This is a genomic window from Flavobacterium hiemivividum, from assembly GCF_004349145.1.
Classification (GTDB): Bacteria; Bacteroidota; Bacteroidia; order Flavobacteriales; family Flavobacteriaceae; genus Flavobacterium; species Flavobacterium hiemivividum.
This window is the reverse complement of sequence record NZ_SMFO01000001.1, coordinates 865,072-919,163: the sequence shown is the minus strand read 5'-3', so window position 1 is coordinate 919,163 and position 54,092 is coordinate 865,072. Positions and strand designations below refer to the sequence as shown.

At 32.9% G+C, this 54,092-nt stretch carries 54 protein-coding genes (1 of these 54 running past the window's edge); 41 read left to right on the top strand and 13 right to left on the bottom strand.

The features are described from left to right. The 4 genes from E0F98_RS04095 to rnr all read right to left on the bottom strand — a co-directional run. On the bottom strand, positions 1-256 hold a 256-nt coding region (locus E0F98_RS04095; RefSeq protein WP_132109309.1), incomplete at its 3' end, for a helix-turn-helix domain-containing protein. A 79-nt stretch (positions 257-335) separates the two neighbouring features. Further along, complete coding sequence (locus E0F98_RS04090; protein WP_132109308.1) at positions 336-1,013, bottom strand: LysE family translocator; 678 nt, start codon at positions 1,011-1,013, stop codon at positions 336-338. Positions 1,014-1,032: 19 nt separating this feature from the next. Then, complete coding sequence (locus E0F98_RS04085) at positions 1,033-1,701, bottom strand: head GIN domain-containing protein (RefSeq protein WP_132109307.1); 669 nt, start codon at positions 1,699-1,701, stop codon at positions 1,033-1,035. A 10-nt stretch (positions 1,702-1,711) separates the two neighbouring features. Next, on the bottom strand, positions 1,712-3,904 hold the full coding sequence (gene rnr / locus E0F98_RS04080; protein WP_132109306.1) for a ribonuclease R: 2,193 nt from the start codon (positions 3,902-3,904) through the stop codon (positions 1,712-1,714). Between the two features lie 119 nt (positions 3,905-4,023). Here rnr and E0F98_RS04075 point away from each other — a divergent pair, with 119 nt between their 5' ends. Continuing rightward, a complete protein-coding gene (locus tag E0F98_RS04075) occupies positions 4,024-4,263 on the top strand; it encodes a DUF2007 domain-containing protein (protein ID WP_132109305.1) in 240 nt (79 codons plus the stop codon). Positions 4,264-4,958: 695 nt separating this feature from the next. Next, positions 4,959-5,390 carry a ribose 5-phosphate isomerase B gene (gene rpiB / locus E0F98_RS04070; protein ID WP_132109304.1) on the top strand — a complete coding sequence of 144 codons (432 nt, stop codon included), beginning with the start codon at positions 4,959-4,961 and terminating at the stop codon, positions 5,388-5,390. Between the two features lie 98 nt (positions 5,391-5,488). Here rpiB and E0F98_RS04065 read toward each other — a convergent pair whose 3' ends face one another. Further along, positions 5,489-5,773, bottom strand: coding sequence for a DUF1294 domain-containing protein (locus E0F98_RS04065; protein WP_132109303.1), 285 nt, complete (start codon positions 5,771-5,773; stop codon positions 5,489-5,491). A 54-nt stretch (positions 5,774-5,827) separates the two neighbouring features. On the opposite strand from E0F98_RS04065, the gene E0F98_RS04060 reads away from it, so the two are divergent. Further along, positions 5,828-7,951 (top strand): Tex family protein, encoded by a 2,124-nt coding sequence (locus E0F98_RS04060; RefSeq protein ID WP_132109302.1) that lies wholly within the window; start codon positions 5,828-5,830, stop codon positions 7,949-7,951. A gap of 75 nt (positions 7,952-8,026) precedes the next feature. On the opposite strand, the gene E0F98_RS04055 is transcribed toward E0F98_RS04060, so the two are convergent. Together E0F98_RS04055 and tatA are read right to left on the bottom strand one after the other, a co-directional pair. After that, positions 8,027-8,635 carry a porin family protein gene (locus E0F98_RS04055; RefSeq protein ID WP_132109301.1) on the bottom strand — a complete coding sequence of 203 codons (609 nt, stop codon included), beginning with the start codon at positions 8,633-8,635 and terminating at the stop codon, positions 8,027-8,029. Positions 8,636-8,815: 180 nt separating this feature from the next. Beyond that, positions 8,816-8,998: a twin-arginine translocase TatA/TatE family subunit gene (gene tatA, locus E0F98_RS04050; protein ID WP_074720351.1), complete on the bottom strand. Its 183-nt coding sequence runs from the start codon at positions 8,996-8,998 to the stop codon at positions 8,816-8,818. A 214-nt stretch (positions 8,999-9,212) separates the two neighbouring features. Here tatA and E0F98_RS04045 point away from each other — a divergent pair, with 214 nt between their 5' ends. The 7 genes from E0F98_RS04045 to E0F98_RS04015 all read left to right on the top strand — a co-directional run bounded on the left by E0F98_RS04045 (position 9,213) and on the right by E0F98_RS04015 (position 17,750). Then, complete coding sequence (locus E0F98_RS04045; protein WP_132109300.1) at positions 9,213-9,728, top strand: peptidase; 516 nt, start codon at positions 9,213-9,215, stop codon at positions 9,726-9,728. Between the two features lie 34 nt (positions 9,729-9,762). Further along, complete coding sequence (locus tag E0F98_RS04040; RefSeq protein ID WP_132109299.1) at positions 9,763-11,262, top strand: GH3 auxin-responsive promoter family protein; 1,500 nt, start codon at positions 9,763-9,765, stop codon at positions 11,260-11,262. Between the two features lie 35 nt (positions 11,263-11,297). Next, positions 11,298-12,977: a DUF6909 family protein gene (locus tag E0F98_RS04035; protein ID WP_132109298.1), complete on the top strand. Its 1,680-nt coding sequence runs from the start codon at positions 11,298-11,300 to the stop codon at positions 12,975-12,977. 9 nt (positions 12,978-12,986) lie between these two features. Beyond that, a complete protein-coding gene (locus tag E0F98_RS04030; protein ID WP_132109297.1) occupies positions 12,987-13,979 on the top strand; it encodes a class III extradiol ring-cleavage dioxygenase family protein in 993 nt (330 codons plus the stop codon). Positions 13,980-14,088: 109 nt separating this feature from the next. Then, on the top strand, positions 14,089-15,387 hold the full coding sequence (locus tag E0F98_RS04025) for an MATE family efflux transporter (RefSeq protein WP_132109296.1): 1,299 nt from the start codon (positions 14,089-14,091) through the stop codon (positions 15,385-15,387). 34 nt (positions 15,388-15,421) lie between these two features. Next, a complete protein-coding gene (locus E0F98_RS04020) occupies positions 15,422-16,483 on the top strand; it encodes a hypothetical protein (protein ID WP_132109295.1) in 1,062 nt (353 codons plus the stop codon). 40 nt (positions 16,484-16,523) lie between these two features. After that, a complete protein-coding gene (locus tag E0F98_RS04015; protein WP_243699193.1) occupies positions 16,524-17,750 on the top strand; it encodes an O-antigen ligase family protein in 1,227 nt (408 codons plus the stop codon). Here E0F98_RS04015 and E0F98_RS04010 read toward each other — a convergent pair. Further along, on the bottom strand, positions 17,734-18,807 hold the full coding sequence (locus E0F98_RS04010; protein WP_132109293.1) for a glycosyltransferase: 1,074 nt from the start codon (positions 18,805-18,807) through the stop codon (positions 17,734-17,736). The genes E0F98_RS04015 and E0F98_RS04010 overlap by 17 nt on opposite strands. A 176-nt stretch (positions 18,808-18,983) precedes the next feature. On the opposite strand from E0F98_RS04010, the gene E0F98_RS04005 reads away from it, so the two are divergent. Genes E0F98_RS04005 through E0F98_RS03995 form a run of 3 tightly spaced genes read left to right on the top strand, consistent with a single transcriptional unit; the run spans position 18,984 to position 22,167 of the window. Further along, a complete protein-coding gene (locus E0F98_RS04005) occupies positions 18,984-19,967 on the top strand; it encodes a UDP-glucuronic acid decarboxylase family protein (protein WP_132109292.1) in 984 nt (327 codons plus the stop codon). Positions 19,968-20,014: 47 nt separating this feature from the next. Continuing rightward, positions 20,015-21,382 (top strand): undecaprenyl-phosphate glucose phosphotransferase, encoded by a 1,368-nt coding sequence (locus tag E0F98_RS04000; protein ID WP_243699192.1) that lies wholly within the window; start codon positions 20,015-20,017, stop codon positions 21,380-21,382. Positions 21,383-21,384: 2 nt separating this feature from the next. After that, positions 21,385-22,167, top strand: a complete 783-nt coding sequence (locus tag E0F98_RS03995) for a glycosyltransferase family 2 protein (RefSeq protein ID WP_132109291.1) — start codon at positions 21,385-21,387, stop codon at positions 22,165-22,167. Here the strand turns inward: E0F98_RS03995 and E0F98_RS03990 are convergent. Next, positions 22,151-23,461: a phenylacetate--CoA ligase family protein gene (locus E0F98_RS03990; RefSeq protein ID WP_132109348.1), complete on the bottom strand. Its 1,311-nt coding sequence runs from the start codon at positions 23,459-23,461 to the stop codon at positions 22,151-22,153. The genes E0F98_RS03995 and E0F98_RS03990 overlap by 17 nt on opposite strands. Positions 23,462-23,613: 152 nt before the next feature. On the opposite strand from E0F98_RS03990, the gene purD reads away from it, so the two are divergent. Then, positions 23,614-24,888 carry a phosphoribosylamine--glycine ligase gene (gene purD / locus E0F98_RS03985; RefSeq protein WP_132109290.1) on the top strand — a complete coding sequence of 425 codons (1,275 nt, stop codon included), beginning with the start codon at positions 23,614-23,616 and terminating at the stop codon, positions 24,886-24,888. A gap of 48 nt (positions 24,889-24,936) precedes the next feature. Here purD and E0F98_RS03980 read toward each other — a convergent pair whose 3' ends face one another. Then, positions 24,937-25,167: a DUF6341 family protein gene (locus E0F98_RS03980; protein ID WP_132109289.1), complete on the bottom strand. Its 231-nt coding sequence runs from the start codon at positions 25,165-25,167 to the stop codon at positions 24,937-24,939. A gap of 145 nt (positions 25,168-25,312) precedes the next feature. Between E0F98_RS03980 and E0F98_RS03975 the strand changes: the two genes are divergently transcribed. Continuing rightward, complete coding sequence (locus E0F98_RS03975) at positions 25,313-26,242, top strand: DUF6427 family protein (RefSeq protein WP_132109288.1); 930 nt, start codon at positions 25,313-25,315, stop codon at positions 26,240-26,242. On the opposite strand, the gene upp is transcribed toward E0F98_RS03975, so the two are convergent. Further along, on the bottom strand, positions 26,237-26,890 hold the full coding sequence (gene upp, locus E0F98_RS03970; protein WP_132109287.1) for a uracil phosphoribosyltransferase: 654 nt from the start codon (positions 26,888-26,890) through the stop codon (positions 26,237-26,239). The two genes, E0F98_RS03975 and upp, sit on opposite strands and share 6 nt — an antisense overlap. A 135-nt stretch (positions 26,891-27,025) precedes the next feature. On the opposite strand from upp, the gene E0F98_RS03965 reads away from it, so the two are divergent. Both E0F98_RS03965 and E0F98_RS03960 read left to right on the top strand, forming a co-directional pair. After that, the gene (locus E0F98_RS03965; RefSeq protein WP_132109286.1) at positions 27,026-27,631 is read left to right on the top strand and encodes a DUF4254 domain-containing protein; all 606 of its coding nucleotides are present in this window, start codon (positions 27,026-27,028) and stop codon (positions 27,629-27,631) included. Between the two features lie 45 nt (positions 27,632-27,676). Then, positions 27,677-28,702, top strand: coding sequence for a glycosyltransferase family 9 protein (locus E0F98_RS03960; RefSeq protein WP_132109285.1), 1,026 nt, complete (start codon positions 27,677-27,679; stop codon positions 28,700-28,702). Between the two features lie 67 nt (positions 28,703-28,769). On the opposite strand, the gene E0F98_RS03955 is transcribed toward E0F98_RS03960, so the two are convergent. Next, positions 28,770-29,822 (bottom strand): ferredoxin--NADP reductase, encoded by a 1,053-nt coding sequence (locus tag E0F98_RS03955; protein ID WP_132109284.1) that lies wholly within the window; start codon positions 29,820-29,822, stop codon positions 28,770-28,772. A gap of 133 nt (positions 29,823-29,955) precedes the next feature. On the opposite strand from E0F98_RS03955, the gene E0F98_RS03950 reads away from it, so the two are divergent. The 24 genes from E0F98_RS03950 (at position 29,956) to E0F98_RS03830 (ending at position 51,857) form a co-directional block, all read left to right on the top strand. Continuing rightward, a complete protein-coding gene (locus tag E0F98_RS03950) occupies positions 29,956-30,297 on the top strand; it encodes a PadR family transcriptional regulator (protein WP_132109283.1) in 342 nt (113 codons plus the stop codon). An 11-nt stretch (positions 30,298-30,308) separates the two neighbouring features. Continuing rightward, positions 30,309-30,980 carry a hypothetical protein gene (locus tag E0F98_RS03945; RefSeq protein ID WP_132109282.1) on the top strand — a complete coding sequence of 224 codons (672 nt, stop codon included), beginning with the start codon at positions 30,309-30,311 and terminating at the stop codon, positions 30,978-30,980. Between the two features lie 263 nt (positions 30,981-31,243). Then, positions 31,244-31,558: a GIY-YIG nuclease family protein gene (locus tag E0F98_RS03940; protein WP_132109281.1), complete on the top strand. Its 315-nt coding sequence runs from the start codon at positions 31,244-31,246 to the stop codon at positions 31,556-31,558. A 108-nt stretch (positions 31,559-31,666) separates the two neighbouring features. Continuing rightward, positions 31,667-32,329, top strand: a complete 663-nt coding sequence (locus tag E0F98_RS03935; protein WP_132109280.1) for a hypothetical protein — start codon at positions 31,667-31,669, stop codon at positions 32,327-32,329. Beyond that, positions 32,326-33,033, top strand: coding sequence for a hypothetical protein (locus tag E0F98_RS03930; protein ID WP_132109279.1), 708 nt, complete (start codon positions 32,326-32,328; stop codon positions 33,031-33,033). Before E0F98_RS03935 ends, E0F98_RS03930 begins: the two co-directional genes overlap by 4 nt. Before the next feature lie 40 nt (positions 33,034-33,073). Next, positions 33,074-34,558: a DUF5687 family protein gene (locus E0F98_RS03925; RefSeq protein ID WP_243699191.1), complete on the top strand. Its 1,485-nt coding sequence runs from the start codon at positions 33,074-33,076 to the stop codon at positions 34,556-34,558. Positions 34,559-34,596: 38 nt separating this feature from the next. After that, on the top strand, positions 34,597-35,292 hold the full coding sequence (locus E0F98_RS03920) for an ABC transporter ATP-binding protein (protein ID WP_132109278.1): 696 nt from the start codon (positions 34,597-34,599) through the stop codon (positions 35,290-35,292). A gap of 87 nt (positions 35,293-35,379) precedes the next feature. Beyond that, on the top strand, positions 35,380-38,004 hold the full coding sequence (gene porW / locus E0F98_RS03915) for a type IX secretion system periplasmic lipoprotein PorW/SprE (RefSeq protein ID WP_132109277.1): 2,625 nt from the start codon (positions 35,380-35,382) through the stop codon (positions 38,002-38,004). 3 nt (positions 38,005-38,007) lie between these two features. Further along, positions 38,008-38,415 (top strand): bactofilin family protein, encoded by a 408-nt coding sequence (locus E0F98_RS03910; RefSeq protein WP_132109276.1) that lies wholly within the window; start codon positions 38,008-38,010, stop codon positions 38,413-38,415. Next, entirely contained in the window at positions 38,384-38,608 is a 225-nt protein-coding gene (locus E0F98_RS03905) for an AtpZ/AtpI family protein (RefSeq protein WP_132109275.1), read from the top strand. The genes E0F98_RS03910 and E0F98_RS03905 overlap by 32 nt, the downstream gene beginning before the upstream one ends. A 519-nt stretch (positions 38,609-39,127) precedes the next feature. After that, positions 39,128-40,267 (top strand): F0F1 ATP synthase subunit A, encoded by a 1,140-nt coding sequence (gene atpB, locus E0F98_RS03895; protein ID WP_132109273.1) that lies wholly within the window; start codon positions 39,128-39,130, stop codon positions 40,265-40,267. Positions 40,268-40,307: 40 nt separating this feature from the next. Then, positions 40,308-40,508: an ATP synthase F0 subunit C gene (gene atpE / locus E0F98_RS03890; protein ID WP_031453874.1), complete on the top strand. Its 201-nt coding sequence runs from the start codon at positions 40,308-40,310 to the stop codon at positions 40,506-40,508. An 82-nt stretch (positions 40,509-40,590) separates the two neighbouring features. After that, complete coding sequence (locus E0F98_RS03885) at positions 40,591-41,082, top strand: F0F1 ATP synthase subunit B (protein WP_132109272.1); 492 nt, start codon at positions 40,591-40,593, stop codon at positions 41,080-41,082. A gap of 4 nt (positions 41,083-41,086) precedes the next feature. Then, positions 41,087-41,620, top strand: a complete 534-nt coding sequence (gene atpH / locus E0F98_RS03880) for an ATP synthase F1 subunit delta (protein ID WP_132109271.1) — start codon at positions 41,087-41,089, stop codon at positions 41,618-41,620. Positions 41,621-41,658: 38 nt separating this feature from the next. Further along, a complete protein-coding gene (gene atpA / locus E0F98_RS03875) occupies positions 41,659-43,236 on the top strand; it encodes a F0F1 ATP synthase subunit alpha (RefSeq protein ID WP_132109270.1) in 1,578 nt (525 codons plus the stop codon). 81 nt (positions 43,237-43,317) lie between these two features. After that, positions 43,318-44,178, top strand: coding sequence for an ATP synthase F1 subunit gamma (gene atpG / locus E0F98_RS03870; protein ID WP_132109269.1), 861 nt, complete (start codon positions 43,318-43,320; stop codon positions 44,176-44,178). 85 nt (positions 44,179-44,263) lie between these two features. Continuing rightward, positions 44,264-44,707: a GNAT family N-acetyltransferase gene (locus tag E0F98_RS03865; RefSeq protein ID WP_132109268.1), complete on the top strand. Its 444-nt coding sequence runs from the start codon at positions 44,264-44,266 to the stop codon at positions 44,705-44,707. An 11-nt stretch (positions 44,708-44,718) separates the two neighbouring features. After that, complete coding sequence (locus tag E0F98_RS03860; RefSeq protein ID WP_132109267.1) at positions 44,719-45,216, top strand: hypothetical protein; 498 nt, start codon at positions 44,719-44,721, stop codon at positions 45,214-45,216. 38 nt (positions 45,217-45,254) lie between these two features. Continuing rightward, positions 45,255-46,712 carry a lipopolysaccharide biosynthesis protein gene (locus E0F98_RS03855; protein ID WP_132109266.1) on the top strand — a complete coding sequence of 486 codons (1,458 nt, stop codon included), beginning with the start codon at positions 45,255-45,257 and terminating at the stop codon, positions 46,710-46,712. A gap of 53 nt (positions 46,713-46,765) precedes the next feature. Further along, positions 46,766-47,200, top strand: a complete 435-nt coding sequence (gene dut / locus E0F98_RS03850) for a dUTP diphosphatase (RefSeq protein WP_132109265.1) — start codon at positions 46,766-46,768, stop codon at positions 47,198-47,200. A gap of 113 nt (positions 47,201-47,313) precedes the next feature. Then, positions 47,314-48,324: a sugar phosphate nucleotidyltransferase gene (locus E0F98_RS03845; protein ID WP_132109264.1), complete on the top strand. Its 1,011-nt coding sequence runs from the start codon at positions 47,314-47,316 to the stop codon at positions 48,322-48,324. 98 nt (positions 48,325-48,422) lie between these two features. Further along, positions 48,423-49,763, top strand: a complete 1,341-nt coding sequence (locus E0F98_RS03840) for a tetratricopeptide repeat protein (RefSeq protein WP_132109263.1) — start codon at positions 48,423-48,425, stop codon at positions 49,761-49,763. A 10-nt stretch (positions 49,764-49,773) separates the two neighbouring features. After that, positions 49,774-50,544, top strand: coding sequence for a DUF4292 domain-containing protein (locus tag E0F98_RS03835; protein WP_132109262.1), 771 nt, complete (start codon positions 49,774-49,776; stop codon positions 50,542-50,544). Positions 50,545-50,567: 23 nt separating this feature from the next. Further along, positions 50,568-51,857, top strand: a complete 1,290-nt coding sequence (locus E0F98_RS03830; protein WP_165929275.1) for a murein hydrolase activator EnvC family protein — start codon at positions 50,568-50,570, stop codon at positions 51,855-51,857. 456 nt (positions 51,858-52,313) lie between these two features. Here E0F98_RS03830 and E0F98_RS03825 read toward each other — a convergent pair whose 3' ends face one another. Continuing rightward, positions 52,314-54,092: the 3' portion of an inorganic phosphate transporter gene (locus E0F98_RS03825; protein WP_132109261.1), read on the bottom strand. Its footprint extends 465 nt past the window's final position; 1,779 of the gene's 2,244 nt are visible here — the last part of the coding sequence; the start codon falls outside the window, past its right edge; it ends in the stop codon at positions 52,314-52,316.

The following is a 54,092-nucleotide window of genomic DNA, read 5'->3' as shown; positions in this document are numbered from 1 at the left end:
CTTTACTCAAAGATAATGACTTACTTTCAATCGTTTTTAGAACTTTTAACTTAAAGGCTTCACTATAATTTTTGTTTTTTTGTATTGGTAAAAGACCTTCAATTCCAAATTCATGATAACACCTAATCCAATCTTTAAGGCTGGTTTTTCCTATGCCATTTTCTTTAGATATAGAAGTTATTGATTGATTTTTTTTTAAAACTTCATTTACACAGCGAAGTTTAAATTCATAACTGTACTTAACTTTTCTTTCCATAAAAATGCCCCCAAATAGTGTCTAACTTTTTGGGGGCAGTGTAAATTGAGCGGTTTATAAATATCCTAAACAAAATAAATTATTCTTCTATTTTTTGAAATGCATTTTTAACCATTTCTTTTTCTTTTGGAAACCAGCCTTGAGTTATTAAAACCAATCCAAAAACCATTAAAACAATACTAATTCCTTTCTTAATTTTAAGGATATTTTCTGGAGTCATTTTAGATTTTAACTGTTTAGCTAATAGTATTTTAAAACAATCTACTAACAAATAACTGATAATTACTGCACTAAAAAAAGTAAACATTCTAGAGTTTTGCATGTCTAATTTTGGTCCAACTGAAATGATTATTGCTAACCAAAAACCCAATACTCCAATGTTAATAATATTCAAGAAAAATCCCTTAATAAAAAGACTGAAATAATCTTTTCTAATGATTTCGCTATCGATTTTCTTAGTATCAACCTTCTGTTCTTTTCGTAAACTAATAAAAGAAATAATTCCATAAGCCAACATTATTATACCTCCAAATATAAAAAGAGCGGGTTTGTCTTTTAGTGATTGAATTAACCTGTAACTCCCTAGATAAGCAATACCTATAAAAACAATATCTCCTAAAATAACTCCTAAATCAAACACTATTGCAGCCCTGAATCCTTTAATAATACTCGTTTCAAGTAAGATAAAGAAAACAGGACCAATCATAAAACTTAAGAAAATTCCCCAAGGAATTCCGGATAAAATATCGTTTATCATTAAAATTTATAACTATAGATTATTTTTTTTCTATAATAGTACCACCAAACAATGTTTCTTTATTGATTTGCTTTGGACTTCCATAAATGTAAATCGAGCCTCCTGCTTTAACTTTTGCATCAACAAGGGTTGTAGCGTGTATTTCGGCATTTCCTCCCGCAGCAACGCTTATAGTCGTTTGTGAAGTATGTAAATCTTTAGAATTCAAAACCCCGCCAGACATAAGTACGACATCTTGATTTAAAGCTTTCCCTGATAATTCAATTATTCCTCCTGTAACCGCTTTTACATTTACTTTATCAACATCTAGATTTAAATGAATCTCTGCTCCTTCTCTTGCATTTAAATCCATAATCGTAGCTTCAAAAGTTTCCTCACTAGAAATATAAGAACCTTCACTAGCTGCAATTCCATCAATATTTTTATAATATAATTTGATAGAAATATCATTTCCTGACAATAATTTTGGAAATGGCATTCTTAATTTTAATTCTCCATTTTTATTAACGGCCTCCACTTCTTGTTCTCTACCTCCAGAAATAACTACTTTGTTTTCTGAAGACGCAATTAATACAACATTTAGTTTGTCATAAACTTTAACGGTATTAAAATCACCTAAGTTTTTAGTGACTTGTGCAAATGTTGTTTGAGCAACAAGTACAAATAATACCAACACTACTTTTTTCATAATTTATTTTTTATTTAACTGCTTCTTCAATTCTTCTAATAAAATTAAAATCCAGTTGTTTTTTTACTAAATCAGCATTTTTAACCTTAACGTAAATCTCGTCCCCTAATTGCAATAATTTTTGAGAAGTCGCACCTACTAATGCATATTGTTTATCATCAAAAGTATAATAATCGTCTTTTATATCACGAATACGTACCATACCTTCACATTTGTTTTCAATAATTTCGACGAAAATTCCCCATTCTGTAACACCAGAAATTACACCCAAGAATTCTTGATCTTTATGATCTTGCATGTATTTCACTTGCATGTATTTAATAGAATCTCTTTCGGCACTGGTTGCTAATCCTTCCATTGACGAAGAATGCAAACATTTAGTTTCATAAGTTTCTTCATCTACTGATTTTCCGCCGTCTAAATAATGCTGTAGCAAACGGTGTACCATAACGTCAGGATAACGACGAATAGGTGATGTAAAATGTGAATAATAATCGAATGCTAGTCCGTAGTGACCTATGTTATCAGTAGAATATTTGGCTTTACTCATTGTTCTAATGGTTAAAGTATCTACTAAATTTTGTTCTTTTTTACCTACAACTTCACTCAATAAACTATTCAACGATTTCGAAATATCGTCTTTACTTCTCAAATCAATTTTATAACCAAATTTTGCAATAACGGTTTGTAAGGCTACTAATTTGTCAGCATTAGGCTCATCGTGAATTCTATAAATAAAGGTTTTCTTTTGTTTTCCAATAAATTCAGCTACTTTTTTATTGGCCAAAAGCATAAATTCTTCAATCAAATGATTGGCATCTTTCGAAACTTTAAAGTAAACGCCTTCTGGTTCGCCTTCTTGATTTAAATTGAATTTTACTTCAACTTTATCGAAAGAAATCGCTCCATCATTCATTCTTTTTCTTCTAAAAATCTTAGCTAATTCATCCATTTTTAAAGTAGCAGCTACAATCTCATCAGAAACTACATAAGAACTTCCTGTAATGGAAATTTCCTCAGGAATTGTATTGTCTTTGGTTTCTATGATATATTGTGCTTCTTCGTAAGCAAAACGTTGATCCGAATACATTACTGTTCTTCCAAACCATTCATTTACAACCTCACATTTATCAGTGATCTCAAAAACTGCCGAAAAAGTATATTTTTCTTCATTGGGACGCAAAGAACAAGCAAAATTAGACAGCACTTCTGGTAACATGGGTACTACCCTATCAACTAAATAAACAGAAGTTGCTCTTTGATAAGCTTCATCATCTAAAATAGTTCCTTCCTCGAGATAATAGGAAACATCGGCAATATGAATACCTATTTCATAGTTTCCATTTTCTAATTTTTTGAATGATAAAGCATCATCAAAATCTTTAGCATCTTTTGGATCAATAGTAAAAGTCAAGGTATCACGCATATCGCGACGTTTTGCAATTTCACTTTCTTGAATCGAAGTATCAATTTTTTGAGCAAAGGTTTCCACTTCAATCGGAAACTCAGATGGCAAACCGTATTCAGCAAGAATAGCGTGAATCTCGGTATCGTGTTCTCCTGGTTTTCCTAAAACTTTTATTACTTTACCAAAAGGACTATCAGCTCTAGAAGGCCAGTCTTCGATATGAACCAAAACTACATCTCCTTGCTCTGCCTCTCCTATTTTATCCTTTGGAATAAAAATATCAGTATACATTTTTGGATTGGCTGTAGAGACAAAAGAAAAGTTCTTCTGAATATCAATTACTCCTACAAAGTCAGTTTTATTTCTTTCGATAACTTCAATAACCTCACCTTCAGGTCTTTTCCCTTTTCTGCGGTTATAAACATATACCTTTACTAAATCTTTGTCTAAGGCATGGTTTAAGTTGTTGGTAGGAATGAAAACATCTTCCTCTAATTCAGCACATACAAAATAGGCAGTTTTTCTACCTGTCATATCAATCTTACCTTCGTAGTACTCTTTACTTTCAGCTTTGATTAAATATTTTCCAGGCTCTGATTCAATTATTTTACTTTGGCTAGCAAGTATCTTTAAATCCTTTATAATTTGGTTCCTACTTTGGGTATCGTCGAGCTCTAGCTTGGCTCCTATTTGTTTATAATTGAATGCTTTATTAGCACTTTGCGATAATATTTTTATAATTTTTTCAGAGAAATCTTTCTCTTTTTTTATCGGCTTTCTTAATCTTTTACTCATAAATCTTTTCTTAAAAGTCGAAAATTACGAAATAGTTAGGCAGTTATGAAGAAAAAGAGACAGATTTAAAGAAAATATAACTTTACAGAATAGTTGTATCTTTATTAAAACAATAAAAAATGGAAGCATTTATCACCATAGCCATTTTCGATTACATCCATGAAATAGAAATTCTAAAACATCGATTAGATCAGGAGGGTTTACAGTATTATTTTCAGAATGAATTGATGTCATCGATTGTTCCCATGTATTCAACTGCTCTTGGCGGAATCAAACTTAAAATTCATCCAAATGACATTTCTAGCGTAACAGCAATTTTACAGGAAATGAAGTACGATAACAATTTAAAAATTGTTTAATTTTTCTTTAAAGTTGTCAACACATATATAATACAACAAAAAGAAAAATTAAATTTAAATTATTTATTAATGGGTATTATAGCTTGTTAATAGTGGCTATAAATATTTGAAAAAAAGTATTGGAACCAAGTTTTAGTAGTTTATTCGGAGTTATCAACAATGTTATATTTACTTAAATATCTAGTTCTAAAGAGATTTTAGATTTTAATTAACAATGGTTGATAAACTAAAATCATTTGAATTTGTAAATAAGTATTTCTTTAAAATTTGTTGATAAACTAGTTTTAAGTATTGATAAGTATTCTAAAAATTCATGAAAGTAAATTAGGATTTCTAATGTGGGTTTTTGATTACTTATTTTTTCCATACTACAAAAATATAGTTCTAATATTCTATCTCAAGTTATCAACAATCAATGTTAATTTAAAGTTAACTGAATATCAAGTGATTGAGTTCTACTATTAACAATGCTATTTTTTAACAAAATAATTTAAAATTATTTATTGATTATCAATGTTTTATGAAATAATGATAATTGTTGATAACTGCCAAACTTACTCAAAATCTGAGCATTACAGTTGGATTAAACATGAGTCTTAGCTTCGTTTTAATTTTTTAAAAATAAAGAATTCCAGACTTTAGATATACAAAATTGTTTTTGGTAAATTTGCAGCACACAACTTAATATATAAATAATGAAAATAGCAATTGGAAATGACCATGCAGGTCCAGAATATAAAAAAGCCATTGTTGACATGCTTAAAGCAAAAGGGTACGAAGTAACTAATTACGGTACTGATTCTAGTGATAGTGTAGATTATCCTGATTTTGCACATCCGGTTGCAACTGATGTAGCAGAAGGAAAAGTTGATTTTGGAATTATTATTTGCGGAAGCGGAAATGGAATTGCAATGAGTGCTAACAAACATTCGAAAGTACGTGCTGCTTTATGCTGGATGAAAGAGATTGCGGCTTTAGCTCGTCAACACAATGATGCTAATATTATAAGTATTCCTGCTCGTTATACTTCTATTCCACAAGCACTAGAAATGGTGGAAACTTTTTTAAACACAGAATTTGAAGGTGGAAGACACCAAAATAGAGTGAATAAAATTGCTTATTGCTAATTTTTGAAATATAGATGTATCACATCTAAGAATCTTATAAAAATCGCGTAAATATTTCAATGATATTTAGGCGATTTTTTATTTTTTTAGTGACCGAATTAACGTTTTATTACTATAAAATCATAACGATACAAAAAGTAAAAAACTACTATTTGTAATAAAATAATTCCCCAAAACTTCATTAGATAACTTCTTTTTGCCGTTTTATGTCTAAAAAATAGCATTGCAAGTCCTGAACCTATTGTTCCTCCAATCAAAACTAAAGCTAAAAGTGTTTTTTCTGACACTCTTCTTTTTTTGGCTTTTGCTAAATATTTATCATAGCCTATTAGTATAAAAGCAATTACATTAACAATCAAAAAACAGTAGAATAAAACAATCATTTAACTTAATTTAAGTTTCAAAGATATTATTTTAGCTGTTCGAAAAAAACTAAAATGACTAACATACAATTCATATCCAAGTTCGTTGCCACGGCAGCAATCAACATTCAAAAAACAGTTCAATTATTACAAGAAGATTGTACGATTCCGTTTATTTCTAGGTATCGAAAAGACACTACGGGAAACCTTGACGAAGTACAAATCGAAAATATCGCAAAGCTGCAAAAAGAGTACGAAGTTGTAGTAAAACGCAAAGAAGCCATTTTAAAATCAATTATGGAGCAAGGCGCGATGAACGAAACTTTGTTTGCTAAAATTGATAAAAGTTTCGACCTTCAAGAGTTAGAAGATTTCTACTTGCCGTATAAAAAGAAGAAGAAAACCAAAGCTGATGTGGCTCGTGAAAACGGATTAGAACCTTTGGCCAAAATCATCATGGCACAAAACAATGATGATGTCGATTTTATATCGACAAAATATATAAATGATACTGTCATAAATAAAGATGCAGCGCTTCAAGGAGCGCGAGATATTGTAGCCGAATGGATTAACGAAAATAGCTATGTTCGAAAGCAATTGAGACGATTGTACGAACGTAAAGCTACGATCACAACCAAAGTTGTAAAAACAAAAAAAGACGAGGAAGCGGCTCAAAAATTCAATCAATATTTTGATTGGTCAGAACCGCTAACTAAAGCGCCTTCACATCGATTAATGGCCATTTTACGCGCCGAAAATGAAGGTTTTATTAAGTTTAAAGTCGAAGTGGACCTAGATGAAGCCTATGATATTATTGATGCATTAGTTTTAAAAGGGCAAAATAAATCGACTCCACATGTACAGCTTGCTATTGAAGACAGTTATAAGCGCTTGTTGAATCCTGCCATTTCTAATGAAGCTTTGCAGGAAGCAAAGGCAAAGGCTGATGCTAATTCGATTCAGGTTTTTGCTAATAATTTGGGACAATTATTATTGGCGCCACCTTTGGGCGAAAAACGTATTTTGGCAATTGATCCAGGATTTCGCTCTGGTTGTAAAATCGTTTGTTTGGACGAAAAAGGGGATTTATTGTACAATGAAACGATTTATCCGCATGCGCCTCAAAACGAAAGTGCTATGGCAATGAAAAAAATTCGTTCGATGGTGAATTCTTATCAAATTGATGCCATTTCGATAGGAAACGGAACTGCTTCCCGCGAAACTGAATTTTTTATCAAGAAAATAGCTTTTGATAAGCCGGTCCAAGTTTTTATCGTTTCGGAGGCAGGTGCTTCTGTATATTCCGCTTCTAAAATTGCCCGTGAGGAATTCCCTAATTTCGATGTTACTGTTCGTGGTTCGGTTTCTATCGGGCGACGTTTAAGTGATCCTCTAGCTGAATTGGTAAAAATTGATCCAAAAGCTATTGGCGTAGGCCAATACCAGCACGATGTAGATCAAACAAAATTAAAAGAAGAATTGGATAATACGGTAATTCGTTGCGTGAATTCCGTTGGAATAAATATCAACACGGCTAGTAAACATTTGCTAAGTTATGTGAGTGGAATAGGAGAGAAGCTTGCCGAAAACATTGTAAACTATCGTTCAGAAAACGGCCCTTTCGAAAATAGAAAGCAACTGAAAAAAGTACCTCGTTTAGGCGAAAAAGCGTACCAACAAGGTGCAGCTTTTATTAGAATTTCGAATGCTAAAAATCCGTTGGATAATTCGGCTGTTCATCCAGAAGCCTACGGAATTGTTGAGAAAATGGCCAAAGATTTAAAATTGACCGTTAATGATTTAATTGCTAATAAAGAAAAAACAGCTTTAATAAAACCAGAGAATTACATCACTCCAGAAATAGGTTTACTAACCTTAAAAGACATCATTAAAGAGCTTGAAAAACCAGGGTTAGACCCAAGGAAGTCGGCAAAGGTTTTTGAATTTGACCCCAATGTAAAATCGATTAAGGACGTAAAATCAGGAATGATTGTCCCAGGAATTGTCAACAACATTACTAATTTTGGTTGTTTTGTAGATATTGGAGTAAAAGAAAGTGGTTTAGTTCATATCTCGCAGCTCAAAGCAGGCTTTGTAAGCGACGTAAATGAAGTTGTGAGGCTACACCAACATGTAGAAGTTAAAGTGACAGAAGTCGATGAGGATAGAAAAAGGATTCAGTTGACGATGATTATTTAAAAGAATTATATTAAAGAAAACCAGTTTCAAATAATGTGAAACTGGTTTTTTAGTAATTTGATTTGTTTATATTTTTTATAGCTGAATAACGCCACCTAAGTTGAAGCTATAACCTGCATTAAGAATACGCTCATCAGTAGCTTTATTAATATTTGTTAGACCGTTGAAGAACTGAGCGTCAATTAGAAGACCAAATTTTTCGGTAATTTCAATTTTGTATCCAATTCCATAACTAAAACCTAGCTGGAAGGATTCAAGAGCGTTTTTTGGTAATTTTATGGTAGTTCCGTTTGCATTAAACTTTGCGCTGGTTAAAAAGGAAGGACTTAATCCAAAATTTAAATTCCATTTGCGCGTACTTCCAAAGTGCCAGTTGGCATTAATTGGAATACTTAAATAATTTAATTGATCCTCATATAAAAAGCTTTGACCATCACGGTATTTACCTCCCATTTTGTCAGCAACTAATCCTGATCTTAAGCTCCATCTGTTGTTAAAATAGTAATCAACTGTGACACCTAATTCTACTCCTGAATTAGAATTAGTAAAGTTTTCTTCGTTTTGTTCAGCAAAACTAGAAATCCCAATTTTGGGTGTAATTTCGATAGTTCCTTTGTCTCTAGATTGAGCATTGACAAATCCAAAAGTAGCCAACGCCACTAATGACAATAAAATCTTTTTCATATTTATATTTGAGTTAATATTTATAAAGTAAATGTAATAAGTATCTTCCAAATAAAATATAAAATAAGAAAAATCATTAGTATAAAATCATCAGCTTATTTTAATTGAATATTTGATGTATTCAGTTGACGATGATTATTTAAAGTCATAAAAAAAGTCCCGATTATGTCGGGACTTTTTTTATTTTTTTTCGTTTTCAGTTTCGTCTTTCTTATCAGCTGAAGGCTCTTCTTTAGCGGCATTTTTGAATTCTTTAATTCCGCTTCCTAATCCTTTCATTAATTCTGGAATTTTCTTACCTCCAAAAAGTAATAAAACAACTGCTAATATAACAAGGATCTCTGTAACACCAAATCTTCCCATGATTGAATAGTTTATGCCGAAGCAAATTTGTAATAAATCTTGGGACAAAGGTAAATAGAATAACTTAATAAGAATTCAATTTAGTTCAATTATTTAAATGAGTTATAGTTAAAAGTGTATTAAAAGAAAATCATTTCCAGGATTTAAGTCGAAGTAACTAACCAAGGCCCTTTGGTCGACATTAATTATTATATTTGTAAGATAAAGAAAAAGTATGTCAGGAAAAAGATTGAAAAGGAAAAAACTTCACAGTAAATTATTCACTAAAAACCGATTGGTTATTTTGAATGAGGATTCCTTTGAAGAAATATTTTCTTTAAAATTAAATTTAATGAATGTTTTTGTTGTTGCGACTATTGGAGCTATATTTTTAATCTCTGTCACTACTTTTATTATTGCTTTTACCCCATTAAGAGAATTTATTCCGGGATATTCCTCTTCGAAATTAAAAAGAGATGCTACTGAATTAGCCTTAAAATCAGATTCATTAACCATTGCATTGAAGAAAAACGAGGCCTATATTCAATCTATTCAAAAGGTTCTTAATGGCGAATTAGAATATGCAAAATTCAACAAAGATTCGATACTTGCCACGAGTGAGGAAGTGGTTCCACAAGTAAAGTTATCGGCATCAGAAGAAGAATTGGAATTAAGAGAACAAGTCGCTAAAGAAGAGAAAAATTCCCAACAAACCGCTACCAAAGGGAAGACTACAAACTCTAAAAAATAAAAGCATTGTGCCGTTAGGGCAAAACCCAAAAATTATGTCAGTAAAATCAGCCGCAGCAAAACTGTTTGCAAAAAAAATATATAAGAAAACCCAAGCTTGGGCAAGTAATCCCGTTGAGAGTCAACAAGCTGTTTTTAAATCGTTAATCAAAGAGGCGAAGAAGACACAATTTGGAATGGATCATCATTTTGACCAAATAAAAACTTTTGAGGATTTTGCAAAACAAGTTCCAGTTAGGGATTACGAGGACTTAAAACCCTATATTGAAAAAGTGGTCAAAGGAGAAGAGAATATTCTTTGGAAAGGAAAACCACTTTATTTTGCCAAAACATCAGGAACAACTTCTGGAGCAAAATACATTCCGCTTACTAAGGAATCGATGCCATATCATATTGAAGCAGCTCGAAATGCCATTCTACTGTACATTCATGAAACTGGCAAGGCGGATTTTGTGGACGGAAAAATGATTTTTCTGCAAGGAAGCCCAATTTTAGAAGAAAAACACGGAATACAATTTGGCCGACTTTCAGGAATTGTAGCGCATTTTGTTCCAAAGTATTTGCAGAAAAATAGAATGCCCACTTTGGCTACTAATTGTATCGAAGATTGGGAAACTAAAATTGATGCCATTGTCGAAGAGACATTCGATAAAAACATGACTGTAATTTCAGGAATTCCATCTTGGGTTCAAATGTATTTTGAGCGTTTGCAGCAAAAAGGAGGCAAGACCGTAGGTGAAATTTTCAAAAACTTTAATTTATTTATTTATGGAGGTGTAAACTACGAACCCTACAGAGCCAAGTTTGAAAATCTAATAGGTCGAAAAGTGGATAGTATTGAGTTATTTCCAGCTTCGGAGGGATTTTTTGCCTATCAGGATTCGCAGAAGGAGAAAGGAATGTTGCTGCTTTTAAATGCAGGAATATTTTATGAATTTATCAAAAGCGATGAATTTTATTCTGATGCCGAAGGCTTGGGACCAAGGCGATATACCATCGGAGAAGTAGAATTAGGCGTTAATTATGTTTTGATAATTTCTACAAATGCTGGACTTTGGGGATATAATATTGGGGATACCGTGCAGTTTACTTCCTTAAAACCGTATCGAATTATCGTTTCTGGAAGAATTAAGCATTACATTTCTGCTTTTGGAGAACACGTGATTGGTAAGGAAGTAGAATTTGCCTTAAAAGAAGCGATGGAAGGAACAAAGGCAAGGGTAAATGAGTTTACTGTTGCTCCGCAAATAAGTCCGTTAGAAGGCTTGCCTTATCACGAATGGTTCATTGAATTTGAAAATGAACCAGAAGACGAAGCTGCTTTTAAGGAAGCGCTAGATCATGCAATGAGAAAGCAAAATATATATTATGACGACTTGATTGTAGGCAATATTCTGCAGAAAGCGGTAATCACAAAAGTGGCAAAAAATGGTTTTCAAGATTATATGAAATCGATAGGGAAATTAGGAGGTCAGAATAAAATCCCCCGACTTTCAGATAACAGAACAATAGTTGATGTATTAAACATAAAATAAAAGAATTATATTCGTTGGTTACAAAAAATAAAAAAATGAAAGAAACTAAAAATATATCTCGATCGCGTGCACAAGAATCATCGGCAGCCATTGAGAAAATGTACATTACAATGCGCCATTTGTTTAACAGAGGTTTTTACAAACCAATGGGAATTTCTGGAGATACCTTGCGTGAAGCATTATTAACACTTCGCCCAGAAATATATGGGAATATCGCTGAAGAAAAAGTAGAATTAAATGGACTTTTGTACGTTATTGAACGACTTCCTCTAGGAATTGAAGAATGTAGATTTATTAACCTTACTTCTGATGAAGGCTATTCTAGGTCTCATTTTCAGGCTATAGTTCCTCCAAAAAGGAAAAGAAATTGTTACCGGATCGACGAAGAACAAATGAATGTGGAGATTACAAGAGGTCGTTCAGATATATACGATATTTTGACGCATTTGACCTTTATTTTTATTGAATCACATAAAATACGAAATCGAGTTTTGCTTGATGATTCTGGTGAAGTATCTCGTGATTGGATGAAACTGCAACAGGCAGTTTCTCAAAATAAAAAATTGCCTCTTATCGAAAAAGAGAAAGCAATTTCGCACGCAGCCAATGTCCTAGGAAGAACATTTGAAGAAGTTTTAGATATCTATGATGCATTTGGATCAGATGCTGCACCGGATCGTTTTTTACATGTGATTTTCTGGTTGGGAAAATTAGCTATTGAAGAAATTACCGATAATAATAAGAGAACCATCACTTTCAGTCCTATTTTGCGTGAGCGTTTAGGACATCATATTCATGGTGAAAAATGGGCTACAAGCATCAAGGAAGTCTTGAAAGAGAATGGACTCTTAGACCGACCAATTCACGTTATTAGTGCCAATATGCACAGTGTAATGAATTCTATTTTTGCCACGACTGTATTAAAAACCAAGTTTAAGGATAAATCAGATTTCTTCATTTATGAAGAATTGAGTAGATCTGGAGCCCATGAGGTGCGTAGCAAAGTTGAAGAAGTAGCTTTAAAACAAGGAATGATTTCGATACCAGACACTTCTGGAACTAATATAGATGTCCAAATTTTTGACACAGCCAAAATTAATTGGGCAAACTCATCCTTTCCAACAGCTAATTTAGGAGATAAAAAACCGGTGCTGATCGTAATGGATTACGCATTTGGTGAGCAAGCCTATGAAACAATTGACGAGTTATTAAAACCGTTCAAAAAAGATATTTTACTGAATGTAGAATCGGTTTCTATAATGGGAAAAGCGGGAATTCTAGAAGGTGGCAAAGGAGATATCATGATTCCAAATGCCCATATCAATGAGGGAACTGCGGATAATTATTTTTTCCATAATGAATTAACTGCTGATATGTTTGTGGGGAATGGAATCGAAGTTTTTGCTGGACCAATGGTTACAGTTCTTGGAACATCATTGCAAAACAAGGATTTATTAAAGTTTTTCCATGAATCCACTTGGGGTGTAATAGGTTTAGAGATGGAAGGTTCTTACTACCAAAAAGCCATTCAATCAGCCTCTAAAATCAGAAAAAGTGTTCCCCAAGATGTCAAAGTGAGATATGCTTATTATGCATCAGATAATCCTTTGGAAACTGGAAGTACTTTAGCTTCAGGCGGACTGGGAACAACGGGTGTAAAGCCTACTTATTTGATTACCATAAAAATATTGGAGCAGATTTTCAACGTAAAATAGCAATTTAGGATGAGTACAAACGTACCCCAAAATCACGAAAATCAAGAAATTGATTTGGTTCAAATTTCAAAAAAAATAGGAAGTCTTTTTCAAGAATTGAATGCATTTATATTTAGATGCATTCATTTTTTTATAAAAAATGGGGTACTTATTGTAATCTTATTAGTTATCGGATTTGGGTTAGGATATTATTTGGATAAAAATCAAAAAAAATACGATCATCAAATTATAGTAGCGCCAAATTTTCAGTCAACAGACTATTTGTATTCCAAAATTGATTTATTGGCTTCTAAAATTTCAGAAAAAGACGTTCAGTTCTTGAAATCTATCGGTATTAAAGACCCATCACAACTAACCAAAATTTCAATTGAACCCATTGTTGATGTTTATAAATTAATAAGCAGTAATGAGCAAAACTTTGAACTTTTGGAGTTATTGGCTCAAAACGGTGATTTAAAAACAATCGTTAAAGAAACTACGACCGGAAAAAATTACAATTATCATACTATTATTCTTTCTACAAATGGAGTAACAAGCCAAAATAACGTTGTGGATCCAATATTGAATTATTTGAACAGTAATAGCTATTTCAAAAAAATACAAAAGATTTCAGTTGGTAATATTGAACAAAAAATCAAGGAAAAGGAAACTACAATTGTACAAATCGATGGAATTGTAAATTCATTTTCTAATAGAGCTGGAAACGCGCAAAACAGCGATAAACTCATTTATTACAATGAAAATACGCAGCTAAATAACATTATTAAGACAAAAGATTCATTGGTAAATGTTTTGGGAGTCTTAAAGATTGATTTGTTTAATTCTAGAAAAGTCATCAATGACAACGCTATAATTTTGAATATTAAAAACAATAAATTAATCAATGGGAAAATGAAATTAGTTCTTCCCTTATTATTAATTTCATTATTTGTTTTCATTCGGTTGTTTGTTTTATTTTATAAGAAACAGTCCATTAGACAACAAGAAATGGCTAATAATTAGCTTCGAATAAAAAATATTTTGCAACTTCGAAGAAGCTGAAAATTGTAAGAATACAAATGATTTTTTCATACATCAAAGCTTTGATGAGAATAACAAACAGCCCCAAATAATGCGATATTTTCTTCAAAAAATCAATAAAGACGCCTTCGTTCTACAGAGCTTTATTACCTTATTCTTAAGGGTTTTTGGAGTTGTTGTTTTATTTGGATTTACATTATTTCTCACTAACAATTACGAGCCAAAAATAATAGGACAATATGATTTTGTACGCTCTTTTCTCTTCGTAATTGGTAGTATTTGCTTATTGGGGTGTGATCAGTCTATTTTGTATTTTAAAGGCAGATTAAATGGCTCAAATTTAGAAGGTGGATTAAAAAACACTTACAAAAAGATGGTGCTACTGCTTTTTGCAATGGCTATAATTTTATTTTTAATTGTCTTGGCCATCAATAAAGAGTGGATTAACTCTTATTTCTCAGACCCTGAGTTGTATTCGATTCTTTTAAAATCTACTGGAATTCTTTTTTTCTATTCATTGACAGTTTTGAACACAGAAGTTTTTAGAGCATTGGAACATTTGTATGTTGCAGAGTTATTTAGAAATACTATTAAGTATTTTCCTGTTATGTTTGGTGCAATTTTGCTCTTGTTTTATGGGAAAGAATCTTACTTAGCAGAAGTTTTTCTTTTGGGATTTATTGTTTTGGCAGTAGTAACCACCGCAATTATCTTTTATTATTTTAGTAAAATGGATGGTAATTTTAAACAAGAATCATTTTCGTTAAAAGAAATTACGCTAAAGTCTTACCCTATCGCAATAAGCGGAATGGCCATGTTTCTATTACTGAGTTTTGATATTATATTCTTAAAAAAGTATCGGGATGATGCAACTGTTGCTTATTATTCTGTTGCCATAAAAATAATGACCATGCTTACTATGGTTATATTAACAGTAAACATTACTATTTCGGCTAAAATTTCCGAGTATTTCGCAGCTAATAATACATTAGAATTAAATAGAATTATTAGAAAAAGTGCCCGTTTAATTTTCATATTAACCTTACCGTCGGCCTTATTTATGTTTTTTTTTTCAGAATATCTACTGCATTTTTTTGGAGAAAATTATCTTATTGCAAAAGAGACCTTACTAATATTGATAGTAGGGCAGGGATTATGTTCTATATTTGGTTCAGCATCAGTTTATTTAAATATGACCGGAAGACAGACTGTTTTCCAGCAAATACTAATAGTTGCAGTAATCATTAATTTTGTCTTAAATCGAATGTTAGTACCAAGATATGGTATGAATGGTGCCGCAATTGCTTTTGTGTGTAGTTCCTTCTTTTGGAATTTTATTTCAGCGATAGTTATTTATAGAAAAGATAAAGTAAAAGTTTTTTTAAATTGATTTATAGAAGAGATACAAAACAAGGTAGTTGATCATGAAAATTTTAATTCAGAAAAATAAAGCGAGGTTTCTTTTCTTGTTTATTGCCAATTTATTTGTTGCAGTAACGGCTTTTTATATTTTACCAAAGCGCTTTTTTTATGACGCTGCCATTATTGCATTCGACAGAGGAAATGAGATTGGTTTTTTTGGAAGTTATCCGTTAACTATCTTGTTTTATAAAGTTACAGGTTTGCGCTATTTACCTTTTCCCTTAATTGCATTAATTCAATATCCCGTTCTTGCTTATGTTTTATATAAAGTGGGAATTCCAGCTAATTTTGATAAAATTAATGTAAAAAATCTTTTGGTTTATTTAGGGTTTTTTATGATGGCTATTTTTATGTCGATGCCTTCCAAGGAGTTTATTACTTATTTATATTTAGCACTCATCGTATTTATTTTTAAAAATGAGAGTATCTCTTTCAAAAAATCAGTGTTTTTGTCTCTATTTTTATTGGCAATTTTAGGTGCTTTTTATCGCCCGTACTTTTTATTAATGCCAATTATTGCATTCGGAATGTATCTCGTAAGTTTTATTAGTTTTAAAAGTAAAACACTAACTACGATTTTTTACGGACTTTTTATCGCTGTTTTTTTGTCCCTAAGTTACGGATTAGTGAAAGGAAAATACCTTTCCGAAAGTAGTAGGGAAGTCGTTAACAGTGCCAGGTTGCAGTCTCAAGATGCCAATTCTATGATTGTCTCGCCGATTAAACCAGACACTTGGTATGGTGAAACTGTGGGTATTGTTTATGGTTTTTTCACGGTTAATTTCCCTGTAAATGGCTTAAAATATCTTTTATCACCTCAAATTATTGCGTTCGTGATTTGGCAGCTTTTATTGTTTTATATTCTCTTTGTGCGCTTTTCTCGTTGTCTAAAGAATAGAAAAGAACAGGAATACGAATTGTGGATATTGCTTATTTTGTTTTCATATTTTATTGTTCAAGGGGTTTTTGAGCCTGATTTAGGAACTGCCATTCGTCATAAAATAGGAGTGTTTCCTTTAATTTATTATGCCTTATACTATGAACATTTCAGAAAAAAACTTTAATAAAATTTTCAATATTTTTCTGATTCTAATAGCAAGTACCATGATTTTTAGAAAACCATGTACTTGGATTATTATTGGATTTGTCTTGTTTAATTTATGCTTTATAAAAAAAATTAAACTCAGTCGATTAGCAGTACTATTGGGTTTGGTGATTGCTTCACCCTTACTTTTAGAGATTTTATTTTTTTGGAATAATGATTCTTTAAGAGAAGGCTTGAAATCTCTGGAAAAAAGTATTTCCCTGCTATTCTTACCGTTGTTTATTCTGGGTAATTATCAGCGCGTGCAGTTTAATAAATTACTGCAATATTATAGCTATGCAACAACTGTGATTGTATTGTTTTTCTTCATTCGGTTCATTGTCGTTTATCCAGGGTTGATGAATAAGTATTTAAACGGAATAGATCTATGGGAAATGGGATACAGTTTCTCTAATTCAGTCGGAATTCATGCACCGGCACTCAATATGCATCTTGCTTTTGTGGCGATTATTAATATGTATTTTGTTGTTTATTCTTTTCGAAAAAAGGAAAATTTAGGGTATCAATTCCTTAGAATATTGCTTTTTGCACTTTCTTTTTTCTACGTTCTTTTTGTAAATACCCGCATGGCTCTTTTTAATGTTATAGTAGGTACAATTATCATTTTTTTCTACGAAGTCATACGAAATTATGATTTTAAGAAAGTTGTTTTAAGTCTAAGTTTTGGGGTAGTTATATTAGGAGGAATCCTTTTTCTTTTCGTCAAAAATAATCCTTACATGCAGGAGAAATATAGCACGGTAACATTTGCTTATATGGATAAAGTGGGGAAACTAGATGAGATTGAAAATCCGGAAGCAAAAGTTTTTAATTCATTTGTTACGCGTGTGTCTATTTGGAAATCTGCCTGGGAACTGTCCTTGGATCATCTGCCTTTTGGGGTTGGTGCTTCAGATGGGAAACCAGAATTATTTAAATATTATAAACAAACCAACCAGCATTTTCTAGCGAAATATGAATTTCCAACACACAATCAGTTTCTTGATTTTCTATTAAAATTTGGGGTTCTGGGCCCGTTGATAGTTTTTTTATACATTTTTACAATTGGCTATTTAGGTTATGATTTAAAAAATGGAATTGTTATATCCTTCTTTTTTCTCTTTTTTACTTCAAATCTTACTGATGATTTTCTGTTGCGCTTTGATGGAATAGCCTTCAGCGGATTTTGGTTTTCAGTCTTTGGCAGTTTTTGGCTGCAAGTGAAAGCTACTACTTGTAAAGAGTGATTAATTGTGTAAAATTTTTTGTGCTGTCAAATAAATATTGGCACCTTTCTAAGCCTTTTTTTCCAAAACGGTGTCGCACTTCTTCGTCTTTTAGAATTTCGATATAATTGTCTAATTCAGCAAGGTCGTTAAAAAGAAAACCAGTTTCATTATGTACCACTATATCTTTATTCCCAATAATATTTGTTGCCAAAACAGGTTTCTGCATCACCATTGCCTCGAGAATAGCAAGGGGCAATCCTTCCCATAGCGAAGTTTGAATGTAGATATCAATAGTATTAAGCGCTGTAAGTGCATCTTCTCTATCAAGGAACCAGCCAGTAATTCTAATATTTGGGGCGGTTAAAAGAGGTTTTAATTCTCCATCTCCAATCCAGACAAAATTGAGATTAGAATGTCTTAATGCGATTTCATTAAACAATGTCGGATTTCTAGCGGAAGTAATTCTCCCCAGGATGCCAATCGTTAGTATGGCATTGTTGTTTTTAGAAATGTATTTTTGCACCTTTTTAATATCAATTCCGTTTCTAAGCAGATGCGATTTTCCTATGTTTTTTGCGATTTCATATTCTGTGTCGCCACATGCAATAGTTGTTCCACCAAATATTCCTTGGAAACTACTTTCAATAGCACGGTAAAACTTTTTATTAAGATTGGGAGTGTCTGTACGAAGAAAAGCATAACCATGCGGCGTATAGAATAATTTTGTTTTTTTGAATAATAGAAAGCACGCAATTCGCCCTAAAACGCCTGCTTTTGAAGAATGAAGGTGAATGACATCTGGCTGAATTCTGCGCAATTCTTTAATTAATTGCAATAGTGATTTAAGATCTTGAAAAGGGGAAAATTCACGAACCATGTTTAGCTCTACAAGCGATACTCCTTTAGAAAATTCTGTATTTATTTTTCTTGAGTCAACTTCTACGCGGTTTGCGCTATAAATAATCGTGGTTTCGATGCCTTGCTTTATTTCAGCATCACCAAAAAAAAAGGATAACTCCTTGAAATAAGTATTAACTCCTCCTGCAAGTGCTTCAACTATATGGACAACTTTCAAATTTGGTGGTTTTGTTTTTGTAAAAATATATAAAATTAGCCTAGGATTAGTGTTATTCAGTAATGTTATATGGGTGATAATATAAAATTAGTAGCGGTTTATCTTATTGGATCGAGAGACTGCAAAACCTATTTTATTAAATGTTTTTTAATACCTTGCAACTGTAAAATTTATTTATGAAAAGGATACTTATCACTGGTGCAGCTGGATTTTTGGGATCACATTTATGTGACCGTTTTATTAAAGAAGGTTATTTTGTTATTGGCATGGATAATCTCATCACTGGAGATTTAAAAAATATAGAACACCTGTTCAAACTGGAAAATTTCGAATTTTATCATCATGATATTACTAAATTCGTCCATGTTCCAGGTCAGTTGGATTATATCTTGCATTTTGCTTCACCGGCAAGTCCTATCGATTATTTAAAAATTCCAATTCAAACACTAAAAGTGGGTTCTCTTGGAACGCATAATCTGTTAGGTTTGGCAAGAGTAAAAAAAGCTCGAATTCTTATCGCCTCCACATCGGAGGTTTATGGAGATCCATTAGTTCATCCACAAACGGAGGAATACTATGGAAATGTAAATACCATAGGCCCGAGAGGAGTTTATGACGAAGCAAAACGTTTCCAAGAATCCATAACTATGGCCTACCATACTTTTCACGGTGTAGAGACCAGAATTGTGCGTATTTTTAATACTTATGGACCAAGAATGCGACTCAATGACGGCCGAGTTATTCCTGCATTTATTGGTCAGGCTTTGCGTGGAGAAGACCTAACTATTTTTGGCGACGGAATGCAAACACGTTCGTTTTGCTATGTAGATGATCAGGTAGAAGGCATTTTTAGATTGTTGCATTCAGACTATGTTTATCCGGTAAATATTGGAAATCCTGACGAAATCACTATCAAAGATTTTGCTGAGGAAATTATAAAACTGACTGGAACGAATCAGAAAGTGGTTTATTTCCCTTTGCCTGTTAATGATCCTTTGCAACGCCAACCAGATATTACAAAAGCTAGAGAATTATTGGGCTGGGAAGCTACAATAAACCGTGCCGAAGGAATGAAAATTACCTACGATTATTTCAAGTCATTGTCGAAAGAAGAACTTTCTAAAGAGGAACACAAAGACTTTTCGAGTTATATTAAATAAGCAGTTGAATCGAATAATATGCAGTAAAGAGAATATAATTGCAAATCATGACTGGATATAATATAGGAAGATATTCAAAATACATCAGACCCATTAGTATTATAATGGATTTGATGATTGTTTCAATATTATGTTTTTATTTGTTTGAATATCCAGTTCTCAACATTGGCTTTTTTAGTATCTATCTCATGTTTGGTTGGTGTGCTGTGGCTGTTTTTATTAATTTTTATGATGTATATCGATTTACAGCACCCATTGTAATCGCTACTAAAATCATAAAACAATGCATTCTATTTCTTTTAATTGTCATTGCTTTTTTTCCGTTTTCAAAACAATATGTTTTTAATGAGAAAACGGTGGCTGTTTTTATGTTGGTCAGTATTGCACTTGTTTCAATTTCGAAATTTACACTGTTTTATTTTCTAAGAAAATACCGAATAGCAACAGGAAGTAATTTCCGCAATGTCGTTATTATTGGATATAGCTCGGAAGCTATTCGATTAAAAAAACTTTTTGAATCAAGAAACGATTTTGGATATAATTTCTTCGGTTTTTTTTCGAATAAGAAAGAGAACATCGAAATTAAGGGAAAGTTAGAACAGCTAAAATCCTTTGTTATAGAAAACGAAATCGATGAAATTTACTGTTCCTTAGAGGAAGTTTCGAATGCGCAACTAAAGGAAATAATCATATTTTCGGATGAAAATAATAAAACAGTAAAATTTATTCCAGACTCGAAAGAGATCTTTTCAAAGAATTTACAAATTGATTTCTACGATTCTTTTCCGGTGCTTTCGCTGAAGAAAACAGTTCTAAACGATCCTACAATAAAAATATTTAAACGTGTATTTGATATTGTTTTTTCGCTAATTGTTATCATTGGACTGTTATCTTGGTTGATGCCAGTTCTGGCTATTTTGATAAAATTAGAATCAAAAGGGCCAGTGTTTTTTAGACAGGGAAGACCAGGAATCGATGAAAAAGAATTTCATTGCTATAAGTTTCGATCCATGCAAATAAATGGAATTTCAGAAACCGAAGCTTCTAAAAATGATCCTAGAGTTACCAAACTAGGAAAGCTAATGCGGAAAACCAGCGTAGACGAATTACCTCAGTTTTTTAATGTTCTCTTGGGTGATATGTCTGTTGTGGGTCCACGTCCACATTTGTGGTCGCAAAATCTGTCTTATGGAAGTAAAATTAAAAAATACCCAATTCGCCATTGTGTGAAGCCGGGTATTACCGGTTTAGCACAAGTAAGCGGATTTAGAGGGGAAATTGAAAAAGACAGAGACATGATCAACAGAATAAAATTTGATGTTTTTTACATCGAAAATTGGTCCTTGATTTTGGATTTAAAAATTATATACCAAACGTTGGTGAACATTTATAGAGGCGAAGAAAAAGCATATTAAATATGGAAACTTCTTTAGTATCGATTATAATTCCCTGCTTTAATTCGGAGAAATTCATCTCGGAAACCATTCAGTCAGTTCAAAATCAAACTTACAATAACTGGGAAATTATCGCAGTAGATGATTGTTCATCAGACGCTACGGTAGCTATTATTTTAGAAATGATTGAAAAAGATAGTAGAATTCAGCTTTTTCAACTCGAAAAAAATTCAGGTACTGGCGTTGCTAGAAATAAGGGACTTTCTATTGCTAAGGGTAGATATATTTCATTTTTGGACGCAGATGATTTATGGAAACCGGAGAAACTTCAAAAACAAATTAATTTTCTAACAGAAAAAAATGTCCCGTTCACTTTTTCGTTCTATGACTGTATTGACGAAGCGGGAAAGCCATTGAACAAAAGAGTAGAAGCACCATTGAATCTATCGTACAGGCAATTGTTTTTTTGTAATTATATTGGGAATCTTACTGGAATCTATGACGTTAATTATTTTGGTAAAATACCGATTTCCTCTATTCGAAAACGCCAAGATTGGATGCTATGGTTAACAGTTCTTAAAAAGATAAAAACGGCTCAACCCGTTCCAGAAAGTTTAGCTTTTTATAGGATCAGGGAAAACTCGCTTTCTATTTCTAAATTTGATTTGATTAAGTATAATTTTGCGGTTTATAGAAGGTTTCACGGCTTTAATTTTCCTATCGCAGTAGCATGTATGAAACTGTTTTTATTTGTGCAGCTATTCATTAAACCTTTATACATCAGGAATATTAAACCATCGATGTAAACTGCTTTAATTTGCCGCGTTTGTTTCTTTTTAAAACCTCTTTTTGGCTATAACTGAATTTTAGATTTGGTTCTAAATACAAAGCGATTGCTTGTTCAATTTTCTGGATTTGTGCCGCTGATAATATAGTTTCACTTACATATTCAATTTCGAAAGTGTCCATTTTAATTTGCTTGATTGTAAATTCTTTTACGTTTCCGTCGTCTTCTATAATGCTTTTTGTGATGTAATAAAAGGTCAATCCAGGTGACTTTTTGCCGCTTGGCAAAATTGCAACATCATTAGTTCTACCAATTAGTTTTTTTAAAATAGGTTTTTGCAGCGTACTTTTTTCGTCTAAAATCCCAATATCACCAATGTCATACCGAATAAACGGATGCGCTTTATTGAACAAGGAAGTGACTACAATTCGGCCTTCTTGGCCGTAGGGCAGCACCACATCATTATCATCGAGAATTTCCACAAATAATGTTTCGGCATTGACTTGCCATTCGTCTTGCGTATTCTGGAATGCTATTAAATCCAGTTCTGAGGCGCCGTATTCATTGATGATTGGAATACCCAGCTGCGTTTCTAAAAGTATTTTATCTCCTTCGAAAAGCATTTCGGAAGTGACCACACAAGCTTTTAATGACGGACAAAGGTCTTTTAAAACGATATTTTTTTGCTTTAAAAACTTGGCAAATAAAACAATTGAACTTGTATAACCGTTGATATAATCGAATTTTTTATGCTTAAATTTTTCTAACATCTTTTCTAAAACGTCATCAGATAAATTGAAGATGGGAAATCGCAAGCGATTGCCTAGTAAATCTTTAAGCTTTTCTTTTTGGTAACCCATAAAATCCAATGGAACTCCATAAAAACGCGCTTGATAAGAACTATTTAAGTTAATGTCATACCAGCCAAAACGATAAGCGGACGAAGCCCAAAATAATGCATGAGTGAATTTATCTCTGGCAAAAATAAAAGGGTTTCCGCTTGATCCGGATGTTTTACCCACATATACATTTTTAAGTGTATACCCCTTCGAAAGTCTTTGAGACAAGGGCTGTTGTAGATTTTGTTTGTTTAAAACAGGCAAATCATTCCAGTTTGTATATGATTTGGTACCAACTAATTCTTGATAAAAAGGGTTATTTTTTAAATGAAATTCAACAATTTCTTTTTTTTTATTTTCGATGAAATGCTCTTTTTCGCTCGATGTTAAAGCTACAATTTTTTGCAGTTCCGCTTTGGCCTCCTTAATTGGATAGCCATTAAATTGAAGCGATAAGTCAAAAATAGGAAGCATTTGTAGTTTTTGTTTCTTCAAAAATAATGTATAAGCGCAACTAATTGGTAACAACCAACAAGTTTTTAGAAATTAATTATTATTTACGTTCAAAAGCAATTATTTTTGCAGTATCCACCAAAAGGCGGATGAGCAACTAAACAATACAACAGATGACAATTTTACTTTTAGGTTCAGGCGGAAGAGAGCATGCATTTGCATGGAAAATGATTCAAAGTCCACTTTGCGACAAACTTTTTGTTGCACCGGGGAATGCAGGAACCGCTGCTATAGCAACAAATGTGAATGTAAGCATAACTGATTTTGAAGCTATAAAAACTTTTGTTCTTGCTGAAAAAGTCGAAATGATTGTTGTAGGTCCTGAAGATCCATTGGTAAAAGGTATCTATGACTTTTTTCTAAATGATGAAAAACTGAATCATATTCCAGTTATTGGACCATCAAAAATAGGTGCGCAACTTGAAGGGAGTAAAGAATTTGCGAAAGAATTTTTAGTAAAACATAATATACCAACTGCTGCTTACGATAGTTTTACAGCAGAAACGGTAGAAGAAGGTTGTGAATTCCTAGCGACTTTAAAACCGCCGTATGTTTTAAAAGCGGATGGTTTAGCAGCAGGAAAAGGAGTATTGATTATTCAGGATTTGGCAGAAGCCAAAGAAGAATTAAGAAATATGCTGGTTTACCAAAAATTTGGTGCAGCCAGTTCAAAAGTTGTTATTGAAGAATTCCTTGATGGTATAGAATTGAGTTGTTTTGTTCTTACTGACGGGAAAAGTTATAAAATCCTACCAACTGCCAAAGATTACAAACGCATAGGCGAAGGCGACACAGGATTGAATACAGGGGGAATGGGAGCTGTTTCTCCAGTTCCTTATGTTGACGCTGTTTTAATGGAAAAAATCGAAACACGCATCGTAAAACCTACAATTGATGGATTCCAAAAAGACGGGATTCCGTACAAAGGTTTTGTGTTCATTGGCTTAATTAATGTAAATAACGAACCTATTGTTATTGAGTATAACGTGAGAATGGGAGATCCAGAAACAGAAGTGGTTATTCCGAGGTTAAAGACGGATTTAGTAGAATTATTTTTGGCTGTAGCCAATGAAAAATTAGACGAAATCACACTAGAAATCGATGAGAGAAGCGCGACAACTGTTATGCTTGTTTCTGGAGGATATCCTGAAGATTATGAAAAAGGAAAAACGATCTCGGGACTGGAAAATATTACAGACTCTATTGTTTTTCACGCTGGTACTAAGCTAGATAACGATACCGTTGTTACAAATGGAGGTAGAGTATTAGCCATTACATCTTATGGGAATGACTTCCAAGAGGCCATAAAAAAATCTTATCAAAATATAGAAAAGTTACATTTTGATAAGATGAATTTTAGAAAAGATATAGGGAACGATCTATTGTAGATCAGTTCCTTAGTTTAACCCTAAATATAATTTAGGGTTAAATGTTTTTTATTTAAAAAAAGAGTGTGCTGTAGTATCTTGGTTCTCTTCACCGTTTTCTTCATGTTTTTTCAATTGCAAGATCCAGTAAACCATTGCAGCAGCACAAATAATCATGAAAATCCAATTGATAGCGTTAGCAGCAAACCATGATCCAAGTTCCAATGAACGTAAAAAGTCTAGTGGAGCAAATAAAATATTTACAAATAGGTAGTCAATTCCTTCAAAAAATGCTTTCATATCGTTTAATTAATGTTGTTGTTCTTTTATAATCTCCCAGCAGTAAAAAACTCTTTTGTTAAGAATCTTTTTCAACTTGAGGGTTTCCTTTTTAAACAAGTATTATATTTACAGTTTAACAGTCACAAAAGTATAAAATATCCTTATGATTACAAGTCTTTTTAAAAAATCTACGCCATTAAATTTTTCTTTGGTTGTAATTTTATTATTGGTTTTTTATTTAATATACCAATTTCAGGATTTGGCCTGGACAGATTCTGTTTTTTTAATTAGTCAAAAAATTGGAATTTTGTTTGTATTGATGGCTTCTGTTTTTATGGCAAATTTCATCTCAGTTAAGAACGGACTGAGTAAAGACAGCAGCTACACGATCTTTTTCTACTTTTTGTTTATAGTCTTTTTTCCTTCGGTTTTAGATAACGTTAATTTAATGTTTGCTAATCTTTTTATCCTTTTAGCGCTTCGTAGGTTACTTTCTTTACAGTCTCCAAAAGCTTCGAAAGAAAAAATATTTGATGCTTCACTATGGATTTTTGTGGCTTCTTTATTCCATTTTTGGTGTATTCTATACTTAGTTTTGGTTTTTATTTCGATAATTTTCCACGTTGCTAGAGATTATAGAAATTGGATACTGCCCTTTATTGCCTTTTTTGCAGTCGGAATTATTTTTGCACTTAGTTCGATAATTTTTGACATTAGCGCATTTGAGTATATAAATAGAAGTGTAAAAACCAGTTTTGAAATTAATTATTTTACTAATAATTATCAAAATGGCGCCCTATCCATTTATGCGACCGTAGCTTTATTTTTTGTTATTTCTATGTTCTCTACGCTATCCAGCAGACCAATGATCACGCATGCTTCTTTCAAAAAAATCATTGCTTCCTTTTTCATTGGAATACTAATTTTCTTAGTATCTGCCAACAAAAGCAACGATTTACTGCTATTTACTATAGCACCTTTGGCTGTAATGGCAACCAGTCATATCGAAATACCGCAGTTGAAACTGAAACAAGAAATGGTTTTGGTTGTTCTTATAGCCTGTAGCTTATTTACTTTTTTCTCGCAGTTATAATTTAGATCCATACGATAAGTCACCTGCATCGCCAAGTCCTGGTACAATATAACTGTTCTCGTCTAGGCTTTCGTCTAATGTGGCTATCCATAGATGACAATTGTCTGGCAAGTGCTGTTCCAGATAAGCGATTCCTTCTGGGGCAGCAATTACAACGGCAATATGAATTTCTTTAGCAGTTCCTGTTTCGATCAAATTTTTAAAGACTGCTACAATCGATTGTCCTGTGGCAAGCATAGGATCTACTAATAGTAAATTTTTGCCGTTAAAATCAGCGATAGCTTGGTATTCGACAAGAATATCAAAATAGTCATCGTTATTTGGATGATGTCTGCGAGCCGATATAAAACCGTTTTCTGCAGCATCAAAATAATTTAAAAATCCAGTATGCAAAGGTAAACCAGCGCGTAAAATAGAACAGATAACCACTTGATTGGCAATTTCGGTGGTTTTTTTAGTGCCTAAAGGTGTCTGAATTTCAATATCGTTGTACTCTAATGTTTTACTCAATTCATACGCCATTATTTCTCCAATGCGTTCAATGTTTCTTCTAAAACGCATACTGTCGGTATGAACATTTACATTTCTTATTTGACCCAAAAAATGATTAAGAACGCTATTGTTTTCTGATAAATTGTGAATTTGCATGATTTATAGTATTTACTTTTTGAGCTGCAAAATTAGGTTTAATCCTGATATTTGGAGTTATAGTTTAGAATTATGATTTGATATTTTTTTATAATAGTATAAAAAGTATCTTTGTAATTATAAAATATAAAAAATATGTTTTCAAAATTAGCCTACTCCGTTTTCGAACAAAGTATCAAAGATTATCATGAATTTGATAATGTAGATCAGCCTATAAATAACCCTTTTCCTAAAGATCAATTTGAACATTTATTATATCTAAAAAACTGGATTGACACTGTTCAATGGCATTTTGAAGATATTATTCGTGATCCAAATATTGATCCTGTTGCGGCATTGACCTTAAAAAGAAGAATTGATGCTTCTAATCAGGAACGAACTGATATGGTAGAATATATCGATGGTTATTTTTTACAGAAATACAGTGATGTAAAAGTAAAAGAAAATGCAAAAATCAACTCAGAAAGTCCAGCTTGGGCATTTGATAGATTATCGATTCTAGCATTAAAAATTTATCACATGAATGAAGAAGCGACTCGTGCAGAAGCCTCTCAAGACCATAGAGATAAATGCCAGACTAAATTAAACATCCTTTTAGAACAAAGGACAGATTTGTCTACTGCTATTGATGATTTGTTAATAGATATTTCTAGCGGAGATAAGTTCATGAAAGTGTACAAGCAAATGAAAATGTACAATGATGATGAGTTAAATCCTGTTTTGTACCAAGGGAAAAAATAATTGGCAAGTAGTAATTTGCCAAATACTATTAAGCATATAGCCGTCATGAGACTTTCCGCAATGGGAGATGTCGCCATGACGGTTCCTGTTTTACGTGCTTTTGTAAATCAATATCCTGAGGTAAAGATTACCGTCATTTCACGTCCTTTCTTCAAGCCTTTTTTTGAAGGAATATCCAATGTTTCTTTTTTTGCTTTCGACGAAAAAAAACGTCATAAAGGCTTTTTAGGCTTGATACGATTGTTTAAAGAGGTAAGTAAACTTGATATTGATGCATTTGCTGATTTGCATAATGTTTTACGCTCCAAAATCGTCAGAACATTATTTGCCTTGAGCGGAAAAAAAACAGCGTTTACAGACAAGGGGCGTGAAGCTAAAAAAGCTTTGACGCGTGCCGAAAATAAGGTTTTTCAGCCCCTGGCAACGGTTTTTGAAAGACATGAAAAAGTGTTTGAAGAACTCGGTTTTCCAATAGATTTATCGTCCCGAGATATGAGGACTATTTTTCCTAAAAAAGCAGTGTTAAATGCTGATGTTTTGGAATTAATTGGAGCGAATAATCAAAAATTAATTGGAATTGCGCCCTTTGCACAGTATGATTCCAAAGTCTATCCTTTGGACTTGATGCAAAAAGTCATTCATCAATTAGCGGAAAATCCAACTTATAAGATTCTACTCTTTGGTGGAGGAAAGAAAGAAATTGAGTTATTAAATTCGCTTTCAAACTCAAATGATAATGTGATCAACATGGCCGGAAAAGTAAAATTTCAGCAGGAATTACAGTTGATTAGCAATCTGGATGTTATGGTTTCGATGGATTCCGGTAATGCCCATATTGCGGCGATGCTGGGAGTGAAAGTAATTTCGCTTTGGGGTGCTACGCATCCGTATGCTGGATTTGCACCTTTTAATCAACCGCTAACTAATTCTTTAGTTTCTGATAGGGAAATATACCCAAAGTTACCCACTTCGATTTACGGAAACAAAGTAGTTCCCGGTTATGAAGATGCTATGCGAACGATTTTACCAGAAAGTGTAGTGCGCAGTGTTCGGTCGCAGCTGGAAGTTTAAAGTAAATTTCAGTCGCAGTTTTTAGTATCGAACTTGGTATTGAAACTGCGACTGAACACTTTATTTACTATACATCATCATAATCCACATAGATCGTTTCTGATGTTGGGTGTGCTTGACAACTAAGAATTAATCCTTCAGCAATTTCTTTATCTGTAAGAATCGAATTCTTTTTCATCTCGGCTGTACCAGATGTTACTCTACAAAGACAGCTACTACAAATTCCGCCTTGGCAGGAGTAAGGAGCATCTAGACCTTGTTTTAAAGCAGCTTCAAGGATGGTTTGTTTTTGAGACATTTCAAAAGTAGTTTCTTCGTCGTCTACCATAACGGTGATTTTCGAATGACCCTCTAGTGATTCTGTTATTATGTTTTCATGAGAAGAGGCCGTAAAAAGTTCAAATTTTATAGCTGACTCTTTTACATTTTTCTCTTTTAAAACTCCCGAAACTAATTCGATCATATCCTCTGGACCACATAAATAGAATTTATCAAATTCTAGTTCCTTGTGTTTGTTGTTCAAAACAAAATTCACAGTTGATTTTTCGATTCGGCCAAATAAAGCATTTTCTACTTTGGCTTGACTATAAACAAAATGCATAAACAATCTACCAACATATTGCAATTGTAAATTGTGCAATTCTTCGTTAAAGATTGTTTCTTCGGTAGTTTTGTTACCATAAACTAGTACAAAAGAGCTTTTTGGTTCGCTTTTCAACACACTTTTAATAATCGAAATTACAGGTGTTATTCCACTTCCAGATACAAAAGCCACGTAATTTTTTTGTCTGTCTGCTTGCGGTTCAAATATGAACTTTCCTTCTGGCTTTCCTACTTCAAGTGCATCTCCCGCTTTTAGCTTGGTATTTGCAAATTGAGAAAAAGCACCATTTTTCACCGCTTTTACTGCAATACGCAGTTCGCCACTTTCTGGAGACGAGCATATCGAGTAGGCACGACGAATCTCTTGACCGTCTAGCGTTAATCGGATATTAAGATATTGTCCGGCAATAAAAGCGTAGTTGGGTTTTAATTGCTCTGGGACATTGAAGAGTATCGAAACCGCATCTTTGGTTTCGCGTCGTACTTCTTTTATAATTAGTTTTAAAAATGAAGGCATGGGCTATTTATTTTTTGCAAATATACTAAACAGAATAGGTTTCTTAAATCAAAGTCTTTGAAAATTTGCATACCTAAATTAGTTATGTATAAGATTCTTATGTATATTTGTTTTTGATTAAAGGAGTTAGTTTATGAAAAATTCACAGTTGTATAAAGGAAGTTTAAATACCATCATCATGAAATTGCTGGAAGAAAATGGTAAGATGTATGGCTATGAAATTACCCAAAAAGTAAAAGCTATTACCCAAGGAGAGCTTAATATTACTGAAGGTGCGCTCTATCCTGCTTTACATAAACTAGAGGCCGAAGGCATACTAGATGTAGAAATTGAAAAAGTGGATAACCGCATGCGAAAATACTACAAACTCACAGAAGCGGGGACTAAGGAAACTGTAAACCGACTCGCGGAACTCGAAGATTTCATAAGAAACATGCAATCTTTAGTGAATCCTAGACCTAATTTAGAATTTTAATTTTATATCTAATGAAACTAACCAACCAACAAATACAATACATATCGGATTATATCGCTTCGCAAGACATCAAGTGGTATGAATTGCAAGTAGAATTAACTGATCATATGATTTCTAGTATGGAAGAGTTTTGGACGAACGATCCTGAGCTAACATTTCATCAAGTTAAACAATATGCTGAGGATAAATTTGGACGAAATGGCTTTAAAGCTATTGAAAAAGAGCGAACTAAAATATTAAGAAAAGAACACAGAAACTGTCACGTTAAATTAATTAAAGAATATTTCAAATTACCCAAAATACTTTTAAGTGTGTTAGCAGTATTTATGGTTTATAAAAGCTCTTTCTATTTTGATGATAGTGTAGTATTTATTAGAGTTCTGTTTGGAATACTACTTGGTTTTTCAGTCTTTTCAATTATAAATTGGTACCGTTTTCGAAAGATAAACGGGAAACGTTTCTTATCGCTAGAAACGGCTTACATAATGAATAACAGTACCCTGAGTATTTCTTTTTATTCTATTTTTTTAATAAAATCTTGGAAAGATTCTGTTGGAGATAGTTATGAATTTATTATATTTTTTTGTAGCCTTTGGGTGTTAGGAATTTTAGTCCAAATTACGGGCAGACATTTAACAAATAAAGTGGTTACTGATATCAAAAGACAATACCAACTCAGTTAGAATTATCCAACCAATACTTTGTCATGCTGAGGAACGAAGCGTCGCCACAAACTATGAAATCATCTTTAAAGCAATAAACATGATGAAATTTCAGGAGTCAATCCAATACATTGTCATGCTGAGGAACGAAGCATCGCCGCAAACAATGAAATCATCTTTAAAGCAAAAAACATGATAGAATTTCAGGAGTCAAACCAATACTTTGTCATGGTGAGGAACGAAGCATCGCCACAAACTATGAAATCATCTTTAAAGCCAAAAATATGATGGAATTTCAAGAAGGGTATCATACTTATTACGTATACATTCTAACCAATAAAGCCAAAACAGTGTTGTATACTGGAGTTACTAATAATTTAAAAATTCGGCTACAGCAACACAAAGAATCCTTGAATCCTAACTCGTTTACAGCCAAATATAATGTTCATTATTTATTGTATTTTGAAAAGTTTACTTGGATACAAATAGCAATTTCTAAAGAAAAAGAAATTAAAGGATGGAAAAAAGACAAGAAAATCACACTAATAAAAACAATTAATCCTGATTTGAATTTTCTGAATTACTTGTTTGAAGAATAGAGTAGAGATGCTTCGTTCCTCAGCATGACAAACGAATTAAGGAGATGACAGTAAAAGCAAATATTTCAAAATCTGAAAACACAACACCAACTTTCATAAAGACAAAACATGAAACTAACCGCCCAACAAATAGCCTTAATAGATGAAACTTTAGTTTTAAACGGTCTTAAATACGACGATATAAAACTGGAAATAATGGACCATATCGCTTCAGAAATTGAATTCGAAATGGAGGAAAACAGTCTTTCATTTGAAGAAAACTCACGATTGGTATTTAAAAAATGGGAACCACAATTAAAACCTGCGAATTCATTTTTTACAGGAATCAATAACAGTTATCCCAAAATAGTTTTAGATAAAAAAATTACTCTATTAAAAAAGCAATTATTTACCGGGTTTTTGATAAGTGCAACTGTCTTATTTATATTTTTAGTTTTTAAAGAATATTATAATGCACAGTTTCTCACGTATCAATTTCAAAAAGGAGGTCGATTGCTATATATTATAGGATATTTTTTGCTGATTGTCTATACATTTAAAATATGGAAATCAAAATTAAATACTTCATTTAATCACCTTTTTAAAACAAGAGTAATAACATACCTATTTTATATATACCCAATTATTTTTTTTACTACTCCTACAACTATTAATAATCAAGTACTACTTGTTATTGTTGAGTCTTTAATGCTATTCCATCTGTTGTTGAGCCTACAACTAGTAAAGAAACATTTTCAATTTGAAAAAAAACTATCCATTTCGAAGTCATGAAACTTACCGCACAACAAATAGACCAACTCTTTACTTTCACACGCCAGCATTATGTGGAGTGGTATGACTTACAATCAGAACTAGTCGATCATTTGGCGAATGCCATCGAAAGCCAATGGCTGGAAAACCCCAAACTCACTTTTGACGAAGCCTTGAATGCAGAGTTTAAGAAGTTTGGTGTATTTGGATTTATGGACGTGGTAGAAAAAAGACAAGCAGTTTTAGACAAAAAATACAACGGACTGGTCTGGCATCATTTCAAAGATTTTTTTGGTATCCCAAAAATTGTACTTACTCTAGCCATGACATTTGTACTATTTACTGTCATCAAATTGAGCGATTTCAAGGAATGGATTTTTATGGGTCTTTTTGTTGCCTTAGTTGTATTTTCATTTTATGCAATGATTAGTAATAAAAAGCAGCGAAAAAAAATATCAAAAGCTAATCAGAAAAAATGGCTTTTTGAGGAGATAATTAATCACTATGGTAATTTATCAGTAATTGCTACTGTGCCGTTCAATATTATGCTTCAGTTGTTAAATAACGTTCCAGATTTATTTACAAATAATTACTGGACCGTAGGTATGAGCTTCTTTCTAGTATTACTATCCATTGCTGTTTTTATCATTTTTAAAATCATACCGCGCAGGACTTCAGAATACTTAGAGACTACCTATCCCGAATATAAATTAGTAAATCTGTAACATTTTCTTTCTTTTGATTACTTACTATAAAACCAAATCCATGTTTAAACATTTTATAAATTTAGAATTGAAAGCCTTTTTCCGTTCAGCGAGTGTTGGAAAAAGCATTGGCTTAAAGATTTTGATGGGCTTTTTAGTAGTTTACTTTTTACTAGTTTTCTTAGTATTGGGAATTGCTTTGTATCCCTTGTTAGAAAAAAATTTCCCGGATCAAAGTCCTTTGGAAATAGTAAATAGTTTTGTGATTTTTTGGCTGGCTATTGAGCTTGTTTTCCGTTTTTTTATGCAGAGTTTACCGGTAATGAATATCAAACCATTATTAGTATTGCCCATAAAGAAAGAGTCAGTCATTCACTTTGTACTTTTAAAAAGTTTAATTTCTATCTATAATATTTTCCCCTTACTGGTTGTCGTCCCTTTCGGGATTTTTAATATTGTGAAAGGGAATTATGGCACGCTAAACATGATTGGGTGGATGTTTGCAATGTATGTTTTGGCCTTAATAGTTAATTATGCTAATTTTTTAATCAAAAAGAAATTTGCCGAAAACATAAAAGCCTTTCTTCCCTTTGTAGTTTTAGGAATGGTGTTTTTTGGTCTGGATTATTATGGTGTTTTTAAAATCACCACGCTTTCAGGCCTTGTTCTTGATACTTTAGTGTTACAACCGGTATTGATTTTGGCTCCAATTATAATTTTAGTGGGCTTCTATCTTCTAAATTTTAAATATCTAAAAAGCAATTTCTATCTGGACAGTTCCTTACAATCGAAAGTAGAAGAAGCAAAAACAACTGACTTGAGTTGGACCAAACGTTTTGGTGAAATTGCGCCTTTCTTGCAATTAGATCTAAAAATGATTTGGAGAAACAAAAGACCTAAAACGACTGTTTGGATTTCTTTAATTTTCTTAGCTTATGGTTTAATTATTTATCCGAATCCTGCTTACGATGGTTTTTCTCCATTTTTTGTATTGGTTGGAATCTTAATGACTGGAGTTTTTATGTTGAATTACGGACAATTTGTTCCCTCTTGGGATAGTAATTATTACGGAATGATGATGTCACAAAACATTCCCATGAAGCAATATTTAGCTTCCAAGGCTGGATTAATGTCGGTTTCTATAGTTATTTTGGCAATTTTAAGTACGCCTTATCTTTATTTTGGTTGGAAAATTTTAGCGATAAATTTAGCCTGTGCGTTATATAATTTAGGTGTTAACATCCCCATTTTATTATTCGCGGGTTCCTACAATAAAAAAAGAATTGATTTAGAGAAAAGTCCGTTTATGAATTACCAAGGAACAGGTGCTACGCAGTGGATTGTAGGATTACCTTTGATGCTGATACCTACTTTAATTTTTTACGGCTTTTATAAATTGGTAAATGCTGAGGCCGCTATAATCGCAATAGCAATAATTGGAATTGTGGGTTTGGTAATGCGGAATTATCTTTTGAACAAAATAGCCGCTGGTTATACCAAAAGAAAATACGCGACTCTAAACGGTTTCAAACAACAGGAAAATTAATAATAATAACTTCAGCGTTATTAAACAAATAAAAAATAATGATACAAGTAAATCAACTTTCAAAAGAATATAAGGGAACTACAGTTTTAAATATCGAAAACCTTGAAATCCCAAAAGGACAAAGCTTGGGTCTGGTGGGGAATAACGGTGCCGGAAAAACGACTTTCTTTAGTTTGCTATTGGATTTAATCCAACCTTCAACGGGAAATATCAGTAATAATGGAATTCTTGTAAACGCTAGCGAGGACTGGAAGTCTTTTACAGGTTCTTTTATTGACGAAAGTTTCTTGATAGGATATTTGACACCAGAGGAATATTTCTATTTTATTGGCGATTTACGCGGTCAAAACAAGGCTGATATAGACGCTTTGTTAGAAAAATATGAAGAATTTTTTAACGGAGAAATTCTAAAAAACAAAAAGTACTTACGTGATTTATCGAAAGGAAACCAAAAGAAAGTTGGTATAATTGCAACGTTAATAGGGAATCCAGAAGTAGTTATTCTAGACGAGCCTTTTGCAAATTTAGATCCTACTACTGTGAATCGATTAAAAAAAGTAATTAAAGAACTTGCTGAAAATCCTGAGATCACAATTTTAGTCTCAAGCCATGATTTACAGCATACTGTAGAGGTTTGTGATCGAATTGTAGCTTTAAATAAAGGGGTAATCGTAAAAGATATTCAAACCTCTACAGAAACCCTGCAGGAGTTAGAAATGTTTTTCGCGGTTTAAAGTTCTATATATCAAAAAGAAATGTATTTTTACCAGTCATTATACTAAAAAGCCTTTTTAAAAGTTTAATGTTAAAAGCGGTAGCATTTGAAAACCAATATATTTAAATATACTATTCCATTAGGCTTCCTGTGTTTTGTGGTGGCTTGCTCTACTAGGAATAATAGTTTTTTGTCTCGAAATTCTCACGCACTAAGTACAAAGTATAATATTTTATACAATGGCGGAATTGGATTAGATAAAGGAATTCAAGGTATTGAAGGGAATAACAAAGATAATTTCTGGAAAAGATTGCCTATCGAAAGAATGCAAATCAATGATGATTTTACTTCAGCAGAAAAAACTAAAAATTCTGATTTTGAATTGGCCGAAACAAAGGCAACTAAAGCGATTCAGAAGCATTCCATGAATATTGATGGAAAAGAAAGAAACTATCAAATCGATGAGGCCTATTTGCTTTTAGGTAAGGCCAGATACTACGATCAAAGATTTATTCCTGCATTAGACGCATTCAATTATATTTTATATAAATACCCCAATAGCAGCAGGATTTATGAGGCTAAAATTTGGAGTGGAAAAACTAATATGCGATTGGGTAACGATGCACTAGTTGTAAATAACATGACGACTCTTTTAAAAGAGCAAAAATTAAAATCACAGGTTGTTGCGGATGTTAATGCCTTATTATCAGAAGCCTATTTAAACTTGGAAGAGAAAGATTCTGCGCTATATAATTTAAAATTAGCCGAGAAATTCAGCAAAAAAAACAAGGAAAAAGCAAGATATCGATTTATTTTGGGTCAGCTGTATGAGGAGTTAGGCAAGAAAGACAGCGCGATTTACAGCTATGAATCTGTTATCAAGATGAATAGAAAATCAGAAAGAAAGTATGTTATTCAGGCGCAGGCCAGAAAAGCGCAGTTGTTTGATTATCAAAACGGAGATACTACTGCCTTTGTAAAAACCTATAAAAAACTAATCGCCGACAGAGAAAACAGACCTTTTCTAGATGTGTTAAATTATGAAATGGGTGTTTTTTATGACAAACAGGATAATCAGAAAAAGGCGTTGAATTTTTATAATTTCTCACTGGATAAAGCAGGTGACGACAAGTATTTAGTTGCTTCAAATTATAGAAATATCGCCAATATGTATTTTAGGAAAGCGGAATATCCAGTTGCTGCAAAATATTATGATAGTACTTTAACAAATCTTAATCTTAAAACAAGAGAGTTTGTTCAAATTCAAAAAGTGCGAAAAGATCTAGACGAAGTAATTCTTTATGAGGATATTGCTTCTCGAAACGACAGTATTTTACGCATCGTTTCTATGTCAGAAGCGGGGAGAATTTCCTATTTCGAAAATTATATCGATACTTTAAAAAAGAAGGACGAAGCCAAAAGAATTTTAGAAGAAAAACTAAAGGAAAAGCAAGATAACAGAGAAAGAAATAATAAGACTGTATCGAATGAACCTGCTGTTTCTGCGCAAAATTCTGAGCCTAGATCACCATTTGCTCCGCCTGCTATAAGCGCATCAAATGCCCCAGCAAGTGTTTTCTATTTTTATAATCCCACGACCGTTTCTTACGGGAAATTAGAATTCAAAAAAATATGGGGAAACCGGTCTTCAGAAGGGAACTGGAGATTGTCATCTACCGCTAAGTCTACTGAAGTTTCGAAAGATGATTTGAATACCAACCCAGAAATCCAAGAAGAGCAATTAATAGAGGAAGAAGTACTTATTGTTGAAGAATACACTAGTGGTTTTTATCTAAAGCAACTACCTAGTAAACAAACTTCAATCGACAGTATTGCAAAAGAACGCAATACAGCCTATTATCAGCTTGGTGTAATCTACAAAGAAAAGTTCAAAGAGTATGAATTAGCCTCTAACAGGCTAGAGCAACTACTACAAAATAGTCCAGAAGAAAAATTGATTCTTCCGACAATGTATAATTTGTATAAGATCTACCAAATCACAAATAGCAGTAAAGCGGCGGCAATGAAAGACAGGATTAATTCCCAATATCCAAATTCACGCTATGCACAGATAATAAACAAGACAAATCTGGAGGGTCCAGCATTGAGCGACAGCCCGGAAGAAGCTTATGATAAACTGTATAAACGATATGAAAATGAAGAGTTTTTGGTCGTTTTAGAACAAAGTGATGAGATGATCAATCAATTTTCAGGTGATGAAATTGTTTCTAAATTTGAATTTTTGAAAGCAAATACCTTAGGAAAACTTAAAGGATTAAAAGCTTATAAAAACGCTTTACAGTTTGTGGTGGATAATTATCCAAATAGTGAAGAAGGTAAGAAAGCACAGGAAATCTTGAAAGATCAGATTCCATTTTTAGAAAAATTAGAGTTAACGACTGCAGAAAGTAAAAACTGGAAAATTCTTTATAGAGTGCCCGCATCAGATGTTAATTCGACAAAATTAGTAGAAGAAAAGATTAAGAAATTAACCAGCATCGCTAGTTATAAGGATTTAAGTTATTCTGTAGATGAGTATAGTGGTACCGAAAATTTGATTGTGATTCACGGTATAAATTCGGAAGAATATGCTAGAAATATTAGTACAACTCTAAGAGAAAAGAATGATTTTAAAGTAGTAGTGCCTGCGATTATTCTTAGCAATGAAAATTATAAAATAATCCAAATTAAAAAAAATCTTGATGTTTATTCAGGATTAAAAAAAGAATAAAAAATGTTTAGTAGAAAAACAAAGCCTTATACAGAGCTATTAGGAAAGACCAATAGAATCGTAGAAGGAACAATCATAAAAGGAGATATAGTATCTAAAGCAGATTTTAGACTTGACGGTGAACTAATTGGGAACTTTCAATCAACAGGGAAATTAGTGATAGGTCCCGCCGGAAGCGTGATAGGTGATATTAATTGTAAAAATGCAGATATCGAAGGGAAATTTGAAGGAATTATTCATGTTACCGAAATCTTAAATGTAAAGTCTAAAGCTAGTATCAGCGGCGAAGTTACTGTTGGGAAATTATCAGTGGAACCTGGTGCTGCTTTTAGTGCGTCCTGTATGATGAAAATTAACGAAACAAAATTATTGTTAACTGATGGAACAGAAACCCCACAAAAAAACCAGTAGTAAGTGGATAGCCTTGATGAATATTCCTTTTCAAATGGGAATTATCATTTTTTTCTTTACCTATTTAGGAACTTGGCTCGATGAAAAGTACACTGGAACCTCTATTTTTACTATTATATTATCACTTTTAGCTGTTTTTATAGCGTTATACAATGTTATTAGGCAGGTTAAAAATTTAAACAAAGAAGACTAATGCACCAATTTTACAAATTCCTAAAATTAATAATTCCTTTTTCCATTGTATTGTTTTTCATACAATATTACATAGTAGAATCTTTTTTTAAAAATTCGATCTTTTTTTATTCCACCTTGAGCATTTATGTTTTTCATCTTGTAATTACCTTGTGTAGTTATGGTTTTCTAATTTTCGTCAATAAAACTTTTCCTGATAAAACAGGCTTTGCTTTTATGGGATTTAGCCTGATTAAGATGATGGCAGCTATTGTTTTCTTAATCCCTTTGTTACAATCAGACCTTAAAAGTCAGGTTCCAGATGTAAGTGCTTTTTTTATTCCTTATTTTTTATTCCTGTTTTTCGAAACTTTATTCGCGATTCGCCTTATAAATAACCAATAATAGCTGTTTTTTTTAAATCATATTTCTATAATTGGAAATTAACGATTAAAAACAAAATGATATATTTTCAATTGTGAATAAATTATGTACATTTGCAAAAAAGTTTAAAACGTAAAATTAGACACACAATTTAATAATGGTATTTTCAAATAAACCTGTTCGATTCTTATTAGTTGCTTTACTAGCCAGTATTCCTTACTTTGGATTTGCAAATCCTGTCATTGATAGTATTCCTGTTGTTAATGAAGCTGTTGCGGAGCACGCTGTTCCAGTGGCGCATGAAGAAAAGGAATTTAATGCTACGGATTTAATTAATTCTCACATTGGAGATTCGCATGAATTTCATATCGCAGACTGGGGTGGACATCCTATTACTTTTTATTTGCCAGTAATTTTATGGACAGATAACGGTTTAGAGATCTTCTCATCAGAAAAATTTCACCACGATAATTCTGGAGAGCATGTTGTTTCTGTAAACGGTCAAAATTTAGTTCGTTTTAATGAGGTAATCTTTTACGCTGATAAATTTGAAAATTTAACAGAAGATCAAAGAAAGAACGGTGCTTTTGAATTTGATACTCGTCCTTTGAATTTCTCTATCACAAAACATGTTTTCTCTATGTTTATTTCGGTAATTATTTTATTCCTATTGTTTTTAGCGGTTGCACGTTCTTACAATAATAATAAAATGGCACCTAAAGGGATTGCTGGTTTTATGGAACCTTTAGTAATTTTTGTTAGAGATGATATTGCGAGACCAAATATTGGTGAGAAAAAATACGCTAAGTATATGCCATATTTATTGACTATATTTTTCTTTATTTGGATCAATAACCTTATTGGTTTAATTCCATTCTTTCCATTTAGTTCAAACTTAACTGGAAATATATACTTTACTTTTGTATTGGCTTTCATTACATTTATTGTTACTTCTTTCAGCGGAAACAAAGATTATTGGGGGCATATTTTTACTCCGCCAGTACCAAAAGCATTATACCCAATTATGATTCCTGTTGAGATCATTGGAATATTGACAAAACCTTTTGCATTGATGATTCGTTTATTTGCTAACATCACTGCGGGGCATATTATTATCTTAAGTTTAGTTTCCTTAATCTTTATATTTGAAACGGCATGGGTTTCTCCTATCTCTGGAGCATTCGTTTTATTTATGAGTGTATTAGAAATGTTAGTTGCGGCGTTACAAGCATACGTGTTTACGTTGTTGTCAGCATTATTCATTGGTCAAGCTGTAGCAGAGCACGATCATCATTAACATGTGTTTTATTAATTATTAACTATATAAATTTATTATTATGGTATTAGCTGGAATCGGAGCTGGATTAGCTGTAATCGGAGCAGGTCTTGGAATTGGAAAAATTGGTGGATCTGCAATGGATGCAATAGCTCGTCAGCCAGAAGCTGCTGGAAAAATCCAAACTGCTATGATTATCGCTGCTGCACTTATTGAAGGTGTTGCACTTTTCGCAGTAGTTGTTGCTTTAATTGCAAAGTAATTAAAAATTAAAATTTCCTGTAGCGGTTGGCTACAGGGAGTTTTTATTTCTAAAACAAAAAAATTATTTTAAATATATACATATGAATTTTACAGCACCGGAGAGTTTAATTTTTTGGACATCGATCATTTTCTTTGTTTTCTTTCTACTTATGAGAAAATTTGCTTGGAAACCAATTTTGGGAGCAGTAAAAGGTCGTGAAGAATCGATTAACAATGCTTTAGCATCTGCAGAATCTGCGCGTAGAGAAATCCAGAATTTAACTGCTGACAACGAACGCATTTTACAAGAAGCTAGAATGGAACGTGATTCTTTATTAAAAGAAGCGCGTGATATGAGAGAAAAAATGATTGCTGATTCTAAAGCTGATGCACAAGCAGAAGGCGCTAGAATGATTGCTCAAGCAAAAACAGCTATTGAATCTGAGAAAAATGCAGCTATGGCTGAATTGAAATCTCATGTTTCTACGTTGTCATTGAGTATCGCAGAGAAATTATTGAAAGAGGAATTATCTAATAAAGAAGCTCAAACTAAATTAGTTGAGAAAATGTTAGGTGCCGTAAAATTAAACTAAAATTATGTCAGGAACTAGAGCAGCAATTCGTTATGCAAAAGCATTCTTAGACTTAGCTATTTCTGCAGGAAATGAGCAAGAGGTTTATAAAGACATGGCTTTAATCTCTTCAACAATCAAGGGAAATGAGGAACTGAATAATTTTATTCAAAATCCTACAATCTCTGTGAGTGTTAAAGAAAGTGCTTTGACAGAAGTTTTTGCAAACACAACAGGATTGATCAAAAGTCTTTTCCGTTTGTTATTCGAAAACAAAAGATTTGAAATTTTAGAGGAAATTGTTTCTCAATATATTGCTCTTTCAGATGAAAGTAATTGTTTACAGTTAGTGAAAGTAACTACTGCAACTCCTATGGATTCTGCATTAGAAGCAAAAGTTTCTGCTAAAATAAAAGAATTTTCAGATAAAAAGATTACAATAGTAAACATAATAGACCCTTCGATTATTGGAGGATTTATTTTAAGAATTGGCGACAAGCAGTATAATGCTTCTTTAGCTAACAGTTTGCAAGTATTAAAAAAAGAATTAAGTAACTAGTTTTATTGCACATTTAAGTGTCTAAATTATAAATTAAGATGGCGGAAATCAAACCTGCTGAAATTTCAGCAATATTAAGAAAGCAAGTAGAAGGTTTTGAATCTGGCGCTACGCTAGAAGAAGTAGGAACAGTACTTCAAGTTGGAGATGGTATTGCTCGTATTTACGGGCTTTCGAATGTTCAATACGGTGAGTTAGTAGAATTTGACAATGGTTTAGAAGCTATTGTATTGAATCTTGAAGAAGACAATGTTGGTGTGGTACTTTTAGGGCCATCAACAGGAATCAAAGAAGGTTCTACTGCAAAAAGAACACAACGTATCGCTTCTCTTAAAGTGGGAGAGCAAATGGTAGGACGTGTAGTAAACACACTTGGTTTTCCTATTGATGGAAAAGGACCAATCGGTGGTGACTTATACGAAATGCCTTTGGAAAGAAAAGCTCCTGGAGTTATCTTCCGTCAACCAGTTACTGAACCATTACAAACGGGAATAAAAGCAGTAGATGCTATGATACCTGTTGGACGTGGACAACGTGAATTGGTTATTGGTGACCGTCAAACAGGTAAATCAACTGTTTGTATTGACACTATTTTAAATCAAAAAGAATTTTACGATGCAGGAAAACCTGTATTTTGTATATACGTTGCAATTGGGCAAAAAGCTTCAACTGTAGCAGGAATCGCTAAAATGTTAGAAGAAAAAGGTGCAATGGCTTATACAGTTATTGTTGCTGCAAATGCTTCTGATCCAGCTCCAATGCAAGTATATGCTCCTATGGCAGGTGCTGCAATTGGGGAGTATTTTAGAGATTCAGGTCGTCCAGCTTTAATTGTTTATGATGATTTATCTAAACAAGCTGTTGCTTACCGTGAGGTTTCTCTTTTATTAAGAAGACCACCGGGACGTGAGGCATATCCTGGAGACGTTTTCTACCTTCACAGTAGATTATTAGAACGTGCTTGTAAAGTTATCGCTGATGACGGAATTGCTAAAAACATGAATGATTTACCAGATTCTATCAAAGGAATTGTTAAAGGTGGTGGTTCATTAACAGCTTTACCAATTATTGAAACACAAGCTGGTGACGTTTCTGCATATATCCCAACAAACGTAATTTCGATTACAGATGGTCAAATTTTCCTTGATGGAGATTTGTTTAACTCTGGAGTACGTCCTGCAATTAACGTAGGTATCTCGGTATCTCGTGTTGGAGGAAATGCACAAATTAAATCAATGAAAAAAGTAGCAGGTACTTTGAAACTAGATCAAGCACAATTCCGTGAATTGGAAGCGTTTGCTAAGTTTGGTTCTGACTTAGATGCAGTTACTTTGAATGTAATTGAAAAAGGAAGAAGAAATGTTGAAATCTTGAAACAAGGTTTGAACGATCCTTATACAGTTGAAGATCAAGTTGCGATTATCTATGCTGGTTCAAAAAATCTTTTGAAAAATGTTCCTGTGAACAAAGTGAAAGAATTCGAGAAAGATTTCTTGGAATTCTTGAACAACAAACACAGAGCTACTCTAGATGCTTTGAAAGCAGGTAAGCTTACAGATGAAATTACAGATGTAATTCAGAATGTAGCAAAAGAAATCTCAGCAAAATATAACTAATAAAGTATTAAGTAAGAAGTATTAAGTATCAAGACTATCGCGATACTTAATACTTGATACTTAAATCTTAATACAACAAAAATGGCAAATTTAAAGGAAATCCGTAATAGAATTACTTCCGTTTCATCGACGATGCAAATTACATCGGCAATGAAAATGGTTTCTGCAGCAAAGCTAAAGAAAGCACAAGATGCAATCACAGCCATGCGTCCTTATGCCGAAAAATTGACGGAATTATTACAAAATCTATCTGCAACACTGGAAGGCGATACAGGTGGGGAGTTTACTACACAACGTGAAATCAAAAAAGTATTAGTTGTTGCTATTACTTCTAATAGAGGTTTATGTGGTGCATTTAATTCAAATGTAATTAAGGCAGCTAAAGTTCGTTCAGAGTATTACTCAGGAAAACAAGTTGATATTTTTGCAATAGGTAAAAAAGGAAATGATGTTTTAGTTAAAACAAATAATGTAGTTGAGAATCAAAGTTCAGTTTTTGATAATTTAACTTTTGATAATGTAGCTGCAATCGCAGATACCTTGACAGAGAAATTTCTTTCTGGTGAATATGATAAAATTGAGTTGATTTATAACCAATTTAAAAATGCTGCAACACAAATTGTTCAAGTAGAACAGTTTTTACCGTTAGCACCATTAAAAAGCGATTTAAACCTTACTCCTGGTGATTATATCTTTGAGCCTTCGAAAGAAGAAATTGTATTAACTTTGATTCCAAAATCATTGAAGACACAATTGTACAAAGGAATAAGAGATTCATTTGCTTCAGAACATGGTGCTCGTATGACTGCTATGCATAAAGCAACTGACAATGCAACAGAGTTGAGAAATCAATTGAAATTGACTTACAATAAAGCCCGTCAAGCTGCAATTACTAATGAGATCTTAGAGATCGTTGGTGGAGCAGAAGCGTTGAATGGATAAAAAATTTTTTTTTAAATATCTAAGAGCCAACATTTGTTGGCTCTTTTTTTTGCTTAATTTTATATCTTAAATAAGAATTCAAAAAATGCAACTAGAAATTAGAAGACTCATCACAATAGATGAAATGCTTGGTCAATTTAAGATTATTAAATATTTATATCCCAACTTCACAATAGAAAAATACCATTCTTATCTCACCGAAATGATTCCGCATAATTATACTCAAGTTGGCGTTTTTGAAGGAGAGATTTGTGTAGGACTTTCTGGATTATGGTCTGGTACTAAACTCTGGTCAGGAAAGTATTTAGAAATCGACAATTTTATTGTGCACCCAGACCATCGTTTAAAAGGCATTGGTAAAATGATGACTGATTATATTGATGTTAAAGCTAAGGAAACTGGTTGTACCATGATTGTTTTGGATGCATTTACTAGTAACTTCACTGCGCATAAGTTTTATTATAACCAAGGATATGTTCCTAAAGGGTTTCATTTTTTAAAGATAGTAGACGAAAGCGGATTGTCATAAAATAGATTAATATGAGTTATATTTATAGAGTGTTGGTTTTAATTTTGAGTGCATTTAGTCTTTCTTTTTGTGCTCTAAAACAGAATAACGAAATGGATTTTCCACAAGAAATTGCTGCGGCTTATTTCCAAAAGATAGATAATAATCAAGCAGATGCTAAAGTTGCATTCGATTTTTTTATTGTGTTAGATAAACCAATAGAGCAAGGAACTTTTTTAGATAAAATTTATTTCAAAAATCAAACTGCTATTGTCGAAAAGGAAAATGATCGCACTTTTGTTGCACATTTTCGAAAAGATACAACCAACCAAGATTTAATTTTAGACAGCGATTCTACAAAGGAGTATGGCAATAAAGCGCCTGTTGTTGTGAAGCCAAAATTTGAATTGGAACCCGCCGAAGCAGTATTAGAATATAGAAATAAGGAGAAAACTTTTTTCTACAAAATCAATGGAGTTAAAGAAAGGCCAATGATTCCTAATCCATCAGGGATTAAACCAAAGAATTAGTTATTTTTGTTTTCTAAATATTAATAAGACGCACCATTTTGGGATTATATAAAAGACTTTTTAAACAAACAGCCATATACGGACTCGCAACAGTTTTACCGAGAATGTTTAGTTTTTTGTTGGTTCCGCTTTATACTGATTTGCTTCCAAAGGCAGAGTACGGAAAAGTGTCAGTTATATTCGCGTATATGATATTTATCAACGTGTTTCTGGCTTATGGAATGGAAACGGCTTTCTTTAGGTTTTTTAACAAGGAATCTGATAAAAAGGCGGTGCTTGAAACTTCTATGGTTTCGATTTTTTGGACCACAATATCTTTTTTGTTTATTGCGTTGCTGTTTAGAGATTCGTTAGCAGCATGGTCTGGAATTGATTCCCAGTACATATCTTATACAATTTGGATACTGGCTTTGGATGCTTTGGTTATTATCCCCTTTTCAAAATTAAGAGCTTATCAGAAACCGATGGTCTATGCAGCGATAAAAATTGGGAATGTCTTGGTTAACTTAATTCTCAGCCTTCTATTTTTGTTATACATCCCCATGCTAATAGAGGCAAATCCGTATGGATTTTTAAGTTCTATTTATGTCGACAATTTCCAAATTGGCTATATATTCTTGGCTAATATAATCGCAAGCTTATTGACTTTTGTAGCGCTATTTCCAGATTACGTATATTTAAATTGGAAGATAGATACCAATTTGTGGAAGCGTATGATGCGTTATGGAATGCCCATTATGGTTGCAGGAATTGCCTTTGCCATCAACGAGCAATTTGACAAAATTCTATTATCAAAATTATTGCCTGCAAATATTGCAGAAGACGAGGTAGGAGTATATTCGGCTTGTTACAAACTGGGGTTGTTTATGGTTTTGTATAGAACAGCTTATACCCTAGGAATCGAACCTTTCTTTTTTAGTCACGCCGCAGATAAAAACGCACCGCAGACTTATGCCATGGTGACTAAATATTTTGTCATCTTTGGCTCTTTTATATTACTTGCGGTTATCGTTTTTGCTGATCTTTTTAAACTACTAATGATTCGAGACAGCTCTTATTGGGTTGCAATGAAAGTTGTGCCTTTGATTATTCTGGCTAATTTCTTTTTGGGGATTTATACAAACCTTTCGGTTTGGTACAAATTAATAGACAAGACCTACATTGGCGCTTATATTTCCATCGTGGGTGCAATAATCACTTTAGTGCTTAACTTTTTGTTGATTCCCACAATGAGTTATTACGGTTCGGCCATAGCTACAATTGCTGCTTACGGAAGTATGATGTTTATTTCCTATTATTTAGGGAATAAATACTATCCCATTCCATACGATTTAAAGAAAATAGGCGGATATCTCTCGCTATCGATATTTTTCTCAGCCGTATCCTTTTATGGATTCAGAGAAAATTACTATGTTGGAATCAGTTTATTAATCGCATTTCTTTATTTCATCTATCACAATGAAAAAGAAATGTTGATGAAAATTTTAAAGAAATAAAATCAATTTGTAGGATCGGCTGGTCAGCTGTCCTAAAATTAAAAATATAAAATATGAGAATACACATTATCAATAAATCGCAACATGCTTTGCCTAACTATGAGACCCTAGCTTCGGCGGGAATGGATTTAAGGGCAAATCTTACGGAGTCAATAACTTTGCCGCCATTAGGGAGAACAATCGTTAAAACCGGTCTTTTTATCGAATTACCAATAGGATTTGAAGCACAGGTGCGTCCAAGAAGCGGACTAGCATTCAAGAACGGAATAACAGTATTAAACAGCCCCGGAACAATAGATGCTGATTACCGTGGTGAAATTGGTGTGATTTTAGTAAATTTATCGAATGAAGCTTTTATGATCCAAAACGGTGAACGGATTGCCCAACTGATTATCGCTAAACACGAACGCGCGGACTGGTTTGAAGTTCAGGAATTATCTGAAACTTCAAGAGGTGAAGGTGGTTTTGGGAGTACTGGAGTGAAGTAGTATTCAGTCTCAGTTATCAGTGGTCAGTCTCAGTATTTCGATATTGAGATTAAAATAAATAAAAATTAACAATAAGGGGATGAGATTGCTTCGTTCCTCGCAATGACAAAAACATGAAAATAATAGTACCAATGGCTGGACGTGGATCCCGCCTTCGCCCTCATACCTTAACAATTCCTAAACCGTTAATTCCCATTGCAGGAAAACCAATTGTTCACCGTCTAGTAGAAGATATTGCAGCTGTGCTAAATCAAGAAATTGAAGAAGTAGCTTTTATCATTCATGAAAGTTTTGGCAAAAAAGTAGAAGAAGAATTAATCGAAATAGCAGAAAAATTAGGTGCTAAGGGAACAATTTATTACCAAAACGAAGCTCTAGGAACCGGTCATGCTATCATGTGCGCTAAAGATTCTTTAAGCGGACCAGCAGTTATCGCATATGCAGATACTTTAATTCGTGCTGATTTCGATTTAGATAAAGATGCTGATAGTGTTATTTGGGTAAAACAAGTAGATCATCCGGAAGCTTTTGGTGTAATCAATTTAAATGAAGCTAACGAAATAGTAGAATTAGTTGAGAAACCAAAAGAATTTGTCTCAGATCTTGCAGTAATAGGTATTTATTATTTTAAAGATATCGCAATATTAAAACAAGAGTTACAGTTAGTGTTAGACAACAACATTATCCATGGTGGTGAATACCAAATTAATGATGGAATCAAACAAATGATGGCAAAAGGAATGAAGTTTGTTCCTGGTAAAGTCGACGAGTGGATGGATTGCGGTAATAAAAATGTAACCGTGGAGACGAATTCTAGAATGTTAGGTTTTTTAGAGAAAGAAGATAAAAATTTAGTGGCGGTAAATGTAAGGTTAGACAACTCGACAATTATTCCACCATGCTATATTGGGGAAGATGTATATTTAATTAACTCAACGGTTGGGCCTAATGTTTCTTTAGGAAAAGGTTCTCATGTTACCGGGAGTGTTATTAAAAATAGTTTGATACAAACACATGCACACATTAGCAATGCTAATTTAGACAATGCTATGATAGGGAATCACGCCAGTTTTAATGGTGAATTTACTAGCATTAGCATTGGCGATTATTCGGTGTTAGAATAAGGTATTTTCCCCGTTGTCAAGTTTTTCAACGGGAACATGCAAGCAACTATTTCGCAACAGCTTAAACAGAGCTGTTGCGATTTAAAAAAAAGGAGTCAATGAAAAAATCGGCTTTATGTATTTTATTTCTTGTTTTGCTAAGCAATTCAGCATTGCTATTGGCACAAACAGAGCCGCAAGACATAAAGTTAAATACAGATAAGTTTCGGGATTATTTTTATGAATCCTTAAAGCAAAAGGGAATCGAAAACTACGATAAAGCGATTATAGCTTTGGAGCAATGTTTGAAAATCGAACCTCAGAATGCTACTATTCATTTCGAATTAGGAAAAAATTACTTGGCTTTAAAAGAGTATCAAAAGGCTTACAGTGCCTTTGAACGCGCCACACAAATTGACCCTACAAACAAATGGTTTTGGGTAGGAATGTATGATGTCGATTATGCGACCAAGGACTACGTCAACGCCATAAAAACGATCAACAAACTCATCCCATTCGATGCTAAATTCAAGGAAGACTTGACCTCGCTTTACATGAGTACGAGTCAATTTGACAAAGCATTAGATCTCATTAATGAACTCAATGAAACTTCTGGAAAGTCGGATAGAAGGGAAGCCTACAAAATTCAGATTTTGTCCCAAGGGAAATATCAGAACGCAGAAATTACCAATTTAATTGAGCAAATTAAAAAATACCCGAATGAGGAATCCAACTATATTTCACTGATTTATCTGTATTCTAAAAACAATGAAACCGATAAAGTGTTGGAAACGGCACGAAAATTGGAAATAGCCATTCCCGCATCCGAGTGGGCTCAAGTCAGCTTGTTCAAATACCATTTAGAGAAAAATGAAGCAGAAAAGGCTATTAACGCCATGAATATTGCTTTGGCTAGTGCCAAAATAGATTCTAAAATTAAACACCGAATTCTGAATGAGTTCTTGATTTATGTAAATGCAAATCCGCAGTTTGCGCCTGATTTAGAAAAGGCTGTTGGTTATTTTGACACTGATCCAGATGTGAATGTAGCCAAGGAAATAGGCAAGTTTTATCAAAATAAAAAACAATGGGACAAAGCCATTGGGTATTATGAAAAAGCAAATGCTAGAAACGCGGATGTAGATATAGAAACGAATTTACTTTTGCTTCAAGCATATACAGAATCAAAAGACTTCACAAAGGCAGCAAAAAAAGCCATCGATATGGTAGATTTATTTCCTGCTCAGTCACAGTTTTATTATTATGCTGGATTAGCATACAACCAACTTTCTCAGTTTAAAAAAGCAAAGGAAATGTTAGAAATGGGAATGGATTATTTGGTTGAGGATAAGGCATTAGAAATAAACTTCAACATACAACTTGGCGAAGCATACAATGGTTTGGGAGATCAAAAGAAAAAAGATTTCTATTTTTCCAAAGCCAATCAATTATTAAAATAATAAAATTAAAATGAATAAATTCTTAGCATTATTAGCGGTTGTTCTACTATTCTCGTGCAAATCAAAATCGGTTGTGACAGAAGCTACGACACCAGCGACTTATTTAAAAGCAAATAAAATAATAGCAAAGCACTATGACAATAAAAGCGATTTTTCGACATTATATATAAAGGCTAATGCCAGATATTCTGATGATAAACAGACCCAAAATGTTACTGCTGAAATCAAAATTAAGAAAGACGAACAAATTTTAGTGAGTGTTCGTTTTCTCGGAATAACAATGGCTAAAGCGAGTATTACACCAACATCAGTTAGTTATTACGAAAAAATAAAAGGTACTTATTTTGAAGGTGATTTTAGCGCTTTGAGTCAATGGCTCGGTACTGATTTGGATTTTAATAAGATTCAAAACATGTTGATAGGGGAAGCTTTGGATGATTTGACAAAAGGAAAATACAAGGAATCATTAGTGGAACAGCTGTATCGATTGGATGATTTGGCAAACGATAATACAAAAAAAACATTCTATATTAGCGCAGCCGATTTTACTGTTCAAAGACAAGAAATCACACAAACAGCCGAAGGTAGAATGATTCAGGTGGCTTATGCAAATATCAAGGATTTTAAGGTGTCAAAATTGCCAACTAATGTTGAAATTAAGACGTTTCAACCCAATGGGAAATCAGAAATTAATTTAGAGTACAATAATATAACCTTCAATGAGGAACTTTCTTTCCCTTATAGTGTTCCAAATGGTTACAATAGAATTATAATTAAGTAAATTTGCACAAATATATTTTTAAGATGCCAAAATTTCTCCTTAGCCTACTGTTTATATGCATGACTTCTGTGATGTGGAGTCAGTCTTCTCAACAAGAAAAGTTAGAACAACGAAAAGCCGAAATCCAAAAGGAGATTAGAGAGAATGAGAAAATGTTGAAAAACGTTCAATCAAAGGAAAAATCAGCGATGAACGTGTATGTGATCCAAAAAAACAAGATCAGACTAAAGGAAACGTTGATTAATACTACTGAAAAGCAAACCAAGCTTTTGGCCAATGATATGTATATTAATCAAATGAAAATCAACAAGCTTAATAAAGAGCTTGAGGTTCTTAAAGGAGATTATGCCCAAATGATTGTAAAATCATACAAAAGCCGTTCAGAACAAAGTAGAGCGATGTTTATACTTTCGGCTGAGAACTTTTTACAAGCTTATAAAAGAGCACAATATTTAAAACAATATACCAGTTTTAGAAAAAACCAAGGCGAGGAGATTAAGTCAAAATCTACTGAACTGGTTACTTATAATGATAAATTAAAAGTTCAAAAAGTAGCCAAACAAAAACTTTTAGTAGAAAACAAAAAGGAAAGAGAAGGTCTTGTGAAGGAGAAAGTAGAGCAGGAAAAACTGGTAAATTCGATTAAGAAAGATAAAAACAGAATTGTATCTGACATTCGAAAAAAACAAAGAGAGTCTAAAACAATCGATAAACAAATTGACCGTTTGATTCGGGAGGCAATTGCCGAAGCAAATAGAAAAGCCGCATTAGAGAAAGCAAAAGCGAGAGCATTAGCCGAAAAGTCGAATGCTAGTCCTAAAGAGGTCGCTGCTGCGGTGGCTAAAAAGCCTGTTTCTTCTTCTAGAATAGAGCTGACACCAGAAGACAAATTAATTGCCGATAGCTTTAAAGCAAACAGAGGAAGCCTTCCGTGGCCTGTCGAAAAAGGATTTATTTCATTAGGTTATGGATCTCAAGCGCATCCTATTTATCATACTTTGGTAATTAATAATAGTGGAGTAGAGATAACCACAAATGAAGGCGCTAATGCAAGAGCCGTTTTTGGCGGAGAAGTATCCAGTATTATGGTGTTGTCTCCGGTAAATAAAGCGGTAATGATACAACATGGAGATTATTTTACCATCTATCAAAACTTAAGCACTGTGTCAGTTAGTAAAGGAGATAAAGTAAGTATCAAACAAAATCTAGGTAGAGTGCGAACTAATGGAGATACTGGTAAAACAGTTATCAAGTTCCTGCTGTTACAAAACACAACTTATACAAATCCTCAAGGATGGTTGTCGAATAAATAATAGCGGCTGTATATTAGTAGAGTCAAAAAAAAGCACTATCAAATTCTTAGGAATTCGAGAGTGCTTTTTTTTGACTCTAACTTATAAATAATACAAGGTAATTTCTTTGTCATGCTGAAAGCTACACTCAAAGCTCTATAGCAATAGAATTAGGAGGATTCAAGAGCGATACCGATAGCAATCAATACAGTCTAATTGCATTGCGCTATTATCATATTAAATTGGGGCTTTATAACTCTATTAAAAATTTGTTTGGTGTAGAATTACGCTTCAATTAAAAAGGCGGTATCGAATTCCTAGGAGTTCGATACTGCCTTTTTTTATGGCTCTAACTTATAAATAATATACGCTAGTTTCATTGTCACGCAAGAAGCTACTCAATGCTTGAGAGCAATAGAGCTGGGACGATTTATAAGTAACACCAGCAGCATAAATGCTATTCTTATACTATGATTGCTATTTATTCAACTTATTAAACTCTTTAAATAACTCTAACAAATTAGTAATAGACTTCACTAAATCATTTACTTCTAGCAATAAAGCAAAATACAATTTACTATTTTTCGGACTTGTTTCAGTGGTTCTGATTGTTTTGATTTGTTTAGTAATCAATTCAGAAACCGTATCTAATAGTACTTGCTTGTCATTTAAAATGTGGTCAATTGTATTAAAATCTTCATTTTTAAAACTCTCTTCCAGCGAATGTAGCAATTGTTGCAATTGCTTATCAATTATTTTCAATCCTTTAATTTGATTGAATTTTAATTTTTTATGATTGTTATTAACGTGCGAATAACTATTTGAGGTTATAAAGTCTATAGATTGAACCATATCTTGTAAATAACCCAAGATTAAAATATAGAATTTACTGGCTTCAACTGAATTGTCATCGAGATTTTTAATCAAGTAAAAGACATTGTTTTTTAGTTCATCGATTTCCTTTTCTAACTTCTTCTGGTCTTTTTTATTCTCTTTTAACTTCGCTAAATCTTCTAAACCTAAGTTATCAACTAAATTAGAATATAATGCGCTAGTTTTACGGAAAACCTTAGATATTTGCGCTGAACTTTCAGTAATCATATCTTTCACTGTTCCAATATCTTCTCTACGTAAGCTTTTAACTTCTTCTTCGTTTTTTACCTTCTCTTTATGTTTTCTAGAGCTTTTATATAGCATAATTCCTAACATAATTATCAAGCCAAAAAACGCAAAAACTTCGCCTACTTTTAAAATATAAGCCATGATAACAGCTAAGAAGAATGCAATTATTGCCGTAAAAAACCAACCGCCAATAACTTTAAAAACACCAGCTATTCTATAAACAGCACTTTCTCTGTCCCATGCTCTGTCAGCAAATGACGTTCCCATGGCAACCATAAACGTAACATAAGTAGTAGATAGTGGTAATTTTAAAGATGTTCCAATTGAAATTAAAATACTAGCAACCATTAAGTTTACAGAAGCTCGTACCATATCAAAAGCAGGTTCGTCCGCTGATTTTTTCTTGGATTTCTCTACGTTTATAAATCGGCTATCGATTTTAATTTGCAATTTTTTTGGTAAAAAAACATTAATCACTTGGCCAAGAGAAACTCCAAACCTAACAATAAATCTCGAAGCAGTGTTAGGTGTAAATTTCTCGTCCCCTTCACCTTGTCTTGATAAATTCACGCCTGTTTCAATAACACTTTTTGCCTTTTTTGATGTCCATAATGTTATTACCATTACAACTCCAGCAAACAATAAAAAATAAAATGGAGCTACAATGTCATCATTTGCTAAAGCGCCCATCATAAATTCATCGCCAGAAATACCGCTGCCTTGGAAAATTTGGTACGAATTATATGCCGCAATCGGTACTCCAATGAAGTTAACTAAATCATTCCCCGCAAAAGCTAGTGCTAATGCAAAGGTTCCAATAAGAATGATGACTCTTAGAATATTAACTTTAAAATAGCTAATTAGTAATTGAGATAATAGTGTAAAAAACACAAAATTAACTCCGAGAATTACGAATTGATTTTTGTCAATCCACTCAAATTGTGCTGCTGAAATAAAGGAGACACCTTTCAATCCTTTGATTAAAATAAAGAAAGTAATCGCTGAAATAGCAACTCCTCCAAATATAGCCCCAAAATATTTCAGCTTTTTTTCGTAATGAAAAGTAAAAATAAGTCTAGAAATATACTGGATAAAACTACCTAAAGCAAAAGATAAAATCACAGAAAGCAAGAT

What these genes read in the sequence shown, in the direction of transcription:
- rnr (WP_132109306.1), bottom strand. Translation starts at nt 3,904, where the DNA reads ATGAGTAAAAGATTAAGAAAGCCGATAAAAAAAGAGAAAGATTTCTCT.
- E0F98_RS03845 (WP_132109264.1), top strand. Translation starts at nt 47,314, where the DNA reads ATGAAAATAATAGTACCAATGGCTGGACGTGGATCCCGCCTTCGCCCT.
- E0F98_RS03950 (WP_132109283.1), top strand. Translation starts at nt 29,956, where the DNA reads ATGAAAAATTCACAGTTGTATAAAGGAAGTTTAAATACCATCATCATG.
- E0F98_RS03885 (WP_132109272.1), top strand. Translation starts at nt 40,591, where the DNA reads ATGAATTTTACAGCACCGGAGAGTTTAATTTTTTGGACATCGATCATT.
- E0F98_RS03980 (WP_132109289.1), bottom strand. Translation starts at nt 25,167, where the DNA reads ATGAAAGCATTTTTTGAAGGAATTGACTACCTATTTGTAAATATTTTA.
- E0F98_RS04025 (WP_132109296.1), top strand. Translation starts at nt 14,089, where the DNA reads ATGCGATATTTTCTTCAAAAAATCAATAAAGACGCCTTCGTTCTACAG.
- E0F98_RS03955 (WP_132109284.1), bottom strand. Translation starts at nt 29,822, where the DNA reads ATGCCTTCATTTTTAAAACTAATTATAAAAGAAGTACGACGCGAAACC.
- upp (WP_132109287.1), bottom strand. Translation starts at nt 26,890, where the DNA reads ATGCAAATTCACAATTTATCAGAAAACAATAGCGTTCTTAATCATTTT.
- E0F98_RS04030 (WP_132109297.1), top strand. Translation starts at nt 12,987, where the DNA reads ATGAGTACAAACGTACCCCAAAATCACGAAAATCAAGAAATTGATTTG.
- E0F98_RS03940 (WP_132109281.1), top strand. Translation starts at nt 31,244, where the DNA reads ATGATGGAATTTCAAGAAGGGTATCATACTTATTACGTATACATTCTA.
- rpiB (WP_132109304.1), top strand. Translation starts at nt 4,959, where the DNA reads ATGAAAATAGCAATTGGAAATGACCATGCAGGTCCAGAATATAAAAAA.
- E0F98_RS03830 (WP_165929275.1), top strand. Translation starts at nt 50,568, where the DNA reads ATGCCAAAATTTCTCCTTAGCCTACTGTTTATATGCATGACTTCTGTG.
- dut (WP_132109265.1), top strand. Translation starts at nt 46,766, where the DNA reads ATGAGAATACACATTATCAATAAATCGCAACATGCTTTGCCTAACTAT.
- E0F98_RS03975 (WP_132109288.1), top strand. Translation starts at nt 25,313, where the DNA reads ATGATTACAAGTCTTTTTAAAAAATCTACGCCATTAAATTTTTCTTTG.
- E0F98_RS03965 (WP_132109286.1), top strand. Translation starts at nt 27,026, where the DNA reads ATGTTTTCAAAATTAGCCTACTCCGTTTTCGAACAAAGTATCAAAGAT.
- E0F98_RS04045 (WP_132109300.1), top strand. Translation starts at nt 9,213, where the DNA reads ATGTCAGGAAAAAGATTGAAAAGGAAAAAACTTCACAGTAAATTATTC.
- E0F98_RS04040 (WP_132109299.1), top strand. Translation starts at nt 9,763, where the DNA reads ATGTCAGTAAAATCAGCCGCAGCAAAACTGTTTGCAAAAAAAATATAT.
- E0F98_RS03835 (WP_132109262.1), top strand. Translation starts at nt 49,774, where the DNA reads ATGAATAAATTCTTAGCATTATTAGCGGTTGTTCTACTATTCTCGTGC.
- E0F98_RS04015 (WP_243699193.1), top strand. Translation starts at nt 16,524, where the DNA reads ATGATTTTTAGAAAACCATGTACTTGGATTATTATTGGATTTGTCTTG.
- E0F98_RS04005 (WP_132109292.1), top strand. Translation starts at nt 18,984, where the DNA reads ATGAAAAGGATACTTATCACTGGTGCAGCTGGATTTTTGGGATCACAT.
- E0F98_RS03840 (WP_132109263.1), top strand. Translation starts at nt 48,423, where the DNA reads ATGAAAAAATCGGCTTTATGTATTTTATTTCTTGTTTTGCTAAGCAAT.
- E0F98_RS04060 (WP_132109302.1), top strand. Translation starts at nt 5,828, where the DNA reads ATGACTAACATACAATTCATATCCAAGTTCGTTGCCACGGCAGCAATC.
- E0F98_RS03865 (WP_132109268.1), top strand. Translation starts at nt 44,264, where the DNA reads ATGCAACTAGAAATTAGAAGACTCATCACAATAGATGAAATGCTTGGT.
- atpG (WP_132109269.1), top strand. Translation starts at nt 43,318, where the DNA reads ATGGCAAATTTAAAGGAAATCCGTAATAGAATTACTTCCGTTTCATCG.
- E0F98_RS04020 (WP_132109295.1), top strand. Translation starts at nt 15,422, where the DNA reads ATGAAAATTTTAATTCAGAAAAATAAAGCGAGGTTTCTTTTCTTGTTT.
- E0F98_RS04035 (WP_132109298.1), top strand. Translation starts at nt 11,298, where the DNA reads ATGAAAGAAACTAAAAATATATCTCGATCGCGTGCACAAGAATCATCG.
- atpA (WP_132109270.1), top strand. Translation starts at nt 41,659, where the DNA reads ATGGCGGAAATCAAACCTGCTGAAATTTCAGCAATATTAAGAAAGCAA.
- E0F98_RS03945 (WP_132109282.1), top strand. Translation starts at nt 30,309, where the DNA reads ATGAAACTAACCAACCAACAAATACAATACATATCGGATTATATCGCT.
- E0F98_RS04065 (WP_132109303.1), bottom strand. Translation starts at nt 5,773, where the DNA reads ATGATTGTTTTATTCTACTGTTTTTTGATTGTTAATGTAATTGCTTTT.
- E0F98_RS04090 (WP_132109308.1), bottom strand. Translation starts at nt 1,013, where the DNA reads ATGATAAACGATATTTTATCCGGAATTCCTTGGGGAATTTTCTTAAGT.
- E0F98_RS03990 (WP_132109348.1), bottom strand. Translation starts at nt 23,461, where the DNA reads ATGCTTCCTATTTTTGACTTATCGCTTCAATTTAATGGCTATCCAATT.
- E0F98_RS03910 (WP_132109276.1), top strand. Translation starts at nt 38,008, where the DNA reads ATGTTTAGTAGAAAAACAAAGCCTTATACAGAGCTATTAGGAAAGACC.
- E0F98_RS03935 (WP_132109280.1), top strand. Translation starts at nt 31,667, where the DNA reads ATGAAACTAACCGCCCAACAAATAGCCTTAATAGATGAAACTTTAGTT.
- atpE (WP_031453874.1), top strand. Translation starts at nt 40,308, where the DNA reads ATGGTATTAGCTGGAATCGGAGCTGGATTAGCTGTAATCGGAGCAGGT.
- E0F98_RS03960 (WP_132109285.1), top strand. Translation starts at nt 27,677, where the DNA reads ATGAGACTTTCCGCAATGGGAGATGTCGCCATGACGGTTCCTGTTTTA.
- tatA (WP_074720351.1), bottom strand. Translation starts at nt 8,998, where the DNA reads ATGGGAAGATTTGGTGTTACAGAGATCCTTGTTATATTAGCAGTTGTT.
- purD (WP_132109290.1), top strand. Translation starts at nt 23,614, where the DNA reads ATGACAATTTTACTTTTAGGTTCAGGCGGAAGAGAGCATGCATTTGCA.
- E0F98_RS03925 (WP_243699191.1), top strand. Translation starts at nt 33,074, where the DNA reads ATGTTTAAACATTTTATAAATTTAGAATTGAAAGCCTTTTTCCGTTCA.
- E0F98_RS03920 (WP_132109278.1), top strand. Translation starts at nt 34,597, where the DNA reads ATGATACAAGTAAATCAACTTTCAAAAGAATATAAGGGAACTACAGTT.
- atpB (WP_132109273.1), top strand. Translation starts at nt 39,128, where the DNA reads ATGGTATTTTCAAATAAACCTGTTCGATTCTTATTAGTTGCTTTACTA.
- E0F98_RS04075 (WP_132109305.1), top strand. Translation starts at nt 4,024, where the DNA reads ATGGAAGCATTTATCACCATAGCCATTTTCGATTACATCCATGAAATA.
- E0F98_RS03930 (WP_132109279.1), top strand. Translation starts at nt 32,326, where the DNA reads ATGAAACTTACCGCACAACAAATAGACCAACTCTTTACTTTCACACGC.
- E0F98_RS04055 (WP_132109301.1), bottom strand. Translation starts at nt 8,635, where the DNA reads ATGAAAAAGATTTTATTGTCATTAGTGGCGTTGGCTACTTTTGGATTT.
- E0F98_RS04000 (WP_243699192.1), top strand. Translation starts at nt 20,015, where the DNA reads ATGACTGGATATAATATAGGAAGATATTCAAAATACATCAGACCCATT.
- E0F98_RS04085 (WP_132109307.1), bottom strand. Translation starts at nt 1,701, where the DNA reads ATGAAAAAAGTAGTGTTGGTATTATTTGTACTTGTTGCTCAAACAACA.
- atpH (WP_132109271.1), top strand. Translation starts at nt 41,087, where the DNA reads ATGTCAGGAACTAGAGCAGCAATTCGTTATGCAAAAGCATTCTTAGAC.
- E0F98_RS03905 (WP_132109275.1), top strand. Translation starts at nt 38,384, where the DNA reads ATGGAACAGAAACCCCACAAAAAAACCAGTAGTAAGTGGATAGCCTTG.
- E0F98_RS03995 (WP_132109291.1), top strand. Translation starts at nt 21,385, where the DNA reads ATGGAAACTTCTTTAGTATCGATTATAATTCCCTGCTTTAATTCGGAG.
- E0F98_RS03860 (WP_132109267.1), top strand. Translation starts at nt 44,719, where the DNA reads ATGAGTTATATTTATAGAGTGTTGGTTTTAATTTTGAGTGCATTTAGT.